The following is a 57,671-nucleotide window of genomic DNA, read 5'->3' on the forward strand; positions in this document are numbered from 1 at the left end:
TTCAGTTGATGTGCACGGGGTTAACCCCATCTTTTTTCATTTCTTTGTAGTAATTTTTAAACACAGTGTATTGATATTGGGTTAACCCGAGAATTTACACTTTATGTAATACAAAGAAAAGTGGGGGAAAAGTGATGGGAAGTTTACGATTACATATAGAAAATAAAAAAAGAAACCAAGAACTAAGAAATATTTGTTTATATTCAATTGCAAAAACAGTATCACTATTCGGTAGCTCAATTTATAGTTTTGCATTAGGATTGTATGTTTTACAAATAACCGGATCTGCGTTACATTTTGCGATTACGCTCATATTAGGAACGATTCCAATGATTGTTATGAATCCATTTGCTGGTGTCATTGCTGATAAGGTTGATAAAAAGAAACTCGTCGTTTGCATGGATGTACTAAGCGGGTGCTTATTAATAACTGTTTATATATTAAGCAACTATTATGGATTAAACTTATTCATTATTTATACTACTACCTTTCTTATGACAGTATTTACAACGTTTTTTGGAACAGGATTAGAGGCCGTAAAACCGAATATGGTTACTAAAGAACGGTTAATGAGTATTAATTCTATAAGTAAAATTATCGATTCTATATCTTTAATTTTAGGGCCTATGTTAGGGGGGATTGTTTTTGCAGTCTTTGATATTAAAATTTTTATAATTATAAATGGTATTTCATTTATCCTTTCGGCTATTTCCATATTGTTTATTAACTTTAAATTGTTTGAGCAAAACATAAATGAGGAATGTTCAATTAGAGAAATTAATTTTATTGAAGATATAAAGGAGGGATACTCTTACTTATTGGAGCGGAAAAGCTTAAAAAATACTTTTAGTATTTTAATTTCTCTTAATTTCTTTTTAGGCTTTGCTGTAACCGTTCCGTTGCCATACATTATTAACACAGTTCTCAATCTTAATTCTAAGAAATTTGGTATGATTCAAGGGACTTTTCCGATAGGTATGATAGTTGGTGCAATATTAGTAAAAAAGATAACTGATTGTTTTTCTTATTCTTATCTATTGAAAAAAATAAGTTTTATGTTGGCAATTTTTATGATAGTTTCAGGAATACCTGTTTTATTTAAACCTATTGTAGTAAATAATTTGGTATATGTTACTACGTATTGCATGATTATGTTCTTTTTAGGATTTATGATAGCACAAATTGATATTCCTTTAATGTATTTCATGCAAAATGAGATTCCTGAAGAATATAGAGGAAGAGTTCTTAGTATTGGATTAAGCTTAGGTAAAATAATGCAGCCAATAGCACTTGCAATATCAGGACTATTATTAAATTTCATTCCAGCCTACACGCTTCCTATTGCAGGGGGGATTGTATTTTTTATTTTGAATAAAATTTTAGCAAATAAGTTAAATTTAGAAATTCATTCAAAAGATTATAGTGTTTAACGTAACTTAAAAAGCGCAGGATTCTAATCCTGCGCTTTTCTATCGTAATTCAGCTGTTTTTCTAATAACGATCTTATCAATTTCATCTTCTTCATCACCAATAAATAATCCTCGTTCTTTTAAATATGCTTCAAAATATAAATCTGCTTCAGCGCGTTCGTCATATGGCTTTACAGAGAGAACGAAACCTAATTTGTTTTGTTCTTCTAAATGAGAAGTGGAGATGTAAGCCGGTACATTATGGCGTAAAAAGAGTTCTTTAACCGGAATAATCATATCTTTCATTAATTTCGTTAGCATACCCATTTCAAACTCGAAATTAAAGCGATCTATACTAGATAAATCAGCGAATACTACACCAATAAAACCTGTATTAAATACTTCTTGATATTCTACATCTTCGTCATGGCCGCCGTAAAAATTCTTTTCGATTAAATAATTGACAAAATAAGCAACGCCATCACTTTGTTCAAATGGTTTCGTTGAAAGAACAAAGCCAATTTTCTTTTGTTTATGTAAATACACACATGACATGTATGCTGAAATGTTATGTTCTTTAAATAAAGCACTTGTTGCTCCAGAGAGACCATCTAATACGTGATGAACAATTTGAAGTTTTTTACGAGCGAAATAATAGGATTTCTTTTGTAACTCCAATGTATCAATAAAGACAGAGCCGATAAAGCCTGTATTTGAAATAATAGGTGCTTGCTTTTTTCTTCCTCTGCGCTTTAATGGAGCCATTGTTAAAATCATCCCTTCATGTACGTTTAAAATAAAAAGAACGTTTGTTCGTATGTTTATATTTTACTATTAAAACGCTATAAAGTAAAGGGTTTTTGACGAAAAAAACAACAAAAAAGACACCTGTAAAGGGTGCCTTAAACGCTGTAGGGAAGAGGGTTCATCCCTACAATTTATATTATGATACAGAAACAATCTCTTCTGTATCTTCTACATCTAAATGACAGTCCATAGTACGAACATCTTGATCTTCATGACTTCCGAAATAAATAGTAATTTTCATATGTATCGCTCCTTTATTCTAGGAATACCTAAAATAATTACTAGTAATGTTAATATTTATTATATACCACTTTTTTCATTCCGACAACGTTATATCATTTTTAATTCTTTCAGAGCGTATAGAGTGATTTATAGAGATATTTTTATAGAAATAGTTACATTTCGTATATGTTATATTTAATACTGAACGATTTGAATACGAATTTTTATGAAAGGAGAAAAAAGAATGAATTATAAACAGTTATTAATAGATAACTTCACATATAAAATGTCATATATTGCGCGTCATGTACATGGAATGAATGTAAAAGAAACGAAGGACTACATTGCTGTAGATTGTGGTTTACCTGCAGATACATTTAATATCATTACTTTACTAAACAATGATGTAACGGAAGACATTGAGAAATTATATAAAGTGATAAACAACTATAATAAAAAGAAGTTTCCAATGTGTGTTTGGTTTTGGGATAATAGCTATGAACAGGCTATAAAAAACGAATTAATAAAACTTGGCTTAAAAGAAGCAGAACAAAATATTGCGATGGTAGCAGACTTAAAGACAATTCAACCAACAATAAAAATGCCAGAAGGTTTTACGATACAAAGAGCATCTTCGTTAGGACAAATTAAAAAGTTTGGGGAAACGTTAGCTAATCTATTTGGTACATCAGAGGAAGGTATACATGTGCAAACATTTTATAATGAAACTGCTTCTTTCGATTTATGGAATAGTGAAAATATGAAACTATATTTAGGGATTTTTAAAGATGAAGTCGTATCTGTTGGTTCATTAGTATGTACAAAAGATAGTATTGGTATTTATGATATAGCAACTAAAGAAAAAATGCGAGGGCAAGGATTTGGCTCCACTATGTTTAATTACTTGCTGCAAGAAGCAAAACAATTGAAAGTTGCTCAATGCGTATTACAAGCTTCACCTGATGGGATTAATATTTATAAAAAGGCTGGTTTTCAATCTGTTGGACAAATGACTGTATTTGAAAATCGACATTTAATTGAATAAATTATTCGATCCAAATTGCTTTCATGTAGGAGTTAATACATCATTATGAAAAAGATATATATCATTACAATCATTTGCACCATTATATTACTAGGTACTTTCGTTTTACATAAAGTAGATGAACGTAAGTACACGAAAGCTATTAATCAAGCAAATCATATAAAAAACATTGCACATAGAGGCGCTTCTGCGTATGCGCCGGAACATACAATAGCAGCGTATAAATTAGGACAACAATTAAAAGGAGATTATATAGAAATTGATCTTCAAATGACAAAAGACGGACATTTAGTAGCTATGCATGATGAAACAGTAAACCGCACTACAAATGGTACGGGTCTAGTTAAGGAACATACATTAGAAGAAATAAAGAAACTTAATGCAGGTTCTTTTTTCAATGAAAAGCATCCAAGTTTAGCAAAGAAAGACTTTGAAGATGCTAAAGTCCCAACACTAGAAGAAATTATTGAAACGTTCGGGAATGGTGCAAACTATTATATTGAAACAAAATCACCAGATGAATACGCTGGTATGGAAGAGAAGCTATTAGAAATTATAAAGCACTACGAAATAAGTGATAACGTTATTATTCAATCATTTAGTGAAGAAAGTCTGCAAAAAATTCATAGTTTAGATGTTACTTTACCGCTAGTACAATTACTACCTTACAAAAAGGCAGTTCAATTAACTGAATTAGAGATAAAAAAGTATAAAACATACTGCATCGGTCTTGGGATGAACTATAAATATATTGATTCCGCTTATGTAAAGAGAATAAAGAAACACGGATTAGAAGTTCATCCATTTACTGTAGATAATGAAAAAGATATGAAAAAGTTACTTTTATGGGGCGTTGATGGGATGTTTACGAATTACCCGGATCGTTTACATTCGTTATTACAATCTTAAACTATAATGGTGTAATTATCACTGAACCAATAAAACAAGTACCCACAAGTATACAAAGATGGTTTTTGGTCCAAATGGTAACATCATTGAATGCATAAAGCCGATATTGAAATGAAATTTGAAAAAGAATCCAATACTGTTATTGGATTCTTCTTATTTAGCGCTAAGTGACTAACTTAAAGCAATACGATCTTGAATTTATAAATAAAATATTACATCGAGTATGATTTTTCATAATAATCATCAGAAAGTAACGAAAATGTAATGAATTTTAACTACGCTTTTTATATTTTTTTGATACACTGGCTACGAGAGGAATACCGATTAATGTAGGTAAAAACCAAAACCATATAGGCGGCAATAAATTAATTATGGGAATATGAATACCTACGTTTACTAATAGTGCGGTAACGGCACCGATATAAGAACCTAACATACCTCTAATATGATGGTGAAGCCAATTTTTCCAACGTTTTTTTCGTGCGAGGTAGCCATAAATTGCAAAAGCATAAGAGAAAATTGCTACATAAAATAAATATGCGATTTTATCCCAGTTTATAATGGATAATATAATGGCAGTAACGGTGATAACGACATAGGATGCGTGATATATTTCACCCCATTCCGTATGTTTACCTTTCTTCTTTTGAGCAACCATCGCTATTATCCCAGTTATTAAACATATCGTTCCAAATAATATGTGGATGGTTAAAAGAATGTTGAAAATGCTCATCATAATTCCTCCCTTTTTATTTTTATAGTATTGCAGCATAGGAGAAAAGTTGAAACATATTGTTTATTCACTTTAATATATTGAAGTAAAGGTACTTCAAGAACAAGTTTAAACGGACAAATTTTTCTTGAGTTTAGTGAGACACGTATTACGTGAAATGAAGGAGAGACTTCCATGTTTACATCTATTACATATTTACAATCGGGCAATGACAAGCAACAAAAAATATATGATGTTTTGAATAGCCTAAACATAATGGAGGATTTAGCTTTATATAATCCCGTTCTTTGCGGGACAATCCCGATAAGAATTGATACTCCTCAATCTGACTTAGATATTGTAATGGAAGTATATAACTTTGATGTTTTTGAGCAAGAAATGAGATCTTTATATGGTTCTTATAGAGGGTTCAACATAAAAAAGAAAAAAATGAAAGGTACTGAATCGATAAAGGTGAATTTTGAATTCGAAGGTTTTGAATTTGAATTATTTGCTCAACCTAAGCCAGTGCGTAATCAAAATGCATATAGACATATGATAGTGGAGCACATGTTATTAATGCAGCATCCTCATATAAGGGAAGAAGTTATTCACTTAAAGGAACAAGGTTTAAAAACAGAACCTGCTTTTGCTCAAGTATTAAATATTGACGGAGATCCTTATGAAGAACTTATTTTATTAGGGCAGGAAATGAAATTGTGGTAAATAAAATACGTAAAAAAATCCTCCAAAAACAAAAGAGGATTTTTTTATGCCGTTAACTTCCGAATTAATTCACTGAGCAATTTAATTCCGTTAGTCATTTGTTCTGGAGAAGCATATCCATATGATAAACGAATGTACTGATCTGCTTCTTCTTCATAAATACGTCCCGGGTTTAAAAGAATTCCTTTTGATAGTGCCTCTGAAAATAGTTTTTTCATCGGAATGTTATGTACAACCTTTAGCCATATAAAAACTCCACCACTAGGAATATCCCACGATGCAATATCTGCACAATATTTATTTAAAGCTCGTATCATTATTTGTCTTCGTTTTTTCAGGTGCATTCTTACGTTTGCTACATGTTCTTCATAAAAACCTTCATTTATCCATTCAGCAGCTACTCTTTGAGATAAAGAGCTTGATCCATAGTCTGTTTGCATTTTTATATCTGACAATCTATCAATAACAGGTTCTGGTCCAATTATCCATCCAATTCTAAGTCCAGGGCTAAGTGTTTTAGAGAGACTACCAATATATAATACATGTCCATGTTTATCTATTGACTTTAAAGGAGCTGGAGGTGATTCATCAATCCATAACTCTCGGTAAATATCATCCTCGATGATAGGCAACTGCTCTTTTTTACATATTTTTAATATTTCTTTTCTTCGCTCTTTGGACATCAATATCCCCGTTGGATTTTGAAAACAAGGGATTGAATATAAAATATTATTCTTTTGACTATATTTAATTCGTTTTAACAAGTCGTTAGGTAAAATACCGTGATGATCCATTGATATACCGGATAAGTTTATATTTGCTGATTGAAAAACATGAAGTGAATATAAGTAAGAAGGTTGTTCAAGTAAAACAGTTGATTTTCTATGTAAAAGACCAATTGATATTAATTGTAATGCTTGGAGTGCACCCGAGACTATTAATATAGAACCCGGTGATGCATGTATTCCAAATGATTTTACGTATTTGCTTATTGCTTCACGTAACGGATAAAAACCTTTTTGTTCTTCGTATCCGAAATAATCTAATTCCTCACTGACGTTTTTTATTATAGATTGCATAGTTTCGAGCGGAAAAAGATGAGGTGCAAGTTCACCTTTACTAAGATGGATAAGCGTTTTATTTGCTTCTGCTTCATTTATTTCTCGCACCATTAACTTACTTGGTTTATGAATACCGGCCTTTACATATTCACTCCAATCAGGCGGGGGATTAGTTGCTAATAATGACCATGTATTATTTGTTACAATTGTTCCTGCTCCGATTTGTCCTTGAATTAAACCATCTGCCATAAGTTCATCTAGCGCAGTTATTACAGTACTTCGATTTACATGAAATAATTTTGCTAACTGCCGCTGACTAGGGATTTTACTTCCAATTGGCCATTCTCCGTTTTCAATTTTTTCTTTCATATAGTCTATTATCTGCCGATATTTGGGCACTTTTTTATCGGTTGTCATATAAAAAACTCCTTCGTTAATTTAAAAGATTCAAAGTGGTTGGTTTTTCCGATAAATAACTGGTTGAAGACATTGTATCAACTATTAAATATGATGAAAAGAAATAATTGGTAATTTAAAAATGGTTGGTTTATTAAGGAGGGAGAGAAAACATGCATAATAAAAAATGGGATTTACGCATTATATGTGCTCATGCTTTTACAATTCTTATATGGGGAACTGCTTTTCCAGCAATTCGTCTGGGGCTTGAATCTTATACGCCTGAACACCTTACTTTACTACGCTTATTAATCGCCTCATTTATACTTTTGTTATTTTCATTTATATACAAACTACGATTACCGGATTTAAAGGATATCCCAGCAATTTTTATATTTGGTGCTTTAGGGTTTACTATTTATCACATCGCATTAAATTACGGCGAAAAAACAGTCAATGCTGGATCTGCAAGTTTAATAATTTCAGTCACTCCAATAGTGACGGCAATTTTTGCTTCTGTTTTTTTGAATGAAAAAATGAAATTAAATGGCTGGATCGGTGGTGTAATGAGTTTTGCAGGAATTGCCTTAATTTCATTTAGCCAAGGCGACGCTATTCAATTAAATAGCGGGGGATTATTTATATTATTAGCGGCGATTTCAGAAAGTCTATTTTTCGTTTTCCAAACATCTTACTTAAAAAAATACGGTTTCTTACCATTTACCATATATACAATTTTTTCTAGTACTGTATGTATGCTTATTTTCTTACCCGGAGTTTATCAAGAAATATTAGCAGCTCCTCTTGAAGTTAACTTGAGTGTTATATATTTAGGTGTCTTTCCAACAGTACTCCCGTATATTGCATTGGCCTATATTATATCTCGTGCTGGTGCTTCTGAAGCAACAAGTTCTCTATATTTAACGCCAATAACTGCGTGTTTCATTGCTTGGATATGGTTAGGAGAAGTGCCAACTTTAGTTTCAATAATTGGCGGCGGAATTACTATACTTGGAATTGTGATTGCTCATATACCAGTATTAAGAAAAGAAAAACATAGGAATTTAGTAAATAATCAATCCGTATAATGTAATTCAATAATGATTTTATGATACTTTTTTATATAGTTTCTTTCTTATGTTGATAAATATAATATTTTGTATTTCAGTTAAATATTGTATGTTACATTTTATGTAGTAAGCATTTTAAAAGGAGCTGACAACATAATGAATGGAAAAAGAAAAATTTTCACATGTATTTCTATTGTAGGAATCGGACTAGCTAGTTTTTCTAATTCTAGTTTCGCAGCAAGTGTAACGGACAATTCAGTACAAAATTCTATTCCCGTAGTTAATCAACAAGTAGCTGCTGCAAAGGAAATGAAACCATTTCCGCAGCAAGTTAATTATGCAGGTGTTATAAAACCGAATCATGTTACACAGGAAAGTTTAAATGCTTCTGTAAGAAGTTACTACGATAATTGGAAAAAGAAATATTTGAAAAATGATTTATCTTCTTTACCTGGTGGTTATTACGTAAAAGGAGAGATTACAGGTGATGCAGATGGGTTTAAGCCACTTGGAACTTCAGAAGGTCAAGGGTATGGGATGATAATTACAGTATTAATGGCTGGTTATGATTCGAATGCTCAAAAAATCTATGACGGTTTATTTAAAACAGCAAGAACTTTTAAAAGTTCTCAAAATCCTAATTTAATGGGATGGGTTGTCGCAGATAGTAAAAAAGCACAAGGTCATTTTGATTCTGCTACTGATGGAGATTTAGATATTGCGTATTCTCTTCTTCTTGCTCATAAGCAGTGGGGATCTAATGGAACAGTTAATTATTTGAAAGAAGCACAAGACATGATTACAAAAGGTATTAAAGCTAGTAATGTTACAAATAATAACCGACTAAATTTAGGAGATTGGGATTCTAAAAGTTCACTTGATACGAGACCATCTGATTGGATGATGTCACACCTTAGAGCATTTTATGAATTTACAGGTGATAAAACTTGGCTTACTGTTATTAATAATTTGTACGATGTTTATACGCAATTTAGTAATACATACTCTCCAAATACAGGACTTATTTCAGATTTCGTTGTAAAAAACCCACCACAACCCGCACCTAAAGACTTCTTAGATGAGTCAGAATATACAAATGCATATTATTACAATGCTAGTCGGGTACCATTGAGAATTGTAATGGACTATGCGATGTACGGCGAGAAAAGAAGTAAAGTCATTTCTGATAAAGTTTCTTCGTGGATTCAAAATAAAACGAATGGAAATCCTTCTAAAATTGTGGATGGTTATCAATTAAATGGATCTAATATTGGTAGTTATTCAACTGCTGTATTTGTTTCACCGTTTATTGCTGCAAGTATAACAAGTAGCAATAATCAAAAGTGGGTAAATAGCGGTTGGGATTGGATGAAGAATAAGAGAGAAAGTTATTTTAGTGATAGTTATAATTTATTAACTATGTTATTTATTACAGGAAATTGGTGGAAACCTGTACCTGATGATACAAAAATACAAAATCAAATAAATGATGCAATTTATGAAGGATACGATAATTAATTAAATTTGAGAATGGTTACTCAAGAAAGGAATTAGCATACGCTAGTTCCTTTTTAATATTTTGTAAAACATTATCCATTCTAAAATTTGCATAGATATACTTGCTTTTTTCATATACATAGTTACTAATGACTCAATTTTTTCGTGAGAGGAGCGTATTTCTTGGAAAAAGTATTATTTTTCGGAGACCCAGGTATTGATGACTCATTTGCCATTATGTATGGTTTACTGCATCCCGAAATTGAAATTGTCGGTATTGTAACTGGATACGGAAATGTTGAGCATATACATGCTGCACATAATGCAGCGTATATTTTGCAGTTAGCAAATAGACAAGACATTCCTGTCATTAGTGGTGCAACAAAACCACTTACAGAAGAAATTACTACGTACTACCCTGAAATTCACGGAGCAGAAGGATTAGGGCCTATCCATGTTCCAGAAAATGTATTATCTATTCCGATATATAATTTCGGCAGTATTGCTGCGATTCTTATAAAGTACGGAAAAGATTTGACAATTGTTGATGTAGGAAGATCTACCTCGTTAGCAATTGCTTTTAATTTATGGAATGATTTAATGCTAAATGTAAAAGGAATCTATTTCATGGGTGGTGTTTTTTTAGAAGTAGGAAACGTTACGCCGTTAGCAGAGGCAAATGTGTATGGAGATCCTATAGCAAGTAAAATTGTTTTCCATCAAGCAAAGAATTTATTAATATTCCCTTTAAATGTAACAAACAAAGCTGTGTTAACACCAAATGTGTTTGACTATATTCAAGCTAATTCAAAGAATCCATTCCATACGATAATGAAACCAATGTATGATTACTATTTTTCTGCATACCAAAAACTTAATCCATCTATCGAAGGGCCATTGCTTCATGATGTGGTTGCTATAAGTGGATTAGTTAACCAAAGTTTTTTTGAATTTGCGCATCGTACAGTGAATGTAGATACATACGGAGATACGAAAGGACAAACATTTGCTGATTTTCGCCCTAACTCTAAATCTGAAGGAGCCCGTATAGCTTTAGAAATAGATGAACAAAAATTCATTCAAGATTTTATAAAAATCATGTTATAAGCTGTTGTCGAAAAAGGGAATTATTTCACTACGTTGAATATAAAAATATATCCTCTTTATAAAGGAGCTTACAATATTGAATGTCCAGTTAAAGGTTGTTACGAGAGAGAATTGGGAAGATACATTAAAGTTACAAGTAAAAGAAAATCAGTTGAAATTTGTTCCATCCGTAGCAGTTTCGCTTGCTAAAGTATATATAAAACCAGATGGTGACAATGTAGAATACATACCATTTGCTATATACGATGGTGACCTTATGGTTGGTTTTGTTATGCATGCTGTTGTAATAGAGACATCGGATATGTATTGGATTAACGGATTTATTATTGATCAATCGCAGCAAGGTAATGGTTATGGAAAAGCGGCATTACAAGAAAGTATTTATTTAATAAAAAATACGTTTAAGGCGTGTAAAGAAATAAGATTAACCGTACATAAAGATAATCTCTCTGCAAAGAAATTATATGAACGATATGGTTTCATATCATTAGGACATGAATATGATGGAGAGCAAGTATATCGTCTATTTGTTTAACTATTATGAAGTAAAGGCGTGAAATGAAATATGCAATTTACTGAAGTGAAAATTGAAGTGTTCATTCCTGAAGAATATATTGAAACATTAAGGGATGAATTAAATAAAATTGGAGCATGTAAAACGGGTGAATATGACCATTGTCTTTCCTATAGTTCAGTGAAAGGATATTGGAGACCTTTAGACGAGGCATCTCCTTTTAATGGAGAAATTGGTCGAATATGCGAAGGGCAAGAATGTAAAGTTGAAATAAAGTGTAAACGAGAACTTGTAAAAGATGCTCTTGAAGTTATTAATGATATGCATCCGTATGAAACACCTATGATTTATATTATACCAATACTAAATGACTATTTTGAGCAACTATACATTGAATAACTAGGAGGGATTTCAATTGAAAAGTAAATTCCATCATATTGTACGAGCAGTCATGATAAAAGATGGGAAATTATTAGTTGCTGAATATATCGGCCATCATTATTTTTTACCTGGTGGCCATGTTGAAATTGGAGAATCATCAGAGAATGCATTAATAAGAGAGCTAAGGGAAGAACTTGGAGTAAACTGTAGTATACAACAATTTTTAGGAGTCATAGAAAATCAATGGCAAGATAAAGAAGTGCTTCATCATGAAATTAACCACATTTTTGAAGTAGAGTCACAAGATTTACATACGGACTTAACACCGAAATCTAGCGAGTCTCATTTAGCATTTCACTGGATAGATTATAATAAAGAAGCCTTAAATCATTATGAAATCATGCCAATGCCATTAGTGAAGGAATTACTAGAAAGAAAGTTAAGTGATGAACTACTAAATTGTTGGATTAGTAATTTTTAAATCACTTTATTTATAGTAAATACGTCCATCGCAAGGATATAAAGAAAATAGGCTAAAAAACAAGGTACATCACCTAGTGTAAGTTCATATTTTGTTGATGTACGCATTTAGTCTATAGTCTTGTTTCTATTTTGTTTACAAAAATATATAAACTTTAACGTTTGGGCGAAATTTATATTTATAAATGGAGGGGTTCGTAATGAATCAGTTTCAACATGAATTACAAACATTAAACCTTAATGATTATCAAACTGGTAATGTTGTGTATTGGGATCAACAACAAAGTCAATATCCATATTATTACATCCAAGGCGATGCACGTCGTTGTGGCGGATGCGGAGGTTGTGGCGGACGCTGTGGCGGTTGCGGCGGCGGCAGATGTGGTGGTTGCGTAGGTTGTGCCGGATGTTTTGGTTGCTTTAATTGCTGGAACTGGTGGATTATTTAAATATAGTACATCATTAATATTTTATATGAAAGAAAGGTGTAAATACTGTTTATACTTTTCTTTCATGCTGTAATTTTGATGTGTATTAAGGGGGATTTATTTGTATACATATGATAAGTTGATTTCTTGGGTAGAGAATATAAAAGAAAAAATCATAGTTCTGCTACAGCAATTTGTATTATAAAAAATAATAAAGTCGTATTAGAGCATTATAGCGGTTATCACTCAAATACATCGACTAATAAAAAAGTAACCGCATCTTCGCAGTTCAACGTTGCTTCTGCTAGAAAAAGTTATTTAGGATTAATGATAGCGTATGCGCTTTACGAGGGGAAAATAAACTCTATTGATGATGAAGCGATAAAATATTTTAAAGACTTTAATCCTGCATTGCTTGGTAAAACAACGATAAGACATTTAGTAACACATTCGCACGGATTAGAAGAAATGAATGACGGGACAATTTTTCGTGAATTTGAACCGGGACAAGCATGGGCATATAGAGATATTAATGTAAGAATGATGACACGTCTTATTTATCAGCTATATAACAAAAGTTTTCCTGAATTGTTAAAGGAGCGTGTTTTTAAGCCTGCTAATTTTCAAGAAACAGGTTGGAGAGTTCAGCGAGATGAAAATTTAGTTGACGTTGTTAATAATCCAAATGAAGACGCGACTAGTGAAATTGGTACGGTAGATGACGGTACTGAAAAAAATCTGTTTGTCTCAGCTAGAGAATTTGCTTATTGGGGCAATCTTCATTTAAATCAAGGTGTGATAAACGGTAAGCAAATTGTTCCAAAAGAAGTTATAAAAATCGCTACGAGTTTGCAGAGTCCAACATATGTAAATAAAGAGCTACCACAAAATGGCTTGTTTTGGTTCGTTCAAAATGAACCTGCACAATTAAGCGAACTTGGTGAACGTGTTCCAAAAGGGTCATATCAAATATTAGGGATTACTGGACCGACTATTTTAGTAATACCTGAATATAATGTAGTTGTTGCAAAAATGTATAACAAAAGATATAACTACGGCGGTGATAATTACTTATATTATTTACGTGAATTTAGTAATTTAGTCGCTGATACATTTAGTAACGGTAATAGGGCATAATTACTCCTATAACAAAAAGGAGTGATTGTAAGTGAAAGATAAAGTGAACAAAAATAAAAAACAAAATATAAAAGATGTAAATACAGAGCAAAATGCAATTTATAGCGATCCTAAAGATGCAGCTAATATGCAAACTGTACCGCAGCCGAAGGATTTTGATGAAATCGAATATTAATTTTTCATCCGACTATATGATGAATGAAAAATACGTCTTAAGTCTCATCACATATAAGAAATTATTTGATAACATATATACATAAGCATTCGAAAATGGCTTATCTTAACAAAGCTTTCTTTAGAAACATCTGATATAACCTGCAAAAGACACTTCTTTATGAAGTGTCTTTTTGTGTATATGAACTTAATTACCATTTTCCGTACAGTATCTTGCAATTTACGATGGATATACTAACTGTGAAAATCTATGTCAAGATAAAAGAAGGGGACAGTTAGTATGAAACAAACTTCTATAAATCCGTTACTAATTGTTCTAGGTACAATCATTGTTCAAATTGGCCTTGGAACAATTTATACATGGAGTTTATTTAATCAACCCCTTGTAAGTAAGTTTGGATGGAATCTTAATTCAGTAGCGATAACTTTCTCTATAACAAGTTTTTCTTTATCATTCTCAACTTTATTTGCAGCAAAATTGCAGAAAAAATTAGGACTTCGGAAACTTATTGCTACTGCAGGAATTGTTTTAGGACTCGGCTTAATACTTAGTTCACAAGTTTCTTCCTTACCACTATTATATTTATTAGCTGGTGTTGTTGTTGGTTATGCGGATGGAACAGCTTATATTACATCACTATCTAATTTAATTAAATGGTTTCCAAATCGGAAAGGGCTTATTTCAGGTATATCTGTATCAGCGTATGGAATGGGCAGCTTAATCTTTAGATATATAAACGGAAATCTTATCGATAACCTTGGTGTATCACAAGCATTCTTATATTGGGGTATTATCGTGTTACTTTTAGTGTTAATCGGATCGTTCTTCTTACGTGAGGCAATTGTAAGTAATGCTGTAACTGAAACATTGCACCATGACTATACTCCGCGTGAAATGATGCGAACGAAACAAGTATATCTGCTATTTTTTATGTTATTCACCTCGTGTATGGGTGGTTTGTATTTAATCAGTATGGTAAAAGATATCGGTGTACAACTCGTTGGACTTAGCGCAGCAACCGCTGCAAACGCCGTTGCTATGATTGCAATTTTTAATACAGTAGGTAGAATTATTCTTGGGACGTTATCAGATAAAATCGGCCGAATGAAAATTGTCTCTGCAACGTTTATTATTATAGGATTGTCAGTCTTTACTTTAAGTTTTATTCCGCTAAATTACGGAATCTATTTTGCTTGTGTAGCAAGTGTCGCCTTTTGCTTCGGCGGTAATATAACTATATTCCCAGCTATTGTCGGAGATTTCTTTGGATTAAAAAACCATAGTACAAATTACGGGATTGTCTACCAAGGTTTCGGATTTGGTGCGCTTGCAGGATCATTTATTGGAGCGATACTCGGGGGATTTCAACCAACTTTCATTATAATCGGTGTTTTAAGTGTTATTTCCTTCATTATTTCAATATTAATCCGCCCACCAAATGTAGAAAAGAAAAAGGAACTAAAACATTTACATCGGAAAGTAGCTTAATTTTAAAAAGAGTCCTCATGTTAGGGCTCTTTTTTATTCCATTAACTTTGCTTCTTTACGAACTTATTAAAGACAGGACAATTTCATTATAAAATTGAATAGATAAGTAAAAAGGAGCGTGACACTTAAAATGAAAATAGTACAGCAGTGGGTACAAGAAGATAGTGATTACATAAGAGAGAAAGTAATTGAATACAATCAAAAATATCTTGCAGATGAAGAAAAAACACCTTCAGAAAAGGTTAGTTTCATAGTAAGAAATGAAAAAGAAGAAATAGTAGGTGGGGTAACGGCAATAACTTTTTGGCACCATGTACACGTTGACTTTCTATGGGTTTCTGAAGAATATAGGCATGAAGGTTACGGAAGCAAGTTAATAAAGCTTATTGAAGAATTTGCAATTGAAAAAGGGTGTAGGTTAATTAATTTAGATACTTTTAGTTTCCAAGCACCTGATTTTTATAAGAAACATGGATATAAAGTAATTGGAGTAAGTGAAGATCATCCGAAAGGACATAATCATTATTATTTAGAAAAACGGTTAAAAAGTATATAGAATTTGTTAACGTTAGTATTTGAAATACAAATGCAATAAGGGCGAGGTTATTATTAATTTCAGTATTAATTGAATCAATTTTTATACTAAAACTGCAAGAACGTACTTTGGATAATCTTCCTAAGGTACGTTCTTTTTTTTATATCAGTAGCCTATTCTTATTAACTCCAACAATAGCGGTAAAGGCAAGACTTAACTAACTTATATATATTAAAAGGAGTTAATGGTAGAATGAATAGAAGACAGAAAATTCCTTTTATTTAAAATAGAGGAGGTACATATGAAAAAAGTTAATGTTACATACGCGATTTTGTACGATAAAACTAATGAAAAGATCTTAATGGTAAAAAACAAAGGGGAAAATGGTTCTTATTATACATTACCAGGTGGCGCAGTTAAACTAGGAGAAACATTAGAAGAAGCAGTAATTCGAGAAGTAAAAGAAGAAACAGGGTTACATATAAACGTAAACGGGATTTGTTCTATCAGTGAAGCCTTTTTCGAGGAAAGAGATCATCATGCAATTTTCTTTAATTTTCTAGGCGAAATAATCGGCGGGGAGACATATATATCAAGGCCAAAAGAAATCGAAGAGATTACTTGGATGGAATTACATATAGCAGCACCGTATTTACGCATACCAGAACATTTACTATATTTATTACAAAAGAAAGAAACAATACCTTATTTTTTTAACGGAACAATCGTTCATCAATCTTCATAAAAATATTATCTCATGTAAGGCGGGGGAAACATGGAGTTTATCGTTAATCACAAACAATTCACTCAAGCACTTTCAGAAGTCAACAAAGCAATATCAACAAAATCTTTAATTCCTATATTATCTGGTATAAAAATAACTGCAGATCAATCTGGAATTACTTTAATTGCAAGTAACTCAAATATTTTTATTGAAAAATTCATTCCTGTTTCAATTGAAGACGAAAAGATTGCAACTATTTTAAAGGTAGGAACTATTGTTGTACCTGCAAAGTATTTCATTGAAATAATAAAGAAAATGCCAAGTGATATCGCAATAAAAAGTAAGAATGAGCAAACTATTAAGATACAATCAGAAGAAATCACATTAAGTTTAAATGGATTTCCTGCAGATGAGTTTCCGAATGTACCGCTTATAGACAATCATGCAGAAATCAAGGTAGAGACAGAGCAATTGATTGAAGTATTTAAACAAACAGTCTTTGCGGTAGCAAAAAATGAATCTAGACCTGTTCTTACTGGGGTGCATATAGAGTTATCTAATAATAAGTTAATTTGCGCTGCAACTGACTCACATAGACTAGCGATACGCGAAACATTACTTTCCTCAGATGTAAAAGCAAATTGTATTGTACCAAGCGCAACCATTAGTGAACTTCTAAAATTAATGAACAGCAATTCGGAATTCGTATATATCTACCTTTCAGAGAGTCATATTATATTTACGCTCGGAACAACTACATTATATTCAAGACTAATTGAAGGGAAATATCCTAATATTTCTAACCTTATTCCAAATGATTTTAAAACGATTATTAACGTAGATAGAAAAAAGATATTACAAGGTGTAGACCGATCAAGTTTATTAGCAAGTGAATGGGCTAATAACAATGTTAACTTAGAAATCATAAACGAATCCACAATTAAAATTTCTTCAAACGCTTCTCAAATTGGGAAAATATCTGAAACGCAACAAATAGATGCGATTCAAGGTGAAAAACAATTAAATATATCTTTCGATGGGCGTTTTATGGTTGATGCTTTAAGAGCAATAAAAGAAGAAACGATTACTTTAAGTTTTGGAGGTTCTATGCGACCGATATTGATTGAAGCAGGAGAGCAATCTGCAGCAGTACATCTTATATCGCCAGTAAGAGCTTATTAAGGATAGAGGAAGGGATTAATAGACAAAGCAGCAATGGTAATCTGAAATACAAAGCAAAATAATAATAACCTGAATATAAAAGCCATAGATTAATCGATATGGGGTGAGTACGATGAAGAAAATAATTGTTTTACTCATTGGTATAGTTTTAATTATTTTTGCTTTTTATCAATACAACAAAAAAGACTATGCAGCTAAAAGTACTAACTTGTATGTAGAAAACTTTAAAGGGGAAAATGATTCAATAAAAATACAATCTGCTATTAATAAAGCAGAGTCTAGTAAAATTAAAACTGTATTGCTTGATGATAAAAAGTATAAAATCACGTCACCAATCATTGTTAAAAAAGGTGTGAAATTATTATTTGGTTATGGATCCCAATTTGTAGTTGAGGGAAACTTTAGAGTTTTAGAACTAGAGAAAAACGCATCCATTGAAGGAGCGTATATAACTATTGACGATCCTAAATTTAACTCTGAAGTTATTTATTTAGACGGTAAAAATAAATATTATAACACTTGGAACAAAACACAAATAAAAGATATAAATATTATCAATTGGACGGAAACGAATAAAGGTACCGGAATTTCTTTATACTCTGCTGGAAAAGAAAATGAAATTTCGTTTGTTAACTTCGAAAATATTAAAGTTGTAGGAATGGAAACTGGACTGAAATTAGTAGCGAAAAAACCGAGCACCGGACAAGCTTGGATAAATGCCAATCGTTTTATGAACTTTTCTTTAGAAGACTGTGTAAATATGATTTATATGGATAGTCAAGTAACTACGCCAAATGAAATTAGTGGGAATCAATTTACAAACCTTCAAATACAGCCTTCAAATAAAACAAAAAGCATTATACAGGTAAGTGGTCAACATAATGAATTTCATGGGATGGTGTGGGATTTAAATAAAATAAAACATGAAAACGAACTCATTGAACTGACTGATAAGAGTATGAATACAGTGGTTGAAATGTCCAGTGTACCAGCAAATAGAGTATTAGATAGTGGGAGATCCAATATAGTGAAATAAGTTTAAATACAGAAAAAAGAGCGAATTCTTTATAAGAGGATTCGCTCTTTTTATATTTTAAAATTAAATTTCCTTCCACCAAGCGGATAAAGGATAGTCTGTAGATTTTAACGTAATAGATTCACCAATTTGTGGCGTTGTAATTTTAACTCCTAAACGGTTAGCTTCTTTCGTAACACGTTCTATCGGGTCACTCCATTCGTGTAATGCTAACGTAAAAGCACCCCAATGAATCGGAAGAAGTAATTCTCCTTTAACATCAATATGAGCTTGTACCGTTTCTTCAGGCAACATATGAATAGCAGACCACCTCGGATCATATTGCCCGCATTCCATTAATGTAAGATTGAATGGACCGTATTTATCACCAATTTCCTTAAAGTGAGGGGCATAACCGCTATCACCACTAAAGAAAATTTTAGTCTCTTGACCAAGAATAAGCCATGAACACCATAATGAACGATCTCTATCTGTCATACCACGTCCAGAGAAATGCCTTGCAGGCGCACATACTAACTTAATATTATCAAACGTAATTTCGTCCCACCAATTATGCTCACTAATTTTACTAGGTGAAACACCCCATTTAATAAGATATTGTGCAACTCCAGTTGGAACATAAAAGTGTTTTGCGCGATTTTTTAACTGCATAATACTTTTGTAATTCAAATGATCATAGTGATTATGAGAAATGATAATCGCATCAATTTTTTGAAGGTCATCACGTTCTAAAGAAAAAGCACCACTATAACGCTTACTATTGAACAAGGGAAATGGGGAAGAGGCATCTCCAAACATCGGGTCTAATAACAGTTTTTTACCTTCTATTTTCAAAAGAGAAGCAGAATGGCCAAACCATGTAACACTCTCTAACGCTTCATTATCTTTATTTGATAAAACAACAGGCAAATCCTTTATAGGACGCAGCTTTGATTTTATTTTAAAGTAATCCGTCATTAAACTTATAATATCTTTCGGTTTAAAACTCATATCAGTATGAATTTGATTTGTATATTTCTTATTCATTCGTTCTCCTTTTTACGATTAACAATTTACGTATGTTGTTATTGTAGCTATTTGTAGTTTAAACTATATTATTTTACCTTTCATCTAAAATGCCTTGTATTTCATAAATCCGTCAAATTCATTATTTGTATCTATAAAGTACAAATCGCATAGCAGCAGCTAAGACAAATATTAAGTACATGTAAATTGTTTTTATTTAGTAAATTCCTTCTTATACGCAACAAAGAACGTATGTTTCATTGTATGTTATAGAAGAAAATATGTCTCTAATAAAAGAAAGGAAGGAGAGGATGTAAGTGCACATAGAGCGAAAAAAGAAATCAAAATGTAAACTATCAAAATCTGAGATAACGCAGCTATATGCAGAGGGGAAAAGCACCTCAGAGATTGCTACACATTGCTAATGTGTCTGCAAGGTATATTCGTATGGTTTTATCAGACAGCAACGTCCCAAGGCGCGCTATAGGGAGTTGGAAGAGAAAGTATGACATAAAAGAAAATTATTTTAAAACTTGGTCAAATAATATGGCTTATATTTTAGGATTTATAGCAGCTGACGGCGTTATACAAAAAGAAAATCAATGCGTCAGTATATCACAAAAAGAAAGTTATATTTTAGAAGATATAAAAAAAGAACTAAAAACAAATCAGCCGCTATACCAAAACAAAAAAACAGGTGTATATATGCTAAATATTAATAGCAAAACAATAAAAGACGACCTTATGAACATGCACGGAATTATGCCATGTAAATCATTTAACATCGAATTTCCTTTTGTACCAGAAGAATATTTGCATCACTTTGTTCGTGGGTATTTTGATGGGGATGGTCATGTTAATTCTCATAAATACTTTGTTAGCTTTGTTGGAGGATCATATAATTTTATGAATTCTTTTAAAGATATCCTTGAGAATAATAAATTCCAATTAAGTTTTGTTGACAAAGAAAAACAATATCGTATTTACCTAAGTGGTAAAAATAATGTTAATAAATTTTCACAGTGGATTTATAAAAATAAAGGTTTGCATTTAAAGCGTAAATACAATATTTTTCAAGAAAAAGAATAATTGTAATGATGATCGAATAATTCACAAACAAGTTCAATTATAAAATTAAAATTCACGATAAATTATTAATTAAAATCAAAGTAATTCCTAAAGCAAACAAATTATAAATATAGTTTAGTCAATTTCAAAGCAACTTGTTTAAATTTAATAATTAAACAAGTTGCTTTTTATTATGTTTTATTAATTATTATTTATACTAATCCAGCATCAACGAACTTTTCATTAATAAATAAAGAAAAGGGAAGTATACCAAACTAAACTAACTTATAATAAGTTTATTATTTTTTACTAGTAGACATAATATATATTATAGGCAGTTATAGGAACAAAGCGATATCGGGTATCAAAAACCAAGTAAACTATACTTAATGAGACGAAACAGAGATTTTTAGTGAGATTTACACAAAATCTTATCTAAACGAATTTCTACAGTTTTTATCATTTATTTTGCTATAAATCCATCACAGCAAATTCAAATCAATAATCCATTAAGAATTATCGAATCAAAAACATTTTTGATCGACAAGAAATTTTTTATACAGAAAAATTATTTCTATACAAAATATAAATTAATAATTATATTTTATGTTTTACTTTATGAATTTATTGCTATTTGCACACGTTTTACAACTTCACATTATTTGTTGTTATTTCTGTTATTTAGGCTTGACTTTCATTACACTCATTGTTTCTTATCCTAGTTAACATAACGCTTATTTTTAACATAAAAAAAATCCTCCTCACCTTCAGGAAGATTTTTTATTTGCTATTATTTTATTTATATCTTCTAGTAACAATCCCAATTGTAAATGACATTGGAAAAATCTAGATTTAACAGCTCTTCCTTACGTATAAAGAAATTAGCAACCCCAGAATCGCCCCACATAATATTTAATGAATCGTCTGTATCAATTTGCAGCAATAATATGTCATGTTGCTGGTATTTTTCTTCCCATTCTCTCGGATCTGTTGGATATCCACCAATTTTATGTCCTTGATCTTTACATAAATCATCATACAGTTCGCCTAATTCTGTATTATTTTCTTCATCAACAATTTCTTCCCAATCAATGTTATCACTAAAAATCATTTCAAATCGATAATCTCTTGGTGTTACTGGTTGATAAGCTAACTCAAAATTCAGTTTTGCTGCTTCAGGTATGATAAAGTCTTCTAATTCTAAAGTGTTTAAATAACTAAAATCAGTAATTACCTTATTTAAATCTTCTATAATTGTAGAATGATAAATAATTCGAAAGTCTTTTTGGATTGTTGGATGATCAAAATCTGCTCCATAAAGCTCATCATCAGCACTTACGAAAAACTGTAACATTCCCTTTTGAGGCATATATTCAACATGCGGAATTTCTTCAAAGTTTAACTGCGCAAGTAGCATCATAGGTTGTCCATTTGAGTCTTTAGGATGCTCTTGATCTATAGGTAAATACGGATAACCACCAAACTTACTCTCAAAAAGTGTTGTCTCTGCTAATGTTCCAGACACTTTAACATACGGTTTTATACTTTCTTCTAAAATACTACGATACTGCTCTAGTTCTGTCGGAATTTGAAGTTGATACGTATTCTTCATCACATTTGCCTCCCTTTAGTAATGAATTGAAAATGCCTTACTTAATTATATAGCAAGAAATAGCTTTGTGAAAAATTGTTAAAAGTCCGTTTTCACCCTCGTTTTTTGCGCACTTGGTGGACAAAGTAAATTGTGTTCTAAAACCTTTTTATTAATAGTTCGAATTAAATCCGCTGCTTCTGCCGCATTTGTATTTTCTTTTAGTCTTTCTTTTAAATCGTCAATTTCTTTTGAAAGCTCAATCCACCTTGGTAAAACATGATTATTTGCTAAAGTTCTATAAAGTTGTTTTTCAGGATTGTAAGAAAGATCTTTATCGAGATTAAGAGGTTTACCTTTACCAGGTAAATTATCAAAAGCTCCTTTCTGTTCTGCTTGTTTAACGATAGAACTAATATGATCCTCATACGTATACGACCAAACTTTCTCATCTTTTACTAAAATCTCTTGCTTTTTTAGTTTTTTATCTAGTTCTTCTTGATTCATAGCTTCTCTCTCCTTTTTATTTTTTAGTGTCGTTTTTGTAAAATTCAATGCCCTTAATCCTTCGAATAGCTTTTCTCGCCACCACACGCTATCATGACCGCCTTGAAACTCTTCATAAGTAATTTGGTATTCCTTTTCTTTTAAAGCTTTATACAGACGTCTATTAGCCGTTAAAAGAGGTTTGTTTTCAAGTTCTCCTACTGCTATGTAAGAATAGAGATGAGTCGCATTAGAATCTATTGATTAAATTTGATTTTCAATCCAAGGAATTGCATTTTCATAATCATCTTTTTTCCAATGTACGGATCCAGACATTGACAACACATTTCCGAAAACATGTGGATTTTGAAGTGTTGCATAAAAAGCTGCTAAGCCACCAAGACTGAAACCAGCAATTGTTGTATGTTTTGCTTCTTGATGCACACCACGGAAGTAATTCCTCCTTGAAAAATGCATTCATTTTATCATTATAAGTTAGCTCTTCTAATCGATCGACAGGATCAATAGCAACAGCAATACAAGATGGGATTTCATTTTTGTAAATTAAATAATTAAGTGTTTTTGCGATTGGAAGGTTATGAATGAATTCCCATCAAATACAATGAGAAGTTCTTGAAGATGTGAAGTGTGAGAATAATCATGAGGCGTATAAATATGAATTTTACGTGTGTTATTTAAAATCGAACTATAAAAAGAATATGTTTCAATCTTTCCGGATGGATAATCATTTGAAGGAAAACGACTGCTATACTGCACGTCCATACCTATTTTTAACACAGACGCTTTATTGGTACCTTCTCCATCACCTCTCTTTCTCCTTTGTAGTATTCTATATGTAGTTTTTTCATTAGAATTTCTATATAAAAGTAGTCGTAAGTTATGTGTTTAGAGAAGTTATTGATTAGAAAGATGATCAATTGCTTGAATAGAAAGTTCCAATGATTTTATTCTTCTTTCTAACAGTGTTCTTTGAGGACTCCCAAGCTTTGACTTAACATAAATCTTTTCAATTGATGGCAACAAACCAATTAGAACATTTCGAGCGTCTGCTAAATCCTCTTGGGTGTAATGATGGGTTTCTTGATTCCAAATACTTTCTAACATAGCTAAGCCGATACTAGCTGCTTTGAGTCTTTTTTTCACTAATGTAGTATTTGCACCTTTTTGAGTCATCTGAGATAGTGCATTTTCAAGTTTACGGATTGTTGACTGTAAAGACTGTATAGATTCTACTTTATCTACATTTGATACGTTTTCCATATTAAACCTGTCCCTTCTTCGTTTCTAAATTAGTTTTCTTGATATTTGATAATACCATTTAGAAACGAATTTTACTCGAAATATTTGAGTTGGACATGAATTGAAAGGAAAACAGCTAACAAGCTTCTATCTCCTCCCTCTTACATATTCTATATGTACTTCTTTTTTCTCGTTAAAATACCTACATGGACAAGGTGTTAATATTGTATATTCTATGAACAAAAAACGTACAAGTAGCATCACTTGTACGTTTTAATTTTTATTCAGTAAGATAATAAAGTAATAGCTTACGGGTCTTTTCATAATTCATGAAATCTCTATATAAAATGGGATAATTCATAATCTCTGTTTCTAGAAAACAATATTGCGGAAACCACTCAAAAAACGATTTTCTTAGCCACTTAATTTGATTAAACACAATCTCCTGTTCATTATTATTAAGCACGTAACTTAAAGTACCTGCTGTATGCATCCAATAATAATTTAAATCAGCGCTTATACAATCATCTTCTGTAAACGTATTATTAAAATCTTTTCTTATGAATGTCACAATTCGGAAACGGTTTATACAGTAGACTAGGCATGTTCTGCAATTCATTAAAAATAACCTTTTTACCTACCACTCCTTTATTTCTCTAGCCAATTTAATAAGTTTTCATAATGATATTGAGCATCGATATACCCAAGATTATATAAATTAACGAGCTTTTCCTTATTTCTTTCTATTCCGCTTATAGGAAGCTGTACACTGGGTTGAATTACATAAAAATTATCTTTTTGTTCTTCTTGATTCATATAAGATATCGTCTCGTTATAAAAACGATAATGGTCTACTAAATTCTCTGCGATTTTCGGATATTTTCTATATAGAATTTTAGCTAGACCAGAAAATTTATTTCGCTGCTTCTCGTATCCTTCTGGCTTTGTCATAATTACAACGTTCTTTTCATAACCATCAGTTTGAGCTTTTAAAACTGGTATAGGATCTATAATTCCTCCATCTAGTAATTTTCGGTTATCATATTCTACAGCAGGTGCTATAAACGGCACAGAGCTGGATGCACGGATGATTTTTAAAATATCATTTCCATGTTCTTTTTTATTATAATAAACAGCTTGTCCTGATTCGCAATCAGTCGTCCCTATAATAAATTGTTCATTACAGTTTAAGAAAGTTTGAAAATCAAATGGAACAATTTTATTAGGTACTTCATCAAATAAAAAGTCCATTCCAAATAATTCACGTTTTCGAATTAAATTTCGATAAGATATATACCTGTAATCTGATACTAGCTCTGTATTTACTTTCTTATTTCTCCCTTGTTGACGCGACAAATAGGTTGCTCCCATACAGGCTCCAGCTGATACGCCGACTACATATGGAAAGAATAAGTTCTTTTCCATGAAATATTCGAGTACACCTGCAGTATATAAACCTTTCATTCCTCCGCCCTCTAATACTAAACCGATATTCTTCATTCTATATCCCTCTGCTTCTTTTTTCTTAATTTCATATTAGCATAAGATTTTAAGATGAGGTTATATAAACTAATTACAACAATAACCAGAAACTACTAAAGTAATGTGATAATATCTTTGTGAGTAACATGTTACAATATAAGTAATTCATTCCACATATATTAAAGGAGGAATTTAATATGGGTTTATTTAGCGGTATTTTAGGAAATGCATCAAATACGAGTTCTGAAAGTGTAGAACGTGATTTAGAGAAGATTATGCTAGACGATGAAAAAGTAGAGCATGCTTATAAATTAATTCGTGATCTAATCGTATTTACAAATCGTCGTCTTATATTAGTAGATAAACAAGGAGTAACTGGCAAAAAAACAGAATACCATTCTATTCCTTATAAAAGTATTACACAATATAGCATCGAAACGGCTGGGCATTTTGATTTAGATGCAGAACTTAAAATTTGGGTGTCTAGTATGGAGGAACCAATTACGAAAGAATTTAAAGGTGACGATAGTATTTTAAGCATTCAAAAAGCGCTAGTAACCTTTACGACAAAGTAGTGGTTTTTGTATCTTTATTCATTTTCAAAATTACTAACCCGAGTATTTTGGAAGAACATACATTATTTTTGTATATTTAATCTAAAATAACATAAAAAGGTAAAGCGTATTTTAAATGCTTTACCTTTCTTTTTTGTAATAAACAAGTGTAGTTTTATCATTTAATTTCTTTATTACTTCTGTTCTTTTATACCCCATTTTCTCGTATAGAAAACAATTTCTTTCTTCTTCTAAAATCGTAGCAAGTTCAAAACTTCGTGCTTCTGGAAACATTTCTTCAATTAAAATAAGTACCTTCTGAGCAATTCCTTTCCCTTGATAGATTGGATGAATAAACATTGGACTAATCCAAAATTTATAAGGTAGTTCTTTTGCGGATATACATATCGCTCCAACAAGTTTCGAATCTATTATCACCTTATAAAAATTACTGCTGGGATTATTTATTCTAAAAATAGTTTTTTCAATAGTTTCATTTGCTGGATTTGTTTCATAGTCTTTATATTTATGTAATAAAGAGCTAAATGAGTCTATTTGCATTTGAAATATAACTTCTGCATCAGTTTCTGTCACCTTTTCTAATATAATCTCCATGTTACCAATTTAGACGCTTTCTTAAAGAAGTAATATGAGCGGTATGGTGACGACCATGCCATGCATATAGTCCTATTGCAACAGCAAGTTTTGTTTCACCAGTTTCAGGATGGTTAAATGTCTTTTCTAAATCTTCAATTTCTAGAGAATATAAAAGATTAACCCATCTTTTATGTAATGAATCTAGCATTACTAGTGAAACATCTACCGGTAATTTTGAATCAGGTAACTCTGCCCATTTCTCTTCTTTATACGGCTTAATAGTTGGATTCTTTTCTGTCAGTGCTAATTTAAAGCGTATGTAGCTATTCATATGGCTATCAACGACGTGATGAACTACTTGACGTACAGTCCAACCTCCAACGCGATATGGTGTATCTAACTGCTTCTGATCTAAATCTTTAATTGCCCTTGTTAGTTCATTAGGTAAATCTTCAATTTCTTGAATCCATGTATCAATCATTTCTTCAGTTATAGGACGTTTGTATGTAAATTGGCCAATTGGATAACGTAAATCATTCATGAATAAGTCCTCCTTATTATAAGTGTGAAGTATTTCTCCAAATATAGTGTACAAACTTCACATGTTCTCCATTTAATTCTACAGATGTTATATCTGATTCGTTTTGATAAGAAGAAAATCCGCTTTTTTCTAGTACAATTTGTGATGCGAGATTATTAGTCGTTGTTTTAGCATAAACTTCAGTAATTTCATTATTTTCCGCTACATCTAAAATTAATTTTACGGCTGCTGTTGCAACTCCTTTTTTAGTGAATTTTTCTCCGACACGATACCCGAGCGAACTAATTCGAGTTTCCGTATCTATATCTACTAAATTGATTCGCCCTACAATTTCTTTTTCTTCATTACGAATTAAATAAAAATAAGAATCTCCATCTGCCTGTTCAATTAATAAATCGTCTAGTAGTTTTTGGAAATATTCAAATTCAAAATATTTCGAGCCACGATTTGGTACCATTGTTTCAAAAAAAGATTTATTTGTAAGTTCAAACGTAAATAAATCCTTAGCATCTTGTTTCTTTAGTTGCTCTATGTATATTTCCATCCCGTATTCTCCTTCTTGATTTACTAACTGTTATACATTCTTTTTTAATCAATTATATTCCTGCTATTTCTTTCGATTAAGTAATACAGATAGTAGCACTTTCGGATGAAAGAGATGAAATGGACTACGAATTAAATTCATCACTCGTACTAACCGAATATAAACATCAGAATTACTTGCGGATAGTCGATATATTTGCTTCGTATACCATAGTTGAAATTTTTGTTTTGTAGTTAATTCTCTCTTTAGTTGCGGGTGACGTGATATTTCTGTTGTTGTCATATCCCAAGGGGTTTCTATTATAGTAGCTGCCTTTTTATAAAATTGCTGTGTAAATGTTTTATCAAGTTGTTTTCTATCTTGCAAAAGTAATTGCAATTGGTGAGCCTCCATAGCAGCAACTGATACGCCTTGGCCGAAAACGGGATCAAAACGACATTGCGCATCTCCAATAACTAATAATCCTTCTGGTACATTATTCACTAAATCAAATCGCCGGCGTACTTGATAAGGAATTTTGTATGTCTTTATATCAGTAATTCCCTCAGCCTTATTTAAGAAGTCTGTAACATTAGAAATTGATAGATTTTCAGCAAAATCATAAAACTCATCATCTGTTTGTGGTGCTTTCTCATTTGCGTATCCACTAAAAGTAACAAAATAACGATTATCTTCTATCGTTTGAATAAGAACGCCATAAGGGTTATCAGGGAAACTAGGAGACATTAGCATATTACAACAGTCTAACTCCTCATTTTCTTTAAGTTTGAACATTTTCGTTGCGTAAAATAAATCAATACGAACTTTCTCTTCTTGTACTTTAATTTCGTATTCTCGTAGCCACTCTATACTTTTTGAGCCAAATCCACTCGCATCAACTACAAGATCCGCATGAACTTCTTCTTGTGTGTTTGTCTCTAAATATTTAACTTTTACTCCACACACTTTGTTAAGCTTTGCATCTACCAATAACCCTTTAACCAATGTTTCATATTTAATAGTAATATTTGAAATTTGATGTATTCGTTTTTGAATATGCCATTCTAGCAAAGGACGACTTTGTTGAATCATATGTACTTCCCCTATGAACGGTTGTTTCCATAGACCGAATTGATGCCATTTCAAATCACGCGTAAAGTTGTTTATAATACTACCCGCTTCTATTAATTCGTTCGTAATATTAGGAAACAATTCTTCAATTGTGTTTTCTCCACCTTTTAATAACACGTGAGGATGATTACTTTGTGGAACTCTTTTTCTCGAAGACTTTCCATCCCATCTTTCACCAGCTTCTATAATGATTACTTCTTTAAAAGAAGTTGATAATGCTTTTGCTGCAAACTTTCCTGCCATACTTCCACCAATAACGATAGCCTTATTAAACATATTTTCCCCCTTAATAAAAAGAGATCCTGGCCTTGTATGAATGAAACAGGATCTTAAACTAATTAACTTCTTTATCATTATACTTAAAATACATCAGTAAATTGCAACATTAAAATTAAAATACCTAATCCCCATACGTAATACGCGAATACTTTTAAGGAGTGACGTTTTAAATATTGAATCATCCATGAAACGGCTATGTATCCAAAAAACGCTGCTGATAACGTTCCGACAATTAAAGATGTACTAGAAATAGATTCTGCTTTCCCTTGAAAAACGTCTACAAATTGCAAAATGATAGCTCCAACGATGGCTGGTGTCGATAGTAAAAAAGAAAAGTAAGCAGCAGTTTCACGGTCTAATTTTCTCCATAATGCAGCGACAATTGTCATTCCAGAACGGGAAATGGCTGGAAAAATAGCAGCAGCTTGAAATGAACCGATAATTAATGCGTCTTTATATGTTATGTCATCCATTTTTTTACGACCATTCTTTTGTTTATCTGCCATGTAGAGAAAGAATCCGGTCACTAAAAACTCCCAACCGATCGTGATTCCTGTTTTTGAAATATCTTCAAAGAAGTCTTTAAACAATAAACCAATTACAACTGCGGGTATTGTCCCAACGATAAGTAATAACATGAGCTTTGAAAATGGGTTTTTAATTAAATATATAAATTCTTTTTTGTAATAAATAAAAACCGCAAGTAAAGTCCCAATATGCAGCATCGTATCTAAAAATAAGCCAGCCTCATCTAATCGGAACAAATGCCTTCCTAAATAAAGATGTCCGGTACTACTGATTGGTAAAAATTCTGTTAAACCTTGAATTATACCTAGTATGAAAGCTTCTAACCAATTCATGATGGTCTCCTTTCTCTTTTGCTTGTACCAATATATGAGGGTTAAATTTTCGATATGAAAAAAACTATATTTCTCTATGAATTTACTTTTTATTTATGGATATATATGTAAAGAGGGTTAAGGAGGGTTATTATGTGGAAGCACACAAAATTCGGTAATGTATTACTTTGGGTGGGCCCTATTCTTGTATTTTTAGGAATATGTATGACAAATGTTATTTCAGATATTCCTTTCTTTGAGGGAAAACATAAAACGGTTGGTATTGTACTTATATTTATAGGTGTAATCTGTTTTGTTGCCGCTAATCATTTGAAAAAAGGAGAAAGATATGAAGAATAAATCTAAATAAAAAACAATCCTTGCATATTAGCTAGGATTGCTTTTTATTAATGTTGATTATTTGTAGAATACTTTATCAACGTTATATTTCGCTTTGTATTCATTAATGATATATGTTTCGTAAATTTCTCTTTCTGTTGGATCTTCTACGATACATGCATCAATGCGGTATACTTCATCACGGTGATTTTTAATTGGTGAAACATTATCTTCAAAATGCTTCTTAATACGTTGTCTAATTTTACGAGCTTTACCTACGAAAAGAAGTTCGTCATTAATATTGTAAAACATAAAAATGCCGCCTTTATCTCTAGGGAACAAGTGGAAATCGATAAATCCATTAATTGGAGTAATGATTGGCTCGTCTCCTTTAATAACTTGTTTACGTTCAGTAATTGAAACATCAGCTTCAGGAATATTAATTTTAATCAAGTTCATTCACGTCCTCTTTTATTATAAAGATAAATAATAGCATACATAAGTAAGAAAAGCTATGTTCAGAGGCATATTTCATTTTATAATTCAAATATTATAGGTGTATCATGTAAACTTTTCTTCCAAATCATATGATCACTGGATTCTCCCCAGTAATCTTTCAATACATAGCTAGGTTTTCCAAACTTTTTCATCCATATACTTTGCGCATTTTTATATCCACTATCTAAACAATATTCTGTTATCCCTCTGCTAAGTAATGTAAGAAACATTGTATGTAGTAATAAACTCCCTATTCCCTTTCTCTGATACTCCGGAAGTATGAATACAGTTCCTATTTCATACAAATTTTTAAGTACACCACCTGTACAACTATTAATCAATGTACTTGCTGGACCGATTTCGATTGTTCCAATGATTTTATCGTTACTTGTATCAATTGCTAATAAAAAGTAACGACTTTCTCCGTTACTATCAAAGTCACTTTTCAAATACTGCTTTTTTGAGTTAATTTCATTTTCTATGTCATCTAATAATTGTGACAATCCTTCATCTTTGTATGTATTCGTAATAACTATACGGAAAAATAAATATAGTTCATCTACATCATTCAAATTCGGTCTTCTAACGGCAACGTTAGTCATGAATTCAATCTCCAATCCTCATTATGCCATTGTCAATACAACACTTTATATAATCTATTCATCATTATTCTGCAAAAACCTGCATAAATCCAACAGTATAGAAAGCTCATTATAAATATTGATAAAATAATTTTTATATCCATAGTTGTATGAACAGCAGGACCAAGTACCGGAAAGTGGAAAACATCGAGAACGATCATAATACCTATAAGTAGACAAGTTGCTGAAAAAGAAACAATCCAAATTCTCCTCTTTAATTTTAAAAAGGATACTCCTAAGGCTAGACCTAATAAGCCTGTAGTAAAAGGAAAGACAATTAGTTCACTGGGCTCAATAATAAATAATAGAAAAATAGTAAGAATATAAGAAAGTATTCCCTCACGAATAGAATAGAAAATAGCAAAAAAAATCGGTAATGTCGAAAATGGACTAATGAGCAAACCTATACCAGGAACTAAGTTCCCAGCTGCTTGAAACATGGTGGCCAATGCACTCATCAAAGCTGTAAGTACTAACTTATTCGCAAGGGACAATTTTCTTTTATGAACAAAGCTCGTATCATGTTCTATCATCAGTTGATACCAATAACGTACAAACCAATTCATTAAAATACCCCCTAAAGATACCACATTCATTACTTTCTATATTATTCATACACTTATGGTTTATGAGTTGCTTTCTACTAGTTATAAATCACTATATAATAGATACTTATAGATTGAAGATTTTTAGGGGGACAAGTCAAGTTGTGCGTTTTGGAAGCAGAATAAACTCTTTATGTTTTTAAACTGAGAATTTATATCGTATCAAGGAATAATTTCAAAAATGGTACCTTTGTTAAAATCAGTTACTTTCATAGAACTGTAAACTCCTAAATATAATTTAGTTTGATCCGAATTTGTTCCTAAACTCATATAATAAGCTGGTTGCGTACCAAAATCATAATTGGTTTCAATAGCATAAAAGTCAGCATGTTTACCGTCTGTACCTGCTCTAGTATAGGCTAAAACACCCTTAATTGGAGACTGAGATTCTCCTTTCTTGGCAAGGTCAGTAAAAACAACGCTACCTGTTAAATTTGGAATTGCATTTCCCATATATGGCTGAACTCCTGTAAGTGAAGTTCCTCCAAACTTATCTGTTCTAGAATCTTTATGAAAATAACTAAGTAGAGGCAGAATACGCTTCACTGAAGTTTGTATTGTTTCATCATAATAAACCATTGTTCTCTCATCCAAAGTCTGATTCTCAGAACAATGTCGTATAAAAGAAGTAGGTAAATCCCCTTCCCATCCTCGCCACCCAAAATTGATAAACCCATCTTGTTTGGGAGTTAACCTCATAAAATGAATTTGAACAAGTTCTGTAACCGGTATAGGTTTATATTGAACAAATGAAAAAATAGACTCTACAATATCTTGTCCGACATTTCCGGCGTATTTGATATATTGATTATAAAACCTTTGAAATGAAATGCCGGTTATATTACGTACTCCTTTTGCAATTACTGTAAGTGTTTCTTGTATAGATAAAGGAAGTTCATTAAAGCGTGTAACTACAGGAGGGTTATTTATAAATGTATTTTTACTTACATCGATTTCAATTATTTTACCTGCTATTTCTAAATCATCTTGGCTTAAATTAAATGGATCATAACCTGATCCGCCATCTCCATTTGTAAAAACAAGTTTTCCAGTCTCAGGTGAAAATTTTAAACTATTGACTCCGTTATGATTAAAAAATGGTCTTCTTACATTCAGTAATGTTCGTCGCTTTTGAGCTTGACCATTAGATTGTAAAGTCCATTCTTCCACAGTATCAATGTGATCATATTGCGTATTTCTATTAAACCACTTTAAATTTAACGTTTTAGGGTCACAAGGATTCGGTTTAAATTGCTCAGAAAATGCACCTGGCCCTTGAGTTCCAGCTACTGAATAATGAATATAAAATAACCCATTTTGATAAAATTGTGGATGGAACGCAAGTCCAAGCAATCCGCGTTCATCATAACCGCTACTAGAAACACCTTCTTCAAATGTACCTAATTTAATAATTAGGTGACGAATATCTAAAAATGTCTTTATAACTCCGTCCCCTATGTAAAAAATCTCCCCTAATTGAGTTGCGATAAATAGTCTTTCGGTCGATTCACCTGGAAGTATCGTTGTTTTCAATACAGTTGGTAAATTTACGTTATGAACAATGGGTCGTAAACTAACTTTAACTTTTGTCAATTAACTGTACACCCCTTTTTCTTCTTTTTTATAGAAGAATATGATTAGAGTAGTTCTGTTAGTATCAAATAAGTTGCATTCCTTTTTATTACAATTTTGTATATAATATAATTATAAATAATCTGGGGGACGAACTATGATAATCGTACTACAAATCATCTTACCACTAATTTTCACAGTCTATTTATTTACCCTCTATCGTAAAGGGACGTATGGATCAGCTTCATTCCTTTTAGCAGTCATGATAGGAATTTTCGGTTTAGAGAATATTTTTCAGCATGCTAGTCTAACAGATCATGCTATTTATCCATATTGGGGCAGTTTGAAGGCTGTTGTTATCGTTTTATCAGTCGTATTTCTATTTAAAAAAGGTGGTTTAACAGGAAAATATTGATTTTTAATGCGTTACATATTTTCTTGTTAAATTGCTTTTATTTTATAAAAGAAGAAATATTTATGTGAAAACACGAAGGGATGTGTTACATATGTCTATAAATATTATTTCAATAGTATCTATCATAATATGGATTGTGTTAATTACAGAACTTATAAAACCTTCAAAAGAACAGAACGGACGAAAAATAGTAACTTTAGTAACTGCTGGTTCCGCATCACCACTTATTTTGACGGTTTCATTTATTCAAAATATCCCGTTTTGGAATTGATAGTGATATAACTAACAAAAATATGTATAAATAAAAAGATTAGGATTTACTCCTAATCTTTTTATTTTTTGAGGTAACATCATATGCCCAGCAAGCTAAGGTCTTGAAATAGCCTCTAAACAAAATTTGAAATTTTTCTAAAGTTATTTATGTAAATTTAACTCGTTTTCAGGAACATATATGGTCCTTTTATAATTTGAAGTTCTTTTTAAGCTTCTTATATTTTCTATACGAACGCCTAACAATGTTTAACATAAAATACGGTATTTTAACCGGGAAAGGCAATTTATATATGAAAGGAAAATAAAAGGTGAAATATGCCTTTTCTAGATCTCTCCACTTACTATCTTCTTTTGTTTTTAAGAAATCAGATACATCGACTACATATCCCCTTCCTTTTTCCATCATCACATTTTTCCCGTGAACATCACAAGGAGTTAACCCTTGTTCCCTCGCATACTCTAAAGCCTCATTAATATCAAGTATTACTTGCTTAGGAATTTTAATACCCTTATGAATAGCATCGTATAAGGTAATTTCTTTTAAACGTTTCAATACTATGAAATTTTCCCCTTTATATATAAGCTTTGAATAAGAAGGATGATCTCCAATTCTTCGGTATACTTCTGACTCTTTTTCAATTCCTTCTCCTTCTCGCACGTAAACTTTCACTACCCAATCTTTGTATTCTTTGTGCATGAATACTGCGGCATAATTACCTGTTCCTAAACACTTCCAAAGTCTAGGAATATCTTTAACTACTACAGGCTCGAATTCATCCTCACTTCTTATACTTACCTCTTTTAATAATTCGTCATTTATCAATCCCACAAAACTATTTATACTCATCATTCCCACTCCGGTTTTGCTAAAAGGGGGCCCACCCACATTTTAACGAAAATATACACTAAGCGAATTTTAGCATAAAACGAGTCATCTTTCTTCCTAAAATAAAAAGCTGACTCGTTTTATTTGAACTGTTGAATACTTAATATTTATTTCGTTATTCATAGCCAAAAACCGTACGATATAAAAATATTTCTAACTATTTTCATTTTTTCAGAGGCAACTGTATAGGGCTTTTCTTAGTGCAAGTTCTCTTCGTTCATTACCCATGCCAAATCTATAAAATATTGTTTAGAAGTGTAGCAAGGGTTTGTTAATGGTTCAATTCTTCTTCCACAACTATTTTTGTTAGCAAAAACTTTTATTGTTTTAATAGTCTTTTGTTTAATTCCCACAATGCTGTTTTGTTGCTATCCCATTTCAAAAGCGTTACTGCTTCCTCAAAGCATAACCATTTATAATTAAAGTGTTCTTTAGATAATGATATGTTTTTTGTAGGGACTTTAACTCCAAAAGAAAATTCTTTTATCACATAAACCTCTTCTCCCCAAAGGAATCCTCTAACTACATCCTCTACTGGTAGTGAAGACACAGAATCTAATTGTATATATGGACATTCTCTTGTAATACCAGCCTCTTCAAACGCTTCCCGTTTTGCTGATTCAATAGGAATCTCACCGTCTTCTCCGCCACCAGCTATTCCTTGCCAATAACCATAATCACTTCGGTTGAAAATAGCATATTGAATGGAATCGGCAGTTTTTATATAAGGAAATATCAATACTTGATATGGCGCTCTCATTGCTTAAGCTCCTCCCGAAAATAAGTTTTAAATAAATATAAATAAAGAGCCGACATCACAATTCTACATTAATGCAGGTTTATAATGTCGGCCCTCTATTTTTAAAGAATTTTATTTTTCATAAACAGGCTTACTCTTAACAGAGGAAAAACTGCTTATTCCCTGTCGAATGTGTTTAGCATGGTTTTTCCTAAATGTTAGCAGTACCCTATATTATTCAATTGCGCCAGCAACATCATAATCATTTAAATCTAACTCAATTGGTTGTCCCAGCGCTAATTTAGCAAGTTCCGCTCCTAAGTATGGACCAGCTGTTAAACCCGAAGCCCCTAATCCATTCGCAACGAGAATTCCTTCAAAGTTAGGTAGTGGTCCGATAACAGGTAAGAATCCTGGTGTGAATGGTCTGAATCCAACTCTCGTTTCAAGCACTGTAGCATTTTCTAATCCAGGTGCAACTGCTAATGCCTTATGGAATACTTCATGTAAACCACCTGCTGTTACACGATGATCGAAACCAGTATCATTCTCATGTGTTGCACCAATTACGACATGCCCATTGTCAAACGTTAAAATATATTGATCGTTCGGTGGCATAACAACTGGCATATTTTCTGTTGCTGTATTCTCGATTTGCAGATGAACAATTTGTCCTTTTTGGAATGTAACTAAGAAATTAATTCCTAATGGATTCAAGATTTCATTCGCCCATGCGCCTGCAGTTACAATAACCTTTTCCGCTAAGATTGTTTCATCGTTTACTGTAACTCCCGTAATATGATTTCCTTCACGGACTAATATGGCATCGCCTTTTATTAAAGTTGCACCATGTTTTTTCGCAGCACTTATTAATGCATTGCGTAATAATCTTCCATTTACTCGTGCAGCACCACTAATATGAACAGAACTATATTCGTCTGATAATGCTGGGAATAATTTTTTTGTTTCTTCAGCTGATAAGCGAGTGATTTCACCAATCTCTGGGGCATCTTCACGTCGTTTATAAGCTCGCTCTTCCATTTGATCTAACTTTTTCTCGTCAGTATGTAAACTAATTGCACCTACACGATTATATCCTGTGTCAGTTTCACCGTCTTCTTCTAATTGCTGAATTAACGAAGAATAGTAACGTGCACCGCCTTTAACAATTTTATACCATGCTTTATTACGACGCTGCGATAGCCATGGACATACAATACCTGCTCCTGCATCAGTTGCTTGTCCTAATTGTTGGCGATCCACGATAGTAACATTCGCACCTGCCTTAGCAAGATGATAAGCAGTAGACGCTCCTAAAATTCCAGATCCAACTACAATATACGATTTCATTTCAAACACCTTTTCTCTTTTACTAATTATATAAATATAAGAACATTCCTTAGTATAATGGAAGGAATGCTTTTTTCAATGTACTCATCACAATTAATTGTTGCAGCATTGTGACTTTCTTAATCATTATTTTTTCTTCTTACGGAATAATTCAATTGTTTTATAGCCTTGTGAAAGGATCTCTATCATTTTCTCTAGACGTTTTTTACGTGTTTTTTCTTGTTTTACAGAAAAAAGATTACGTGCCCAATCTTTCTGATATCCAGGAGTTAAACTTTGATAAAACTTAAGTTCATTCGGATGATTAGCTAATAATGCTTCAACATCTTTAATTCGATCTGCATAATCGGCAACACATTGACTCATAGCAGATGTTTTCGTTGTTTTTTTCTTCTCGCGTTTTAAACCTACAACAGTAAAGACTTCATCCATACTTACCATTCGTGCAAATTTAATGTCGCTTTCTCCCACATAACCATCTTCTCCAACGTTTAATGCCGGAAACATCTCATCACGGTGAATAAACGTACTATAACGAGCATTACCTTTTTTTGGATATGCGAAGAATACGTAACCTTTTTCAATTAGTAATTCTTCATTACTAATAATAAAATTCGTTTGTTTCACCATTTCATCAAGCGTTTCTACAAATATAAAGATAGCATCGTGTTCTTTTGAGAATGCAGTTTCTTTACCTGTAAAAATGTCATAATCACTTGGTTCGTTAATAACGACCATATTTGTATACTTATTAAGTTTCAATTTATCAATAACTGACATAATAATCTTCCTTTACATTCAAAATTCATTGTACATACTTTTTCGTACTGTTCTAGTGTATTATATGTATTAAGAAAATCAAACTTTAAATCGTATTATTCTGCTGCAAAAGAACATAATTCTTTACTAGATGGGGTGGTTTTATGCCATATGTAATTCGAGATGAAGGGCTAGTTTTACAAGGGGATGATGGAAAAGAACCAATTTTTCATACATATGAAGAAGCTGAGAAAACATTAAAAACACTAACTATACCGCAGTTTCCGAAACATATTAGAAGAAAACCATTTATACCAAAAATAATAAAGATAGCCGCTTCTGAATAAGAACCGGCTATCTTTATTATTCATAACTTAATAGCAAATAAAGTATATAAAAACTCTTTATATTGATCTTCTGTAATTTCATGCTTAGTTTTTTCCCCACGAATAGCTTCAGTTAAACTTGTATTCGTTAATGAAATATGACCGGAGTTCGTCAACTTTACTGCAATTGGTCCTTTATTAAAAATAGACTTCTCATCTTCTATCACTCTTCTTTGAACATCGTTTACTATTATCTCATCAATATTATGTTTATAAAAAGCATGACAAACTTTCCATTCTCCATCAGTATCTATTCTTTCTAAAACATAATTTCCCTTACTCGTATCTTTTCGTCTCACCCGGTACGAACCATTTTTTGAAGAAACAGACTTACCAGTAAAAGGTACAGGAACAAGAGGTACTAACGAAGCTATACCTACATCAATTAAATACTGTACATTATCATAAGTTAAAATAATTGTTATATGGCCATCCTCAAGTGCCCATGCATTTATATCGTTTTTATAAACCGTACCTAATGCCAGTTGTACATCATAGCCACAGTCTCTTAAGAAATAGTAAAAAAGAGTATTTAATTCGTAGCAAAGTCCACCACGGGAACTAGTTAAAATTTTCTCTCGTAAGTTTTCCAGAGAGATTTGATTCGTATTTCGTGCTATAACATCTAAATTCTCAAATGGTATAGTGTGTGCAAATGAAAAGAGTATAGTAGGTAATTCTTCAAACGTTACTTCATTACGTTTTTTAAGATTTAATCTTGTGAAAAGCTGATTTTGTAAACTTGTCATAATTAGCACCCCTTAAAAATTTATAAGTTTAAATAATATATGCTGATTGTAAATTTTAAGGGGCACTGTAACAATGTACATTTCATTTAACTGTACCGGTACAAAAATTACGATTCACAAGGTAAATTAATAGAAGGCGTCATTACAAATGTCTTTTCTGTAATTACTTCTTTTTGGGGAAAATCAAAAGCTACGAATATAAATTTAATAGTTTATCTATAGGCAAATTATTAATATCACTTAAATCAACAAAATAGTGAAGTTGCCACGTTTGGCTCCTTTTAGCTTGATTGCTAACAGTGGTATCCCAAACAGGATAAATTCTCATTGCCATTTTCCCTGTTTGACTTTGTGTTCTCAATATTTTTTCTTTAAGAAGAATCTCTTTAGGAAAAATAAATTGTCCTAGTTTATTATCAGCAATACAAGTGATTACTAATAAATCAGGAGCAGCTTCATAAGAGAAAGCTCTATTTCGCATATTTTCATCTTTCTCCCAAAAAGAAACAAATTGACCAATTTTATTAGGAGTAACTTTTGATTTTCTAAAACGAATGGTTTTGTTATTTAAGTGGAATAAACATCCTGCATATTCTGCGTTTTGCTTTTCTTCTTTTAGATTCGTAATCATTAAATTGTTAGGTTTGTAAACTATATTGTTTAAATCTCGGATCGTATCATTAAAATTGTTCAAGAAAACTCCCCCTTTATTCATCTCTTAGTTTACCACAAACATCAGTTCTTCTATATCGTATATAATCATGAACTAAGTGAAATGGGGGAATTTAGCAGGATATAATTATTACTTTAATGTACTTAGTTTTTCAATTGCTTGTTGTTCAGTTGCTAAGTAAAAAATGTCATTCCCTTTATTACATTCATAAATAAAATCCTTTAAGCTTTTACTAGTATACATAGAGAAATCTCCAACAATAGCAATCTTTACCTTGTAGTTTATAAATTTTTGAAGGATATCGCCCGCAAGCCGTGTTTTTAGATCAAAGAAATCTTCACTTATTAAAGATTTATGGATAATAATATGTTTCGCATCTACCTCATATTGAACTGTTGCCATAGTATCTAATGCAGACTGAACATCCGATATTAATACCTTATCGTTCCTAATGACCGCAATATTGATTCCATCGATTACTACTTTCTTTATTTCCATAGTCCCACCCCTTTATAATTTATACAGTATGAGTAAAATTGTTTTACAAAACTTCGTATTAATCATAGATTAAATTAGCTTCAGCTATTAAAATGGCCTCTATTTTTTGTTGTAAATATATATTTTTTTATTACTAATACGGTCAATGAAATTAATGATAGTTTCTCTTTTTTTATATTTTTGAATATATATATGGAATTACTTTTACTTGTTATAAAAATATTGTGGAGTAACATAACTTAACAAACTATCCAAAGTGTTAATCTCGGCATATGGTTGTATTTTGGTAGTATTCTTGATTTTCTGAGGGTTAAACCACACACCTTTTATATTTGCATTTTGAGGACCAGCAATATCCTTTTCTAAGTCATCCCCAACAAATAAAGTATTTTCCGGTTGTAAATTTAGCTTATCTAATGCTAGTTCGAATATACGTTTATCAGGTTTACTAAATCCCACTTCTTCAGAAATAATGATTGTTTCAAAATACCTATTTAAATTCGTGTTAAATATTTTAGCTTTTTGCCTCTGAGTTGAGCCATTTGTTATAATTCCAACTTTAAAGTGCTTCTTTATTTGATTTAAGAAATGAATAGTATTTTGGTCTATTGAAAAACATCTAGGGAAATTATTATTCCAAAAATCTTGGATGTAATTGCGTGGCAATCTATACCTTGGCGTGAATTCATCAAACAATGATTCTAAAACTGTCGTTTTATTACTTATGCCATATTCTCTTTTATCGTATTCTTTGAATTTCTGTAACATGTTGCTTTTAGCCGCACCATCTACATTTTCATAACACTTTTCTAAAACAATTAAAAATAATGCCTCTACTGCTTTATCCCTATCAAGTAATGTATCATCTAAATCAAACAGCATCGCTTTATAACCCATCAAATAATTTCACAACCTTTCTCGCATGATTTAAATAATCCTTAGTTCACACCTTAATCGTTTACTAAATTAGCAAAAAACTCTAAAGTTTGTGAAGTACACTCTATAATTTCGCTAGCTTTTTTTATATTGAAATTCATTTCCGTTTCCCCTTCTAGTAAGTAGCGAAAGTATATGTTCACACAGTTTAAGAAATCACATGCAGTTCCCAATATTATACATTGGTTTTTTAGAAATATAAATCGTTCAGCTTTTCATACGATAAGTTTTTTCAAGCATACAATTATTTTTTCATAAAAAGGAATATGGCTAATCATATTTTTTTGGAGAATACACATTCTTGAAAATGAAGCTAATACGTTAAACGTCCTATGAAGTTCCTATTGTATCTCCACATAAACTCCAGATAGTACGGCTATAATGACTACCAGAGGTGATATTATGAAAAACTATCATATTCTCGTGGTAGAGGACGATCAAGAAATTCAGGAATTAATTAAACAATTTTTAATGACGCAGCATTATACAGTGATAGTCGCTTCAGATGGACTAGAGGGTATGACACAATTTAATAAGCAATCATTTGATTTAATTCTTCTAGATGTCATGATGCCCAATCTTAATGGGTTTGAAGTTTCTAAAATGATTCGAAGTCAGTCAAACGTACCAATTATTATGCTAACTGCGTTGGAAGAAGAGGAAGATCAAATGAAAGGATTCGACCTTGGGATCGATGATTATATAACAAAGCCCTTTTCATTTCATGTTTTGATTAGACGAGTCGAAGCTGTACTTAGAAGAAGTTATGATAAAAATGTAAATAATCATTTGATATTTAAAGAAGTGCGTATTGATGTGGATGCATATAGAGTATATGTAAATGACGTTGAAATTATATTAACGACAAAAGAGTTTGAAATTCTACAACTACTATTTCAAAATGAGAGAAAAGTACTCACAAGAGAAAATATCGTAGAGAAAGTCTGGGGTTACGATTATTTTGGAGAAACACGAATAATTGATACACATATTAAAAACCTACGCAAAAAATTAGCTATCCCTTATATTAAAACAATAAAGGGTATTGGTTATAAAATTGATGAATAGTATTGTGAAACTCATGAAAATGAAGCAAATTACTTATAAACTCTTTATGACTACATCTCTCATTTTATTATCCTTTGCAGTATTGATTTATTTAACTTTATACTTCTTTCTCCCTACGTTTTATGAGCAATATAAAACAGATCAACTTCAAACAGGGATAAACGAAATCATTGATAAGTCTAAAAATCTTACGTTTCAAGATGCGATACCACTTTTTGATGAATACGCAAAAAAAAATAATGCGATGCTTTATCTTCAAAATAAAGAAGGAGTAATTATTTACTCTCCTTCATTTTCTTTTATTCAAAGTGGTACGCAAAAAACAGTAGTTACTAAAGCAACACGATTCGAGAATGCAAGTACCCTCAGCAATTCATATAATGTTACGAAACCAATTCAATTCCAAGATGGTAGTTTAACGCTTATAGTCTTTGCTACATTTCAACCGATTGATGAAGCTTCACAGGTTTTAGTACGCTTTCTCCCCTATATTAGTATCATTGTGCTCGTTATTGGTATAGGAAGTGCTTATTTTTATTCCAGGTTTATTACAAAGCCACTTATTTATATTAATGAAGGTGCACAAAAGATGGCAAATTTAGATTTCTCCGAAAAAATTGAGGTTCGCTCTACAGATGAGTTAGGAGAATTATCTAATAGTTTGAATGACATGTCTATTAACTTGCAACAAGCTATGTTTGATTTGAAAAAAGCAAATGAACAATTAAAAAATGATATTGAAAAAGAAAGAGAAATAGAAACAAAACGCAGAGAGTTTTTTGCGATTGTAGCACATGAATTAAAGTCCCCTCTTACTGTAATGAAAGGATACTTAGAAGGAATGATATACAATATTGGCCCTTATCAAAATCGCGATCAATATTTAAAGAAAAATCATCAAATTATTGAAAGTATGGAACAATTAGTTCGTGAAATTTTAAGCGTATCGAAATTAGAACAACACACCTTCAAACTAAAAGTAGAGAAAGTTAATCTTTCAAAATTAATAGGTACAATTACAAAAGATCTCGAATTTTTTGCTTCTCAAAAAAACATCGAAATAATAAAAGAAATTGATTTTGACCTTTCTATTTATACAGATTGTGCTCTTTTAGAAAAAGCATGTAAAAATATTATACACAATGCGGTTATGTATTCACCACATAATGAAAAAGTCTATATAAAGTTAAGTGAGGATTCGAAACAAGGTCAAATCAAAATGCAAATTATAAATACAGGTGTCAATATTAAAGATGAAGATTTACAACAAATTTTCAAACCATTTTATCGAATTGAAAAATCAAGAAATCGAAATACTGGAGGAAATGGTTTGGGGCTATATATTGTTAAACAAATTCTTGAAACACTAGATATAAAGTATTCAATGAAAAATATGGAACATAGTGTGCAATTTTGCATGAGTATTCCATTATCTAAACATAAAAACAAACTCTCCTTTAAATAGGACGAGTTTGTTTGTTTTTGTAGTAAGTATAAACTTATTAACAGGTTTTTCATTTGATGATATGTATGTTCTTAGAGCTGCTTTTGATAAGCAATCTATGCAAGATCTTCTTGGGAATTTAATAGTTGTTCGCCAATCTACCCTGCATTTACTTAGAAGCTTAGATAAAGAAGCTTGGTCACAAAGAGGAAATGCGAATAATTCTGAAGTTACAGTTCGTGCATTAGCATACATTATTGCTGGTCATGAGCTTCATCATCTTCAAATTATAAAAGAACGTTACCTTGGTCCTGATTTATATCCAGCAACTTAATATTTGAAGAAAATGAGTCCTATTTATGTAGTGCTCTTTTTCAGTATTTATAACGAATTAGCGCTTAGAACCATGGCAATTAAATGCATTTATTTATAAAATTCACCACATAATATTTATGCTATCCCTTCTTATTCTGTACATAATTTTCTTTAGGCTGATATACTATAAACGCAATAGTTCTGGAAAGGTGATGATAGTATGTATGAACAACAAAATAATAGAGATAGAGATCAAAAAATGATGTTTTCTATGCAAGGAGTTCCCACAAATAAAATTAACATGCATCAATTACCTAAATGGATTAGAATTTTTGGCTATTGTGCGTTTGGTTGGATAATAGTATTTAGTTTAATTATGATTGTAGGTTTAATTCTGCAATAACTATACAGAGTAGGTAAACGGGACGATATTTAGGTCATACATCTAGGTAATGTCCCGTTTTTTATGTGTGATTATCCCATGATATAGGTAACCAATTATAATAAAAAGAACCTGTAGAATATCCTACAAGTTCTTTTTATTATATTATTAAAACGGGAACAACAAACTATTTTAACATTCAGTACAGGGAGACCATTTTGATTATGGCTTGATTTTATTATAAATCAAATATAAGCTTTTGAAAGGTCTAGATTTTGAAAATTATGTGAATTAAAAAGCTACGATGTTTATATTAGATTTCATTTACGACCAACTTCTGCTTATTTAAATACACTGCACGATCTGATTTTTTAGCAACCTCCTGTGAGTGCGTCACAACAATAATGCATTTATTCTCTTTATGTGCAAGTTCTTGAAATAGCTCTATTATATCCATTGCAGTTTCCTCGTCGAGGTTTCCTGTCGGCTCATCTGCAATCAGTAAATCAACATTACAAGATAGTGCTCGAGCAATTGCTACACGCTGTTGTTGTCCGCCGCTTAGTTGCAGGACGTTTCGTTTCGCTTCAACTTCTGTGAGTCCTACCCTTTCTAACAATTCTAATGCTCTTGCTGTTTTATTTTGCACTTTAACACCCGTAATTTCCATTGCTGTTAAGACATTTTGAAGAGCTGTCATATAGGTTATCAAATTATAAGATTGGAAAATTACAGATACATTTTGATTACGGTATCGATCCAAACCAATTTTTCTAATATCTTTACCATTATACAGTACATAACCATTTTTAGGGACATCCAGTCCACAACCTAAGCTCAGAGTTGTGGTTTTACCAGATCCAGATGGTCCTAAAATCGTGTAGAAATGTCCTTTTTGGAAAGAAAAGTTAACATTATCTAGTATCGCTACATTTTTCCCATTACTTTCATAATAATAATCCAAATTTTTAAACTGTAAAATCGTCTCCATATTAAGCCTCCTCATTCATCTTTTAAAAGAATTTGTTTTGGGTTTAAACGTAGAATAGATAATGATGGAAGAAGCGTTGCTATTATAGCAATAGCCAGTCCAATTCCACCCATTTTCCCTACATCTTCTCCTGTTACACTTACATCAATTTTATCAATTGGATCTTCTTTTTGATTTTGTAGAGTACCACCAGATCCAGCCATCATTACAGTACCATGTTGCGAAGTATCTGTTTCTTCGCTTGCAGTAGCAATTTCATTCGAAAGTAAATTATCCCCGATATATTGAGAAACTTTAGCTCCTGTTGTTATGGATAATCCAAATGCTAAAATAGCGACACACACTACTTCTACTACGAATTGCGCTATCAGTTTCCACTTTTTCTCTCCAATAGACAATAGAATTCCCATTTCTTTACGACGTCCTTTAATTGATAGCATAATGATTAATCCTAAAATAATTGCACCTGCAATCGATACAATATAAATAATCATTTGAGAAGTCGAAGAGATATTTTCGATAGGACCAATCATTTGCTTGTACAATGAATCATGCGCATCTAATTTATAATAATTAAAATCAATGTTAGATTTTTTTGCTTCTTTTTTAAATGCATCAATATATTGTGGATCATTCAAGAAATACACGACTTGACCACTACTTATACCTTGGTCTACTTCTAATTTTTTCATAGTTGAATGCGGCATATATAGTTTATTAGCTGGATCCATAATAGGAGGAGCCTGTTGACCCATTGCTTGCTCATTTGTTTCGTAAATGCCGATAATTTCAACCTCAAGAGTTTCCTTCTTATCCCCTGATTGTACTTTAACTTTGTCTCCTACTTTCAAATTGTTTAATTCCGCTAATCGTTTTTCCATTAAAGCTACATTCTGATCCTTCATTTGCTCTGTTATTGGTTTTCCATCAATGATTTTACTTTTTCCGTTTTTAAAGCTTTCTTGTAATGCAGTCTTGCGAACTCCCTCAATCATAAAAGAAGCATTCATATCTATTTCTGTACCAGAGCTTGAACCGCCTCGCGCAGCCGTCATTCCCACTTTACCTTTTCCTTCTTCTTCTCCTTCTGAAGCTCCTACTAGTTTAAGTCCATCAGAAATACCGAAAGTGTTAGCTATGTAATTATAATCTTTTACATACTTGGACTTCGCTAATTGATCTGTTTCTTTTGCATCGAGCTGCGGCGGATTTGGCATTTCTCCAGTTTCCTTAGCTTTTTGACCTATTTTGTCGAAATCAAGACTTAAAGTAACATCTGCACCAAGTTTTTTTCTTGCAGCATCCGCTGCTTTTTTTGATGCATTTTGGATTGTGAAACCTGAAAGAACCAAATTTGTAACAATCAGAAAAACTGCCATCAAAATTAATGATGTTCCTATCCTTTTTTTCATACTGAGAATTGCTCGTTTCATAAAATTCATTTTTCTTACCTCCTTGATAACTTGTATTCTATATAGGTTATCTAGAGTTTATATGGAGCTAATCGGTAGTTTAACTAGAGATATAAGGAGTTTATGTGTAGTTATTCATTTACCTGTTCAAGAAAAACTAGAACACAAATTCAAAAATGCAGTCGTTTTTGAATATTGGTAAGGAGTTAGTCAATTTAAGAGACTTATAGAAAAGAGAGGTTAAGCTTAATTTAATGTATATAATATAAAAAATATATTTATTGTATAATTTCTATACAATAAATATAGAGAAGCTATTTGTGAATATCTAGATGGAAATTGTTAAGTTCCTCATAGAAATTACATCTTTTAATAAGAAAAGAAAAACAAGTTAACATTCTTCTTAAATTTTAATATAAATTATTTATAGTTTTATTTTATTGCACGATTTATAATATAATATGCAAATTTATCACCTATTTTTATAATTCAAGCACCTACTATTAGGAAAAGAGAATATTTCCTAATTAATTTAAAACATAAATTTTGTCTATGTTTTAAACAATATGTATTTTGGAGGAGGTTAATTTGATTTTTTCAAAACTCATTGATCGGTACGCCTTATATGATTTACACAAAAAAAGAAGTGTAGCGTTTCAGTTTACTTCCCTTTCTAACACTTCATTAAATATAAAGAACATAGAATCTTTTTATAAAGTAAAACCATCACATTTTCATTTTGACATTAAGCATTCAAAGCAGGAAAATGAATACATAGTTGGGCAATTCAACTATAAAAGTTCGGTTCAATCCGGTGATTCACACAACGACTCTGTAACTGGGGAATTATTCTTACATGAAAATGAAAATGCACCTCATGTTATCTTTGTTCACGGTTGGAGAATGGATTCTAACGAACGTGTGAAAAAAATATTCCACGATCATATGACCAGCCTGAAGTGGAATATGTATTATTTCACTCTACCCTATCATTTTGAAAGAAAACCCGATCAATCCTTATTCAGTGGAGAGTATATGGTAAGTGCAAATATTGAACGAACATTACAAGCAACTAGACAAGCGGTAGCTGATTTACGAGCTTTGATTAAATGGATTAAAGCAAATAAAAAGGGGCCCCTCATTCTAATAGGAATTAGTTTAGGCGGATTTATTACTAACTTAACCTCTCTTGTTGAAGAAGAAATTGATGTGTTAGCATCCATTTTCTATGCAAATCGACTTTCTTATTCGATTTGGAATACAACTCCAGGTAAATTTATTAGAGAAGACTTGGAACATCATGGTGTTACGTATGATGATTTAATAGATTATTGGAAAATCACTGAACCGAGTCAAGCATTGCCAAAAGTAAAAAAAGAAAATATTTTATTAATTTCAGGTAAGCATGATCTATATGTGCATTCTGAGGATACAGACTACTTGTGGGAATCTTGGGAAAGACCTCCACGATATATTTATAAATGTGGGCATGCCGGGATCGTTCTTAAACGTAAAAAAATTGCAACTGATACTATTGATTTTATTCAAAATCGATTGAACTCCCCACACTTATCCAATGTCATGCCTTAAATCGCGAGATTACTAAGTACAAAATCTTATACTTATATTGTTATATTTTTTACTAGTCACCTTTGTAAACCTTAGCCCCAAGCCTTACACGATTGAAAATGAAATAAAATAAATAAGGAACTAATTTACCATATGGAAAAACATTGCTCAGCATTTTCACCAGTGGTCCCTGTATATGCAATATTACATACAAAAATCTTTATGTATTACGTTATTAATTTAAAAATAAATTATTCATCCATAAATCTATACCATCCGTATTTACAGTTATGGATACCCTAATTACATATGAAAAAAAGAGAAGAACATTGGCTAGTTCTTCTCTCTTTGTTTATTTTTAAGATAACTATCTATAAAATTTTGCTTTTCATAATTCTTCATGAGTCTAGAAAAGAATCTAATCCTTTTCTAGACTCAAAAATAAATTTTTCTAATGTACATAATTACAACGACATTAAACCACTTTGCTCTTAAATCCACTACTTGTATTATTGATTGCATGAAACTCCTTCTTGAGAAAGGTTTTAATTTCCGAATATTCTGTTGACCGTTATAACATATCCAATTTACAATTTAATTGTGGTGTTCTTTCACAATTAAACTACTTAGAATACACTTCATTTATTTGAAAACAATTACAAATAGAGGTGCTAAAATGAAAACTAGAGTAAATCCAGAATTATTACAAGGATTAGAGATGTTTCCGGATCTCGATTTACGCCCAGAAAATTTGCAATCAATCAGAGAAGGAATAGCTCAAATGAGACCACCTACCGTTGTTGATGACTCTCTTTCTTTAACAGATAAAGTCATTGTTGGGCCTGATGATAATCCGTTACCATTACGAATTTATCGTCCAAAATCAAATCATGAATCTTTACCTGTCTTATTATGGATACATGGTGGAGGTTATATCTTAGGGTCTATAGATGATAACGATGATATTTGTATGAGGTTTGCAAAAGAAGCTAGCTGTGTGGTCGTGTCTGTAGACTACCGCTTAGCACCTGAACACCCTTACCCAGCACCAATTGAGGATTGTTATTCAGCTTTAAAATGGATTGCTGATAATGCAAAGTCATTAAACATTGATTCGAATCGAATTGGGCTTGCAGGAGTAAGCGCTGGCGGTGGACTAACAGCAGCATTATCATTATTAGCACGAGATCGAAAATATCCTTCAATTTGTTTACAAATGCCACTATATCCAATGATTGATGACAGAAATGATACACCTTCAGCGAATGAAATTAAAGAGGGATTTGTTTGGAACCAAAAGGCAAATGAAGCTGGCTGGAAAATGTATTTAGGAGAAATGTATGGAACGGATCAAATCCCTGCCTATGCAGCACCTTCTCGAGCTGAGGATTATAGTGACTTACCGTATACTTACACATTTGTTGGTCAATTAGATCCATTCCGCAGCGAAACATTAACCTATGTAAGCAAACTAGCACAAGCTGGTGTTGATGTGGAGTTTCATTTATATCCAAATACCTATCACTGGTTTGAAGGGTTAAATCCAAATGCCGATGTATCTATTTATGCTGTGAACGAAATAGTACAAGCAATAAAGACTGGTTTCAAACGAGTATCCAAGGTTGAGGCTTAATCCCATTACAAGAGAAACACTTATAAATAGTATATATGTATTTATCATTTAAATATAATAGCCGATTCTAAATAAGAATCGGCTATTAATATGTAAAATCCGCCTAATATATCAAGGTTGAGAAACAGATATAAGATGTTTAGGCGATGTGTTTATTTCCTCTGCTAATGCTTTTATGTTCATCATGATTTGAAGTATTTCTTCTTTTGTTGTTCTTGGGTTAATAGAGCAAAGTCGAATTACTACTTTTTCTTTTAATTTAGTCGTACTTAGCATAGCAAATCCTCTTTGATTAATTTCTTCCACCAATTTTTTGTTTATTTCATGAATTGTATCTGTAGATGTTAGCTCACATGGAATATAACGAAAAGTAACAATTCCTAATTGGGCAGGTGTTACTACTTCCCAATCTTTTTCTTTCCTTAAAAACTCTTCAACTTGTTCAGCTAGCATAATGCCATGATCAATTGCCTCACGAAAAGCTGTAACTCCGAATGCTTTAAAAGAAAGCCATACCTTTAATGCTCTAAATCTACGAGAAAGTTCAATTCCACGCTCCCCAAAATTCACTTTTTCTTCTATATTAGTTTCTGTATCCTTAATATACTCTGGGATCATACGGAATGTTTCACTTAAATATTGGCTATTTCGAATAAGTACACAACCAACATCATAAGGCTGAAAAAGCCATTTATGCGGGTCTAACGTTAAAGAATCGGCACGATGAATTCCACTTAATAACTCCCTTCCTTTTTCACTGAGAATTGCTGCAGCCCCATAAGCCCCATCCACGTGTAGCCATATATCTTCATCACCACATACATCAGCCAATTCATCGAGGGAGTCCACCGCTCCGCAATTCGTTGTCCCTGCATTAGCAATAACACAGAATGGTTTTTTCCCTTTTAATCGATCTTCTTTTATTTGTTTTCTTAAAGTACTAACTGAAATTTTTAAGTCTTCATCTGTCTCAATTCGGCAAATTTGATGCTGTTTAAAACCTAATACTTTAAGTGCTCGATCTACAGAAAAATGAGTTTGGTTAGAAAAATAAACAATCGCATTTTCTATGTCATTATTCAGCTTGACCTGTCTCGCTACAGTAAGTGCAGTCAAATTAGCCATGGAACCACCACTGACAAATAGTCCTTCAGCTGAATCAGGGAATCCTAGCATTGATTTTAACCAGTTAATTGTCGTTAATTCAATTTGTTCGGCACCTGCACCTACTATCCAAGCTGTAGGAAATACATTAAACCCACTTGCTAAAAAATCTGCTAATACACCAACATAATTATTAGGACCTGGCACAAAAGCCATAAAATGAGGATGATCCACATGAGTAATTTGATTAAACACATTGTTATTAAGAAAATGAAGTAATTCTTTTGGATTAGATCCGTTTTCCGGAATCGTTTCAATTAGCTTGTCTCTAAAAATATTACTATCAATCGTTTCTGAAACTGGTTTACTTTTTAAATGATTCATATGATCAACAATCAAGTCAACCGCTTGATATCCTAACTGACGCATTTCTTCGGCTGATAACTGTAATTTTTTTGTCATTTGATTTACTCCTATTCTATTTAAAAAGGCGAGTTCTTGCTCGCCTTTTCATTTTTTATAATTTGTAATCACAAATTGTTTGTATTGGATTTTGAAGAATCGTGTTGATTAACCCATGGATGTGATTTAATATTTCCTGTATTTTCTCTGCTTCATATACCGTTTGATCATATCCAAACTTTATTGTAAGTCTTTCTTCAGGGAAGCACATAATTCCATACTTTACATGTGGCTCATCAACAACTTCGTAATCCGTGATAGCAAAATGTCTGTTTTCATTTGAAGAAAAGATTGCTGGATTAGTTGGATAGTTTTCAAAAACCCAAAGATGGTCAGTCAACTCAGTTTTTAATTCACTTTGCTTTTGTATATCAACAAATGAATAGTATGCATACTCATTACATTTCAATGTCTCTAGTTGTACCTTTTGCAGGAAGTCCACAAAAGATTGCGTTTCTGTCCATGCTAATCGGATAGGCAAAACATTTGTGAACAGACCGAACATATTTTCAATTCCTTCTACTTCGGGAGGTCTGACTGATACTAGATTAGGCAATACTACTTCTCTCGTTCCGTTGAATTTGCCAAGCAATATTCCCCATACAGCTAGTAATGCCGTATTCATAGTTATATTATTTTTAGTTACAAATGTCTGTAACTGATCAGTCAAATCCTTGTCTAATGTTAAATCCATAAAAGTGAAGTTTAACCCTTCACTTTTAGATGGGAATTTCTTTTTAGGAATACTAATTTTCTGATTGTATCCTGATAAATAATCTCGCCAAAAATGACGTGCTTTCTCATGATCTTGTGCCAAAGTCCAATCTATAAATGTTTCAAAAGGTTTTACCATGGGTAACCCCGCCGTAGTTCCGGCATTTGTAGTTTCGTAGAGCTGGAATAATTCGTCTATCAAAATGCTGACGCTCCAACCATCACATAATAGATGATGGGAACTCCAAATTACTTTATGCTCGTTATTACCTAGTTGGAATATACAGAGACGTGTCATAAGTTCATCATTTTTAAATCCTCGACTTAAATTTTCATTCATCCACTGTTTTAGGAATTCTTGCTGTTCTTGTTTCGTCATCTCAATCAAGTTTTTTATTTCTGAATTTATTTGAACATCATATAGAACAGCTTGCCAAGGTTTTGCTTGTTCATCTTGCACAATTATTGTTCTTAAAGAATCATGACGATCAACTAATTGTTGGAAACACTGAATAAAGAGTTTAATATCCAGCTCCCCCTCAAGTGCCCAAATTGTTTGTTCAAAATATGCATTTGTATCAGGTTCATTCGTAGCATGCTCATAAATAACTTCCTGGAAAGGTGCTAACGGGTAAATACGTTCTATTTTTATATCCGGCATTTTTTCTTGTATTTTGTTAAGTGTATGTTGATTAAGTTGTTTATCTTTAACATTTAGTAATGTAGCTTTATTATCGTTCATTATGTTTACATCATTTGTTTGTGAACTTGAAAACTGGTCTAGCTTTTTAACAAATTGAACCATGTCCCTTAATATAGGAAATGAAAATATATTTTTTGGTTCAAGCTCGAATCCTTGTCGATACAGTCTGACGGACACTTGAATCGCTTTTATCGAATCTCCACCTAAGGCGAAGAAATGATCATTTACTCCAACCTGATCTATTTTGAGTACTTCTTGCCAAATACTAGTTAATATTTTTTCCATTTCAGTTTTTGGGGCAATAAATACTTCATTTTTTTGTTTCTCCGGAGTAGGTAGCGCTTTTCTATCTAATTTCCCGTTTGGAGTCAGGGGTAATTGGTCCAAATAAACAAAATAAGAAGGAATCATATAATCTGGCAAGTGATCTCGCAAATGCTTTCGTAGTTCTGTTGTACTAATATTTTGCTCAGTTACCACATATGCTACTAAAAATTTTATTCCGTTCTCATCTGTTTGATCAATTACGATAGCATGTTCGACTTGTTTATAAGTTAGAAGACAATGAGAGATTTCTTCTAACTCTACTCGATATCCCTGAATTTTCACTTGGTAATCTTGGCGGCCTAAAAATTCAATATATCCCTCAGAATGCATTTTTCCACAATCTCCTGTTTTATATATAAGACCAAAATCAGGATGTGACACAAACGCTTCATTTGTTTTCTTTTCATCATTTAAATATCCTTTAGCAAGGCCCACTCCCCCGATATATAAATCTCCAATTACACCAACAGGGCACATTTTCTTTTCATAGTTCAACACATAATACGTTTGGTTTGCCAAGGGCATCCCGTATGGAATACTATTCCAATGTGATTCCACCTGTTTGACCGGATAATAAATTGACCAAATCGATGCTTCTGTTGCCCCTCCTAGTGAGACTACTTCTGCAATCGGAAAATGTCGTTTTATTTTTTCTGGTAAAGAAAGCGGAATCCAATCTCCACTATGTAAAACTAAACGTAAAGAAGGATATTCAAAATGAGAACCTACTTGCTCCAATGCCAAATCCATGATTGCAGGCACTGTATTCCAAATTGTAATCCCTCTACGTTCGACAGTGCGGATTAATTCTTGCATGTCTCTCGGATCACGAATCATTACTAACATTGCACCTGTGCTTAAAGCTCCGAAAATATCGTATACAGATAGGTCAAAACACATGGAAGAGATACCAATAATACGATCATCTTCATTCACCTCATATTTTTGATTTATGTCTTGAATAGTATTTGTAACCGCTTGGTGAGTAATAATTACTCCTTTTGGTTTTCCTGTACTTCCTGAAGTGTATATAATATAGGCAATATCTTCTGGACCAGCAATAGCGGGCATATCTTCTGTTGTATAAAATGACAAATGATTTTCTTCATAAAGACTAGGTTCTAATAAAAGCTTGCATGAGCTATTTTTTAAAATATATGTTTGGCGATCTAAAGGATGATCGGGATCAATCGGAACATAAGCGGCACCTGATTTTAAAATACCTAACATATTAACAATTGTGTCAACTCGCCTTTTTGCTAAAAGACCCACTTTGTCACCTAGACCAATACCTTGCTCTTTTAAGAAGTGGGCAATTTGATTAGAACGTTTATGAAGTTCCGAGTATGTTAACCATTCTTGTTCAAATACCACCGCTACTTCATCCGGCGTACGTTTTACTTGGTCTGTAAATAATTGATACAGAGTAGTTGAAGGTATTTTTTTTGTTGTTTCATTGTATTGCTTAATTAGAGTTTGATCCGATTCTTTCATATGCAAAGATGTTATATCGCTTTGTTTCACCAATTGTTCCAATAAGTCAACAAATTGGGAAAACATTGCTTCTATTACATCAACATCAAACAACTCTTCAACATAGTTCCAGCTAATTAATAACTCTCCATTTTTTTCAATTACTACATTATCCAAATACACTTGTGGAGTCCGAGCATGAATATAGCGAAGAGAACCAAGTTGTTCCCAAGAGAAAGCACCTGCACCTGCTAACATCGAGGTGAAAACGATTGGCATAACTGCTTTTGGCGTCATTTGATGATATCGAGTAAAATCTCGAATAAAGTTAACTCCATCGTAATGACGATGTTCAAGGCCATCTAATAAAGTAGCTTGCGTTTCTTTTACTCTAGTAAAGAAAGTTTGCTCTGGTTTTACATCAACATCCAATAAAATAAGTGATGTGAAATCTCCAACAATCTGTTCTACTTCATCATGAACAGGATAACGGTTAAATACAGTCAAGTTAATTGCTAATCGACGTTGATTACTCCAATATGCCAACACATCACCATATATTGTACAAAGTAGAGCGGAAGGCGTTACCTCTTTCTCTTGTGCTAACTTTCGTAGCTTTGTCCATTTTTTATTATCCAGGATTTTTGTAAGTGATTGGAATTTAGGAGTAGCAATCTCTGCTGGATCCTTTTTTAACAGCAAAGAAGGTGCAAACGGAAAGTCAGGAAGCTTACTTGTCCAATAATCTTTTGCTGTTTTATATTCTTCGCTTTGTTCCATTTCATCATAGATAAACATATAATCTTGAAAATCAAAAGATAAAGATTCTAATTTTTGATTTGGTTTATAATAATAATGCAACAAATCCTGTCCAACAATGTTCATGCTTGCTCCGTCCATTAATAAAGCATCGTATCGAAAACATAATAAATACGTGTCTTCTTTTAAAAGAAAAGCTTTCAATTCAAACAAAGGCCATTGCCCCAAAGGGAATACATGGTTAGTCATTCGAGAACGCTCTTCTTGTAAGCGAGCATGTTGATTCCTATCATCTAAATCTATGAGACTCACTATTTCAATCTCGTAATCAGGAACGCTTTGTAATATTTGCTGTTTTCCCTCTGGTAAAATTACAGCTCGCAACATTGGATGACGATGAATTACCTTTTGAAAACTTTTTGAAAGACGATTGATATCCAATGCTGTTTCATATTCAAAATATGTTTGAGGTGAAATACCGCTTAATTCAAACTGTGAATTCCGTCCTATCATATACGCTGTCTGAACTTCTGTTAAGGAAAATGGCTTAGACAAATCTTTAACATGAGTTGGTCTACTTTCAAGGTTTTCCTCTTTATGCTCTAACTTTACACAAGAACTCAATTGAGCGATTGTGGGGTGCTTAAAAAAATCTGTTGTACTTATTTTTAAGCAGTCTTTTCTTAATAAATTAATTACCTGAAGTGCTTTAATAGATTCTCCTTTTAATGCAAAAAAATTATCATGAATACCGATTCCCTCAATCTCCATAACTTTTTCCCATGCACGCACTAATTTTTGTTCAATTTCATTGCGCGGAGCAACGTATGGAATTGATACATAATCCGTTTGTGTTATATCCAACAATCTTTTTCTATCCACTTTTCCATTTGGATTCAATGGAATCTCTTCTACCTGAATCATTTTTTCAGGAATCATAAACTCAGGTAATTTATCACTTAAATATTTTCTGATTTCACCAAAAGACACCTTGTTATCCGATACATAGTAGGCAGCTAATAATTTCCTATTTCCATACACTTGATCAACAACGATAGCCTGGTTTATTTCTGGATATTCCCTTAATTGAGTTTCGATTTCTCTTAATTCAATCCGATACCCCCGAATTTTCACTTGATGATCCATTCTACCTAAATATTCAAGTTCTCCATTAGGCAACCAACGAACGAGATCACCTGTATGATACATCATTTCCCCTGCCGCAAAAGGACTCGGTACAAACTTTTCATCTGTCAGTTTATTTTTACCAAGATACCCTCGTGCTACCGCTACGCCAGCAATGCAGAGTTCACCGGGAATTCCAAATGGTTTTAATTGGCCATACTTATTCAATATATAGGAATGATAATTCGGGTTAGGTTTGCCAATCGTAACTTCTTTGGAAGTGCTCAAGTCTTTTACTGTTGCGCAAATGGTTGTTTCTGTGGGACCATAAATATTTAAAATTGTTGCTTCACTGATACAACGAATTTTTTCAACCAAATCAATGGAAAATGATTCTCCTGCTAATAAAATAGATTTTAAATCTTTTAGAAAAATCGCCCCTTCTGGATCACTCAAAATCACTTCCATTCGCGA

56 protein-coding genes and 5 pseudogenes (1 of these 61 cut by a window edge) are annotated in these 57,671 nt (G+C 32.1%); 30 read left to right on the plus strand and 31 right to left on the minus strand.

Features of this window, described 5'->3' with window-relative positions:
• The first annotated feature begins 134 nt into the window (after positions 1 to 134).
• Complete coding sequence (locus DN407_RS12985; RefSeq protein WP_149216351.1) at positions 135 to 1,430, plus strand: MFS transporter; 1,296 nt, start codon at positions 135 to 137, stop codon at positions 1,428 to 1,430.
• Between the two features lie 39 nt (positions 1,431 to 1,469).
• On the opposite strand, the gene DN407_RS12990 is transcribed toward DN407_RS12985, so the two are convergent.
• Positions 1,470 to 2,174: a hypothetical protein gene (locus DN407_RS12990; protein WP_000035356.1), complete on the minus strand. Its 705-nt coding sequence runs from the start codon at positions 2,172 to 2,174 to the stop codon at positions 1,470 to 1,472.
• Positions 2,175 to 2,682: 508 nt separating this feature from the next.
• Here DN407_RS12990 and DN407_RS12995 point away from each other — a divergent pair.
• Both DN407_RS12995 and DN407_RS13000 read left to right on the plus strand, forming a co-directional pair.
• A complete protein-coding gene (locus DN407_RS12995; RefSeq protein ID WP_097856708.1) occupies positions 2,683 to 3,483 on the plus strand; it encodes a GNAT family N-acetyltransferase in 801 nt (266 codons plus the stop codon).
• Between the two features lie 45 nt (positions 3,484 to 3,528).
• Entirely contained in the window at positions 3,529 to 4,392 is an 864-nt protein-coding gene (locus tag DN407_RS13000; RefSeq protein ID WP_000725521.1) for a glycerophosphodiester phosphodiesterase, read from the plus strand.
• A 271-nt stretch (positions 4,393 to 4,663) separates the two neighbouring features.
• Here the strand turns inward: DN407_RS13000 and DN407_RS13005 are convergent, their stop codons facing one another.
• Complete coding sequence (locus DN407_RS13005; protein WP_149216352.1) at positions 4,664 to 5,125, minus strand: DUF2306 domain-containing protein; 462 nt, start codon at positions 5,123 to 5,125, stop codon at positions 4,664 to 4,666.
• Positions 5,126 to 5,299: 174 nt separating this feature from the next.
• On the opposite strand from DN407_RS13005, the gene DN407_RS13010 reads away from it, so the two are divergent.
• Positions 5,300 to 5,830 (plus strand): DUF4269 domain-containing protein, encoded by a 531-nt coding sequence (locus DN407_RS13010; RefSeq protein ID WP_000495169.1) that lies wholly within the window; start codon positions 5,300 to 5,302, stop codon positions 5,828 to 5,830.
• 44 nt (positions 5,831 to 5,874) lie between these two features.
• Here DN407_RS13010 and norG read toward each other — a convergent pair whose 3' ends face one another.
• Complete coding sequence (norG, locus tag DN407_RS13015) at positions 5,875 to 7,308, minus strand: efflux pump transcription regulator NorG (RefSeq protein WP_149216353.1); 1,434 nt, start codon at positions 7,306 to 7,308, stop codon at positions 5,875 to 5,877.
• Between the two features lie 152 nt (positions 7,309 to 7,460).
• Between norG and DN407_RS13020 the strand changes: the two genes are divergently transcribed.
• From DN407_RS13020 to DN407_RS13080, 14 genes and pseudogenes are all read left to right on the plus strand, one after another.
• A complete protein-coding gene (locus tag DN407_RS13020; RefSeq protein ID WP_000551609.1) occupies positions 7,461 to 8,375 on the plus strand; it encodes a DMT family transporter in 915 nt (304 codons plus the stop codon).
• A gap of 138 nt (positions 8,376 to 8,513) precedes the next feature.
• Positions 8,514 to 9,875, plus strand: a complete 1,362-nt coding sequence (locus tag DN407_RS13025) for a family 8 glycosyl hydrolase (RefSeq protein ID WP_053513066.1) — start codon at positions 8,514 to 8,516, stop codon at positions 9,873 to 9,875.
• A 162-nt stretch (positions 9,876 to 10,037) separates the two neighbouring features.
• On the plus strand, positions 10,038 to 10,961 hold the full coding sequence (locus DN407_RS13030; RefSeq protein WP_000416780.1) for a nucleoside hydrolase: 924 nt from the start codon (positions 10,038 to 10,040) through the stop codon (positions 10,959 to 10,961).
• Positions 10,962 to 11,037: 76 nt separating this feature from the next.
• Positions 11,038 to 11,496 (plus strand): GNAT family N-acetyltransferase, encoded by a 459-nt coding sequence (locus tag DN407_RS13035; protein WP_098607609.1) that lies wholly within the window; start codon positions 11,038 to 11,040, stop codon positions 11,494 to 11,496.
• Between the two features lie 30 nt (positions 11,497 to 11,526).
• Entirely contained in the window at positions 11,527 to 11,874 is a 348-nt protein-coding gene (gene cutA, locus DN407_RS13040; protein ID WP_098283931.1) for a divalent cation tolerance protein CutA, read from the plus strand.
• Between the two features lie 16 nt (positions 11,875 to 11,890).
• Entirely contained in the window at positions 11,891 to 12,337 is a 447-nt protein-coding gene (locus DN407_RS13045) for an NUDIX domain-containing protein (RefSeq protein WP_098283932.1), read from the plus strand.
• A gap of 199 nt (positions 12,338 to 12,536) precedes the next feature.
• Positions 12,537 to 12,785, plus strand: coding sequence for a heterocycloanthracin/sonorensin family bacteriocin (locus DN407_RS13050; protein ID WP_001071345.1), 249 nt, complete (start codon positions 12,537 to 12,539; stop codon positions 12,783 to 12,785).
• 100 nt (positions 12,786 to 12,885) lie between these two features.
• Positions 12,886 to 13,901, plus strand: a pseudogene (locus DN407_RS13055) (serine hydrolase domain-containing protein).
• 31 nt (positions 13,902 to 13,932) lie between these two features.
• A complete protein-coding gene (locus DN407_RS31635) occupies positions 13,933 to 14,076 on the plus strand; it encodes a hypothetical protein (protein ID WP_000653680.1) in 144 nt (47 codons plus the stop codon).
• Positions 14,077 to 14,355: 279 nt separating this feature from the next.
• A complete protein-coding gene (locus DN407_RS13060; RefSeq protein ID WP_149216354.1) occupies positions 14,356 to 15,564 on the plus strand; it encodes an L-lactate MFS transporter in 1,209 nt (402 codons plus the stop codon).
• Between the two features lie 130 nt (positions 15,565 to 15,694).
• Complete coding sequence (locus DN407_RS13065) at positions 15,695 to 16,120, plus strand: GNAT family N-acetyltransferase (protein WP_000706906.1); 426 nt, start codon at positions 15,695 to 15,697, stop codon at positions 16,118 to 16,120.
• 280 nt (positions 16,121 to 16,400) lie between these two features.
• Entirely contained in the window at positions 16,401 to 16,844 is a 444-nt protein-coding gene (locus tag DN407_RS13070; RefSeq protein WP_097998134.1) for an NUDIX hydrolase, read from the plus strand.
• A 30-nt stretch (positions 16,845 to 16,874) separates the two neighbouring features.
• Positions 16,875 to 18,005, plus strand: coding sequence for a DNA polymerase III subunit beta (gene dnaN, locus DN407_RS13075; RefSeq protein WP_000394482.1), 1,131 nt, complete (start codon positions 16,875 to 16,877; stop codon positions 18,003 to 18,005).
• A gap of 112 nt (positions 18,006 to 18,117) precedes the next feature.
• The gene (locus DN407_RS13080) at positions 18,118 to 19,041 is read left to right on the plus strand and encodes a hypothetical protein (protein ID WP_000721076.1); all 924 of its coding nucleotides are present in this window, start codon (positions 18,118 to 18,120) and stop codon (positions 19,039 to 19,041) included.
• A 63-nt stretch (positions 19,042 to 19,104) separates the two neighbouring features.
• On the opposite strand, the gene DN407_RS13085 is transcribed toward DN407_RS13080, so the two are convergent.
• Positions 19,105 to 20,067, minus strand: coding sequence for an MBL fold metallo-hydrolase (locus DN407_RS13085; RefSeq protein WP_149216355.1), 963 nt, complete (start codon positions 20,065 to 20,067; stop codon positions 19,105 to 19,107).
• A gap of 296 nt (positions 20,068 to 20,363) precedes the next feature.
• On the opposite strand from DN407_RS13085, the pseudogene DN407_RS13090 reads away from it, so the two are divergent.
• A pseudogene (locus tag DN407_RS13090) lies at positions 20,364 to 21,135 on the plus strand (LAGLIDADG family homing endonuclease).
• 787 nt (positions 21,136 to 21,922) lie between these two features.
• Here DN407_RS13090 and DN407_RS13095 read toward each other — a convergent pair.
• The 6 genes and pseudogenes from DN407_RS13095 to DN407_RS13120 form a co-directional block, all read right to left on the minus strand.
• On the minus strand, positions 21,923 to 22,726 hold the full coding sequence (locus DN407_RS13095) for a YwqG family protein (protein ID WP_149216357.1): 804 nt from the start codon (positions 22,724 to 22,726) through the stop codon (positions 21,923 to 21,925).
• Between the two features lie 78 nt (positions 22,727 to 22,804).
• Positions 22,805 to 23,212, minus strand: coding sequence for a DnaJ family domain-containing protein (locus DN407_RS32130; protein WP_033667379.1), 408 nt, complete (start codon positions 23,210 to 23,212; stop codon positions 22,805 to 22,807).
• Between the two features lie 24 nt (positions 23,213 to 23,236).
• Positions 23,237 to 24,013, minus strand: a pseudogene (locus DN407_RS32135) (alpha/beta hydrolase); the annotation flags it as partial.
• A 93-nt stretch (positions 24,014 to 24,106) separates the two neighbouring features.
• Positions 24,107 to 24,472 (minus strand): hypothetical protein, encoded by a 366-nt coding sequence (locus DN407_RS13110; RefSeq protein WP_000432685.1) that lies wholly within the window; start codon positions 24,470 to 24,472, stop codon positions 24,107 to 24,109.
• Positions 24,473 to 24,731: 259 nt separating this feature from the next.
• Positions 24,732 to 25,056, minus strand: a pseudogene (locus DN407_RS13115) (YxiJ-like family protein).
• Between the two features lie 43 nt (positions 25,057 to 25,099).
• Positions 25,100 to 25,951 (minus strand): patatin-like phospholipase family protein, encoded by an 852-nt coding sequence (locus tag DN407_RS13120; RefSeq protein WP_149216358.1) that lies wholly within the window; start codon positions 25,949 to 25,951, stop codon positions 25,100 to 25,102.
• 179 nt (positions 25,952 to 26,130) lie between these two features.
• On the opposite strand from DN407_RS13120, the gene DN407_RS13125 reads away from it, so the two are divergent.
• Positions 26,131 to 26,508: a PH domain-containing protein gene (locus tag DN407_RS13125; protein ID WP_000522476.1), complete on the plus strand. Its 378-nt coding sequence runs from the start codon at positions 26,131 to 26,133 to the stop codon at positions 26,506 to 26,508.
• 120 nt (positions 26,509 to 26,628) lie between these two features.
• On the opposite strand, the gene DN407_RS13130 is transcribed toward DN407_RS13125, so the two are convergent.
• The 5 genes from DN407_RS13130 to DN407_RS13150 all read right to left on the minus strand — a co-directional run bounded on the left by DN407_RS13130 (position 26,629) and on the right by DN407_RS13150 (position 30,418).
• Positions 26,629 to 27,102 (minus strand): GNAT family N-acetyltransferase, encoded by a 474-nt coding sequence (locus tag DN407_RS13130; RefSeq protein ID WP_002005126.1) that lies wholly within the window; start codon positions 27,100 to 27,102, stop codon positions 26,629 to 26,631.
• Position 27,103: 1 nt separating this feature from the next.
• Positions 27,104 to 27,625, minus strand: a complete 522-nt coding sequence (locus DN407_RS13135) for a YfiT family bacillithiol transferase (RefSeq protein ID WP_000999082.1) — start codon at positions 27,623 to 27,625, stop codon at positions 27,104 to 27,106.
• Positions 27,626 to 27,641: 16 nt separating this feature from the next.
• Positions 27,642 to 28,169 carry a GNAT family N-acetyltransferase gene (locus tag DN407_RS13140; RefSeq protein ID WP_000409239.1) on the minus strand — a complete coding sequence of 176 codons (528 nt, stop codon included), beginning with the start codon at positions 28,167 to 28,169 and terminating at the stop codon, positions 27,642 to 27,644.
• A 63-nt stretch (positions 28,170 to 28,232) separates the two neighbouring features.
• Positions 28,233 to 29,555 (minus strand): FAD-dependent oxidoreductase, encoded by a 1,323-nt coding sequence (locus tag DN407_RS13145; RefSeq protein WP_000482063.1) that lies wholly within the window; start codon positions 29,553 to 29,555, stop codon positions 28,233 to 28,235.
• 83 nt (positions 29,556 to 29,638) lie between these two features.
• Positions 29,639 to 30,418 carry an undecaprenyl-diphosphate phosphatase gene (locus DN407_RS13150; protein WP_001104298.1) on the minus strand — a complete coding sequence of 260 codons (780 nt, stop codon included), beginning with the start codon at positions 30,416 to 30,418 and terminating at the stop codon, positions 29,639 to 29,641.
• Between the two features lie 132 nt (positions 30,419 to 30,550).
• Here DN407_RS13150 and DN407_RS13155 point away from each other — a divergent pair, with 132 nt between their 5' ends.
• Entirely contained in the window at positions 30,551 to 30,757 is a 207-nt protein-coding gene (locus DN407_RS13155) for a hypothetical protein (RefSeq protein WP_087947672.1), read from the plus strand.
• A 57-nt stretch (positions 30,758 to 30,814) separates the two neighbouring features.
• Here DN407_RS13155 and DN407_RS13160 read toward each other — a convergent pair whose 3' ends face one another.
• From DN407_RS13160 to DN407_RS13175, 4 genes are all read right to left on the minus strand, one after another.
• Positions 30,815 to 31,195, minus strand: coding sequence for a nucleotide excision repair endonuclease (locus tag DN407_RS13160; RefSeq protein WP_001048941.1), 381 nt, complete (start codon positions 31,193 to 31,195; stop codon positions 30,815 to 30,817).
• 77 nt (positions 31,196 to 31,272) lie between these two features.
• Entirely contained in the window at positions 31,273 to 31,836 is a 564-nt protein-coding gene (locus DN407_RS13165) for a GNAT family N-acetyltransferase (protein WP_000185958.1), read from the minus strand.
• A gap of 32 nt (positions 31,837 to 31,868) precedes the next feature.
• Positions 31,869 to 32,441, minus strand: coding sequence for a YybS family protein (locus DN407_RS13170; protein WP_001103993.1), 573 nt, complete (start codon positions 32,439 to 32,441; stop codon positions 31,869 to 31,871).
• Positions 32,442 to 32,642: 201 nt separating this feature from the next.
• The gene (locus DN407_RS13175) at positions 32,643 to 34,073 is read right to left on the minus strand and encodes a PQQ-dependent sugar dehydrogenase (protein ID WP_149216359.1); all 1,431 of its coding nucleotides are present in this window, start codon (positions 34,071 to 34,073) and stop codon (positions 32,643 to 32,645) included.
• A 136-nt stretch (positions 34,074 to 34,209) separates the two neighbouring features.
• On the opposite strand from DN407_RS13175, the gene DN407_RS13180 reads away from it, so the two are divergent.
• Together DN407_RS13180 and DN407_RS13185 are read left to right on the plus strand one after the other, a co-directional pair.
• Positions 34,210 to 34,467 carry a hypothetical protein gene (locus DN407_RS13180; RefSeq protein ID WP_000587709.1) on the plus strand — a complete coding sequence of 86 codons (258 nt, stop codon included), beginning with the start codon at positions 34,210 to 34,212 and terminating at the stop codon, positions 34,465 to 34,467.
• A gap of 91 nt (positions 34,468 to 34,558) precedes the next feature.
• Entirely contained in the window at positions 34,559 to 34,738 is a 180-nt protein-coding gene (locus DN407_RS13185) for a hypothetical protein (RefSeq protein ID WP_149216360.1), read from the plus strand.
• Between the two features lie 189 nt (positions 34,739 to 34,927).
• Here DN407_RS13185 and DN407_RS13190 read toward each other — a convergent pair whose 3' ends face one another.
• From DN407_RS13190 to DN407_RS13205, 4 genes are all read right to left on the minus strand, one after another.
• Positions 34,928 to 35,587 (minus strand): protein kinase family protein, encoded by a 660-nt coding sequence (locus tag DN407_RS13190; protein WP_000026534.1) that lies wholly within the window; start codon positions 35,585 to 35,587, stop codon positions 34,928 to 34,930.
• Between the two features lie 358 nt (positions 35,588 to 35,945).
• Positions 35,946 to 36,386 carry an NUDIX hydrolase gene (locus DN407_RS13195; protein ID WP_001202587.1) on the minus strand — a complete coding sequence of 147 codons (441 nt, stop codon included), beginning with the start codon at positions 36,384 to 36,386 and terminating at the stop codon, positions 35,946 to 35,948.
• Between the two features lie 213 nt (positions 36,387 to 36,599).
• Entirely contained in the window at positions 36,600 to 37,715 is a 1,116-nt protein-coding gene (locus DN407_RS13200) for an NAD(P)/FAD-dependent oxidoreductase (RefSeq protein WP_000844390.1), read from the minus strand.
• Between the two features lie 126 nt (positions 37,716 to 37,841).
• Entirely contained in the window at positions 37,842 to 38,495 is a 654-nt protein-coding gene (locus tag DN407_RS13205; protein ID WP_087947675.1) for a YdeI/OmpD-associated family protein, read from the minus strand.
• Positions 38,496 to 38,638: 143 nt separating this feature from the next.
• On the opposite strand from DN407_RS13205, the gene DN407_RS13210 reads away from it, so the two are divergent.
• Positions 38,639 to 38,821 (plus strand): hypothetical protein, encoded by a 183-nt coding sequence (locus DN407_RS13210; protein ID WP_001147160.1) that lies wholly within the window; start codon positions 38,639 to 38,641, stop codon positions 38,819 to 38,821.
• 20 nt (positions 38,822 to 38,841) lie between these two features.
• Here the strand turns inward: DN407_RS13210 and DN407_RS13215 are convergent, their stop codons facing one another.
• The 4 genes from DN407_RS13215 to DN407_RS13230 all read right to left on the minus strand — a co-directional run bounded on the left by DN407_RS13215 (position 38,842) and on the right by DN407_RS13230 (position 41,677).
• On the minus strand, positions 38,842 to 39,609 hold the full coding sequence (locus DN407_RS13215; RefSeq protein WP_000202805.1) for an arylamine N-acetyltransferase family protein: 768 nt from the start codon (positions 39,607 to 39,609) through the stop codon (positions 38,842 to 38,844).
• A 190-nt stretch (positions 39,610 to 39,799) separates the two neighbouring features.
• Positions 39,800 to 40,303: a MepB family protein gene (locus DN407_RS13220; RefSeq protein WP_001058767.1), complete on the minus strand. Its 504-nt coding sequence runs from the start codon at positions 40,301 to 40,303 to the stop codon at positions 39,800 to 39,802.
• A gap of 108 nt (positions 40,304 to 40,411) precedes the next feature.
• Entirely contained in the window at positions 40,412 to 40,780 is a 369-nt protein-coding gene (locus tag DN407_RS13225; RefSeq protein WP_000403464.1) for a DUF4180 domain-containing protein, read from the minus strand.
• 204 nt (positions 40,781 to 40,984) lie between these two features.
• On the minus strand, positions 40,985 to 41,677 hold the full coding sequence (locus DN407_RS13230; RefSeq protein ID WP_000540714.1) for an HAD family hydrolase: 693 nt from the start codon (positions 41,675 to 41,677) through the stop codon (positions 40,985 to 40,987).
• A 441-nt stretch (positions 41,678 to 42,118) separates the two neighbouring features.
• Here DN407_RS13230 and DN407_RS13235 point away from each other — a divergent pair, with 441 nt between their 5' ends.
• The 4 genes and pseudogenes from DN407_RS13235 (at position 42,119) to DN407_RS13250 (ending at position 44,946) form a co-directional block, all read left to right on the plus strand.
• The gene (locus tag DN407_RS13235) at positions 42,119 to 42,784 is read left to right on the plus strand and encodes a response regulator transcription factor (protein ID WP_000800726.1); all 666 of its coding nucleotides are present in this window, start codon (positions 42,119 to 42,121) and stop codon (positions 42,782 to 42,784) included.
• 13 nt (positions 42,785 to 42,797) lie between these two features.
• The gene (locus DN407_RS13240) at positions 42,798 to 44,249 is read left to right on the plus strand and encodes a sensor histidine kinase (RefSeq protein WP_149216757.1); all 1,452 of its coding nucleotides are present in this window, start codon (positions 42,798 to 42,800) and stop codon (positions 44,247 to 44,249) included.
• Positions 44,250 to 44,286: 37 nt separating this feature from the next.
• Positions 44,287 to 44,562, plus strand: a pseudogene (locus tag DN407_RS13245) (DinB family protein); the annotation flags it as partial.
• A 201-nt stretch (positions 44,563 to 44,763) separates the two neighbouring features.
• Positions 44,764 to 44,946: a hypothetical protein gene (locus DN407_RS13250; RefSeq protein ID WP_000273232.1), complete on the plus strand. Its 183-nt coding sequence runs from the start codon at positions 44,764 to 44,766 to the stop codon at positions 44,944 to 44,946.
• 292 nt (positions 44,947 to 45,238) lie between these two features.
• Here the strand turns inward: DN407_RS13250 and DN407_RS13255 are convergent, their stop codons facing one another.
• Together DN407_RS13255 and DN407_RS13260 are read right to left on the minus strand one after the other, a co-directional pair.
• Positions 45,239 to 45,916, minus strand: a complete 678-nt coding sequence (locus DN407_RS13255; protein WP_087947677.1) for an ABC transporter ATP-binding protein — start codon at positions 45,914 to 45,916, stop codon at positions 45,239 to 45,241.
• Between the two features lie 11 nt (positions 45,917 to 45,927).
• Positions 45,928 to 47,358 (minus strand): ABC transporter permease, encoded by a 1,431-nt coding sequence (locus DN407_RS13260; protein WP_098620024.1) that lies wholly within the window; start codon positions 47,356 to 47,358, stop codon positions 45,928 to 45,930.
• Positions 47,359 to 47,916: 558 nt separating this feature from the next.
• Here DN407_RS13260 and DN407_RS13265 point away from each other — a divergent pair.
• Together DN407_RS13265 and DN407_RS13270 are read left to right on the plus strand one after the other, a co-directional pair.
• Complete coding sequence (locus DN407_RS13265; protein WP_098620023.1) at positions 47,917 to 48,918, plus strand: alpha/beta hydrolase; 1,002 nt, start codon at positions 47,917 to 47,919, stop codon at positions 48,916 to 48,918.
• A gap of 655 nt (positions 48,919 to 49,573) precedes the next feature.
• Positions 49,574 to 50,530 carry an alpha/beta hydrolase gene (locus DN407_RS13270; RefSeq protein WP_149216361.1) on the plus strand — a complete coding sequence of 319 codons (957 nt, stop codon included), beginning with the start codon at positions 49,574 to 49,576 and terminating at the stop codon, positions 50,528 to 50,530.
• A gap of 111 nt (positions 50,531 to 50,641) precedes the next feature.
• Here the strand turns inward: DN407_RS13270 and DN407_RS13275 are convergent, their stop codons facing one another.
• On the minus strand, positions 50,642 to 52,096 hold the full coding sequence (locus tag DN407_RS13275) for a pyridoxal phosphate-dependent decarboxylase family protein (RefSeq protein WP_000162820.1): 1,455 nt from the start codon (positions 52,094 to 52,096) through the stop codon (positions 50,642 to 50,644).
• Positions 52,097 to 52,151: 55 nt separating this feature from the next.
• Positions 52,152 to 57,671, minus strand: partial view of a non-ribosomal peptide synthetase gene (locus DN407_RS13280; RefSeq protein WP_149216362.1) — the 3' portion only. It continues 1,497 nt past the right edge of the window; 5,520 of the gene's 7,017 nt are visible here — the last part of the coding sequence; its start codon lies off the right edge, out of view; the stop codon is at positions 52,152 to 52,154.

It is taken from the genome of Bacillus sp. JAS24-2 (assembly GCF_008274905.1).
Taxonomy (GTDB): Bacteria; Bacillota; Bacilli; order Bacillales; family Bacillaceae_G; genus Bacillus_A; species Bacillus_A cereus.

Bases quoted from the DNA above. Each gene is read 5' to 3' on its own strand.
- DN407_RS12985 (WP_149216351.1), top strand. From the start codon at position 135: ATGGGAAGTTTACGATTACATATAGAAAATAAAAAAAGAAACCAAGAA.
- DN407_RS12990 (WP_000035356.1), bottom strand. From the start codon at position 2,174: ATGGCTCCATTAAAGCGCAGAGGAAGAAAAAAGCAAGCACCTATTATT.
- DN407_RS12995 (WP_097856708.1), top strand. From the start codon at position 2,683: ATGAATTATAAACAGTTATTAATAGATAACTTCACATATAAAATGTCA.
- DN407_RS13000 (WP_000725521.1), top strand. From the start codon at position 3,529: ATGAAAAAGATATATATCATTACAATCATTTGCACCATTATATTACTA.
- DN407_RS13005 (WP_149216352.1), bottom strand. From the start codon at position 5,125: ATGAGCATTTTCAACATTCTTTTAACCATCCACATATTATTTGGAACG.
- DN407_RS13010 (WP_000495169.1), top strand. From the start codon at position 5,300: ATGTTTACATCTATTACATATTTACAATCGGGCAATGACAAGCAACAA.
- norG (WP_149216353.1), bottom strand. From the start codon at position 7,308: ATGACAACCGATAAAAAAGTGCCCAAATATCGGCAGATAATAGACTAT.
- DN407_RS13020 (WP_000551609.1), top strand. From the start codon at position 7,461: ATGCATAATAAAAAATGGGATTTACGCATTATATGTGCTCATGCTTTT.
- DN407_RS13025 (WP_053513066.1), top strand. From the start codon at position 8,514: ATGAATGGAAAAAGAAAAATTTTCACATGTATTTCTATTGTAGGAATC.
- cutA (WP_098283931.1), top strand. From the start codon at position 11,527: ATGCAATTTACTGAAGTGAAAATTGAAGTGTTCATTCCTGAAGAATAT.
- DN407_RS13050 (WP_001071345.1), top strand. From the start codon at position 12,537: ATGAATCAGTTTCAACATGAATTACAAACATTAAACCTTAATGATTAT.
- DN407_RS13060 (WP_149216354.1), top strand. From the start codon at position 14,356: ATGAAACAAACTTCTATAAATCCGTTACTAATTGTTCTAGGTACAATC.
- DN407_RS13065 (WP_000706906.1), top strand. From the start codon at position 15,695: ATGAAAATAGTACAGCAGTGGGTACAAGAAGATAGTGATTACATAAGA.
- DN407_RS13070 (WP_097998134.1), top strand. From the start codon at position 16,401: ATGAAAAAAGTTAATGTTACATACGCGATTTTGTACGATAAAACTAAT.
- dnaN (WP_000394482.1), top strand. From the start codon at position 16,875: ATGGAGTTTATCGTTAATCACAAACAATTCACTCAAGCACTTTCAGAA.
- DN407_RS13080 (WP_000721076.1), top strand. From the start codon at position 18,118: ATGAAGAAAATAATTGTTTTACTCATTGGTATAGTTTTAATTATTTTT.
- DN407_RS13085 (WP_149216355.1), bottom strand. From the start codon at position 20,067: ATGAATAAGAAATATACAAATCAAATTCATACTGATATGAGTTTTAAA.
- DN407_RS13095 (WP_149216357.1), bottom strand. From the start codon at position 22,726: ATGAAGAATACGTATCAACTTCAAATTCCGACAGAACTAGAGCAGTAT.
- DN407_RS32130 (WP_033667379.1), bottom strand. From the start codon at position 23,212: ATGAATCAAGAAGAACTAGATAAAAAACTAAAAAAGCAAGAGATTTTA.
- DN407_RS13110 (WP_000432685.1), bottom strand. From the start codon at position 24,472: ATGGAAAACGTATCAAATGTAGATAAAGTAGAATCTATACAGTCTTTA.
- DN407_RS13120 (WP_149216358.1), bottom strand. From the start codon at position 25,951: ATGAAGAATATCGGTTTAGTATTAGAGGGCGGAGGAATGAAAGGTTTA.
- DN407_RS13125 (WP_000522476.1), top strand. From the start codon at position 26,131: ATGGGTTTATTTAGCGGTATTTTAGGAAATGCATCAAATACGAGTTCT.
- DN407_RS13130 (WP_002005126.1), bottom strand. From the start codon at position 27,102: ATGGAGATTATATTAGAAAAGGTGACAGAAACTGATGCAGAAGTTATA.
- DN407_RS13135 (WP_000999082.1), bottom strand. From the start codon at position 27,625: ATGAATGATTTACGTTATCCAATTGGCCAATTTACATACAAACGTCCT.
- DN407_RS13140 (WP_000409239.1), bottom strand. From the start codon at position 28,169: ATGGAAATATACATAGAGCAACTAAAGAAACAAGATGCTAAGGATTTA.
- DN407_RS13145 (WP_000482063.1), bottom strand. From the start codon at position 29,555: ATGTTTAATAAGGCTATCGTTATTGGTGGAAGTATGGCAGGAAAGTTT.
- DN407_RS13150 (WP_001104298.1), bottom strand. From the start codon at position 30,418: ATGAATTGGTTAGAAGCTTTCATACTAGGTATAATTCAAGGTTTAACA.
- DN407_RS13155 (WP_087947672.1), top strand. From the start codon at position 30,551: ATGTGGAAGCACACAAAATTCGGTAATGTATTACTTTGGGTGGGCCCT.
- DN407_RS13160 (WP_001048941.1), bottom strand. From the start codon at position 31,195: ATGAACTTGATTAAAATTAATATTCCTGAAGCTGATGTTTCAATTACT.
- DN407_RS13165 (WP_000185958.1), bottom strand. From the start codon at position 31,836: ATGACTAACGTTGCCGTTAGAAGACCGAATTTGAATGATGTAGATGAA.
- DN407_RS13170 (WP_001103993.1), bottom strand. From the start codon at position 32,441: ATGAATTGGTTTGTACGTTATTGGTATCAACTGATGATAGAACATGAT.
- DN407_RS13180 (WP_000587709.1), top strand. From the start codon at position 34,210: ATGATAATCGTACTACAAATCATCTTACCACTAATTTTCACAGTCTAT.
- DN407_RS13185 (WP_149216360.1), top strand. From the start codon at position 34,559: ATGTCTATAAATATTATTTCAATAGTATCTATCATAATATGGATTGTG.
- DN407_RS13190 (WP_000026534.1), bottom strand. From the start codon at position 35,587: ATGAGTATAAATAGTTTTGTGGGATTGATAAATGACGAATTATTAAAA.
- DN407_RS13195 (WP_001202587.1), bottom strand. From the start codon at position 36,386: ATGAGAGCGCCATATCAAGTATTGATATTTCCTTATATAAAAACTGCC.
- DN407_RS13200 (WP_000844390.1), bottom strand. From the start codon at position 37,715: ATGAAATCGTATATTGTAGTTGGATCTGGAATTTTAGGAGCGTCTACT.
- DN407_RS13205 (WP_087947675.1), bottom strand. From the start codon at position 38,495: ATGTCAGTTATTGATAAATTGAAACTTAATAAGTATACAAATATGGTC.
- DN407_RS13210 (WP_001147160.1), top strand. From the start codon at position 38,639: ATGCCATATGTAATTCGAGATGAAGGGCTAGTTTTACAAGGGGATGAT.
- DN407_RS13215 (WP_000202805.1), bottom strand. From the start codon at position 39,609: ATGACAAGTTTACAAAATCAGCTTTTCACAAGATTAAATCTTAAAAAA.
- DN407_RS13225 (WP_000403464.1), bottom strand. From the start codon at position 40,780: ATGGAAATAAAGAAAGTAGTAATCGATGGAATCAATATTGCGGTCATT.
- DN407_RS13230 (WP_000540714.1), bottom strand. From the start codon at position 41,677: ATGGGTTATAAAGCGATGCTGTTTGATTTAGATGATACATTACTTGAT.
- DN407_RS13235 (WP_000800726.1), top strand. From the start codon at position 42,119: ATGAAAAACTATCATATTCTCGTGGTAGAGGACGATCAAGAAATTCAG.
- DN407_RS13240 (WP_149216757.1), top strand. From the start codon at position 42,798: ATGAAAATGAAGCAAATTACTTATAAACTCTTTATGACTACATCTCTC.
- DN407_RS13250 (WP_000273232.1), top strand. From the start codon at position 44,764: ATGTATGAACAACAAAATAATAGAGATAGAGATCAAAAAATGATGTTT.
- DN407_RS13255 (WP_087947677.1), bottom strand. From the start codon at position 45,916: ATGGAGACGATTTTACAGTTTAAAAATTTGGATTATTATTATGAAAGT.
- DN407_RS13260 (WP_098620024.1), bottom strand. From the start codon at position 47,358: ATGAATTTTATGAAACGAGCAATTCTCAGTATGAAAAAAAGGATAGGA.
- DN407_RS13270 (WP_149216361.1), top strand. From the start codon at position 49,574: ATGAAAACTAGAGTAAATCCAGAATTATTACAAGGATTAGAGATGTTT.
- DN407_RS13275 (WP_000162820.1), bottom strand. From the start codon at position 52,096: ATGACAAAAAAATTACAGTTATCAGCCGAAGAAATGCGTCAGTTAGGA.